This is a genomic window from Paenibacillus sp. RRE4 (genome assembly GCF_031844205.1).
GTDB classification, from domain to species: Bacteria; Bacillota; Bacilli; order Paenibacillales; family Paenibacillaceae; genus Paenibacillus; species Paenibacillus xylanexedens_B.
Window position 1 is genome coordinate 173,014 of the sequence record NZ_JAUZUT010000005.1, and the last position, 57,671, is coordinate 230,684.

The 57,671-nt window shown below is 45.9% G+C and carries 38 protein-coding genes and 1 pseudogene (1 of these 39 running past the window's edge); 23 read left to right on the forward strand and 16 right to left on the reverse strand.

All coding sequences use genetic code 11. The features are described 5' to 3' along the window. Positions 1 to 1,591, reverse strand: partial view of a leucine-rich repeat domain-containing protein gene (locus tag Q9R46_RS21945; RefSeq protein WP_311281771.1) — the 5' portion only. It extends 275 nt beyond the left edge of the window; 1,591 of the gene's 1,866 nt are visible here — the first part of the coding sequence; its start codon is at positions 1,589 to 1,591; its stop codon lies off the left edge, out of view. A 135-nt stretch (positions 1,592 to 1,726) separates the two neighbouring features. Beyond that, positions 1,727 to 2,611, reverse strand: coding sequence for a GNAT family N-acetyltransferase (locus Q9R46_RS21950; protein WP_311281772.1), 885 nt, complete (start codon positions 2,609 to 2,611; stop codon positions 1,727 to 1,729). Between the two features lie 221 nt (positions 2,612 to 2,832). Between Q9R46_RS21950 and Q9R46_RS21955 the strand changes: the two genes are divergently transcribed. The 4 genes from Q9R46_RS21955 (at position 2,833) to Q9R46_RS21970 (ending at position 6,243) form a co-directional block, all read left to right on the forward strand. Further along, on the forward strand, positions 2,833 to 3,471 hold the full coding sequence (locus tag Q9R46_RS21955) for a TetR/AcrR family transcriptional regulator (protein WP_311281773.1): 639 nt from the start codon (positions 2,833 to 2,835) through the stop codon (positions 3,469 to 3,471). 80 nt (positions 3,472 to 3,551) lie between these two features. After that, positions 3,552 to 4,766: an alpha/beta hydrolase family protein gene (locus tag Q9R46_RS21960; protein WP_311281774.1), complete on the forward strand. Its 1,215-nt coding sequence runs from the start codon at positions 3,552 to 3,554 to the stop codon at positions 4,764 to 4,766. 11 nt (positions 4,767 to 4,777) lie between these two features. Then, positions 4,778 to 5,212 (forward strand): SRPBCC family protein, encoded by a 435-nt coding sequence (locus Q9R46_RS21965; RefSeq protein WP_311281775.1) that lies wholly within the window; start codon positions 4,778 to 4,780, stop codon positions 5,210 to 5,212. Positions 5,213 to 5,415: 203 nt separating this feature from the next. Continuing rightward, positions 5,416 to 6,243 carry a prenyltransferase/squalene oxidase repeat-containing protein gene (locus tag Q9R46_RS21970; RefSeq protein ID WP_311281776.1) on the forward strand — a complete coding sequence of 276 codons (828 nt, stop codon included), beginning with the start codon at positions 5,416 to 5,418 and terminating at the stop codon, positions 6,241 to 6,243. A gap of 86 nt (positions 6,244 to 6,329) precedes the next feature. On the opposite strand, the gene Q9R46_RS21975 is transcribed toward Q9R46_RS21970, so the two are convergent. Further along, positions 6,330 to 6,536: a DUF2536 family protein gene (locus Q9R46_RS21975; protein WP_311281777.1), complete on the reverse strand. Its 207-nt coding sequence runs from the start codon at positions 6,534 to 6,536 to the stop codon at positions 6,330 to 6,332. Positions 6,537 to 6,648: 112 nt separating this feature from the next. After that, complete coding sequence (locus tag Q9R46_RS21980) at positions 6,649 to 7,011, reverse strand: damage-inducible protein DinB (protein WP_311281778.1); 363 nt, start codon at positions 7,009 to 7,011, stop codon at positions 6,649 to 6,651. 210 nt (positions 7,012 to 7,221) lie between these two features. On the opposite strand from Q9R46_RS21980, the gene Q9R46_RS21985 reads away from it, so the two are divergent. The 5 genes from Q9R46_RS21985 to Q9R46_RS22005 all read left to right on the forward strand — a co-directional run bounded on the left by Q9R46_RS21985 (position 7,222) and on the right by Q9R46_RS22005 (position 19,028). Continuing rightward, positions 7,222 to 8,214 (forward strand): tRNA dihydrouridine synthase, encoded by a 993-nt coding sequence (locus Q9R46_RS21985; protein WP_311281779.1) that lies wholly within the window; start codon positions 7,222 to 7,224, stop codon positions 8,212 to 8,214. 315 nt (positions 8,215 to 8,529) lie between these two features. Beyond that, complete coding sequence (locus Q9R46_RS21990) at positions 8,530 to 11,610, forward strand: hybrid sensor histidine kinase/response regulator (RefSeq protein WP_311281780.1); 3,081 nt, start codon at positions 8,530 to 8,532, stop codon at positions 11,608 to 11,610. Positions 11,611 to 11,644: 34 nt separating this feature from the next. Next, on the forward strand, positions 11,645 to 12,760 hold the full coding sequence (locus Q9R46_RS21995; RefSeq protein ID WP_311281781.1) for a response regulator: 1,116 nt from the start codon (positions 11,645 to 11,647) through the stop codon (positions 12,758 to 12,760). A 336-nt stretch (positions 12,761 to 13,096) separates the two neighbouring features. Continuing rightward, on the forward strand, positions 13,097 to 17,938 hold the full coding sequence (locus Q9R46_RS22000; protein WP_311281782.1) for an S-layer homology domain-containing protein: 4,842 nt from the start codon (positions 13,097 to 13,099) through the stop codon (positions 17,936 to 17,938). Positions 17,939 to 18,458: 520 nt separating this feature from the next. Next, positions 18,459 to 19,028, forward strand: coding sequence for an SF0329 family protein (locus Q9R46_RS22005; RefSeq protein WP_311281783.1), 570 nt, complete (start codon positions 18,459 to 18,461; stop codon positions 19,026 to 19,028). Between the two features lie 165 nt (positions 19,029 to 19,193). Here Q9R46_RS22005 and Q9R46_RS28615 read toward each other — a convergent pair whose 3' ends face one another. Next, a complete protein-coding gene (locus Q9R46_RS28615; RefSeq protein WP_397386401.1) occupies positions 19,194 to 19,274 on the reverse strand; it encodes a putative holin-like toxin in 81 nt (26 codons plus the stop codon). A 159-nt stretch (positions 19,275 to 19,433) separates the two neighbouring features. Between Q9R46_RS28615 and Q9R46_RS22010 the strand changes: the two genes are divergently transcribed. From Q9R46_RS22010 to hemG, 3 genes are all read left to right on the forward strand, one after another. Beyond that, the gene (locus Q9R46_RS22010; protein WP_311281784.1) at positions 19,434 to 20,636 is read left to right on the forward strand and encodes a winged helix-turn-helix domain-containing protein; all 1,203 of its coding nucleotides are present in this window, start codon (positions 19,434 to 19,436) and stop codon (positions 20,634 to 20,636) included. 147 nt (positions 20,637 to 20,783) lie between these two features. Next, entirely contained in the window at positions 20,784 to 21,944 is a 1,161-nt protein-coding gene (locus Q9R46_RS22015) for a uroporphyrinogen decarboxylase/cobalamine-independent methonine synthase family protein (RefSeq protein ID WP_311281785.1), read from the forward strand. Positions 21,945 to 22,235: 291 nt separating this feature from the next. Further along, positions 22,236 to 23,792: a protoporphyrinogen oxidase gene (hemG, locus tag Q9R46_RS22020; RefSeq protein WP_311281786.1), complete on the forward strand. Its 1,557-nt coding sequence runs from the start codon at positions 22,236 to 22,238 to the stop codon at positions 23,790 to 23,792. A gap of 138 nt (positions 23,793 to 23,930) precedes the next feature. Here the strand turns inward: hemG and Q9R46_RS22025 are convergent, their stop codons facing one another. Beyond that, on the reverse strand, positions 23,931 to 24,539 hold the full coding sequence (locus tag Q9R46_RS22025) for a GNAT family N-acetyltransferase (protein ID WP_311281787.1): 609 nt from the start codon (positions 24,537 to 24,539) through the stop codon (positions 23,931 to 23,933). Positions 24,540 to 24,653: 114 nt separating this feature from the next. Then, positions 24,654 to 25,484 carry a TVP38/TMEM64 family protein gene (locus tag Q9R46_RS22030; RefSeq protein WP_311281788.1) on the reverse strand — a complete coding sequence of 277 codons (831 nt, stop codon included), beginning with the start codon at positions 25,482 to 25,484 and terminating at the stop codon, positions 24,654 to 24,656. A 160-nt stretch (positions 25,485 to 25,644) separates the two neighbouring features. Here Q9R46_RS22030 and Q9R46_RS22035 point away from each other — a divergent pair, with 160 nt between their 5' ends. From Q9R46_RS22035 to Q9R46_RS22050, 4 genes are all read left to right on the forward strand, one after another. Next, positions 25,645 to 26,343: a response regulator transcription factor gene (locus Q9R46_RS22035; RefSeq protein ID WP_311281789.1), complete on the forward strand. Its 699-nt coding sequence runs from the start codon at positions 25,645 to 25,647 to the stop codon at positions 26,341 to 26,343. After that, complete coding sequence (locus Q9R46_RS22040) at positions 26,336 to 27,661, forward strand: sensor histidine kinase (RefSeq protein WP_311281790.1); 1,326 nt, start codon at positions 26,336 to 26,338, stop codon at positions 27,659 to 27,661. The genes Q9R46_RS22035 and Q9R46_RS22040 overlap by 8 nt, the downstream gene beginning before the upstream one ends. Positions 27,662 to 27,883: 222 nt before the next feature. Next, positions 27,884 to 31,264, forward strand: coding sequence for a HEAT repeat domain-containing protein (locus Q9R46_RS22045; RefSeq protein ID WP_311281791.1), 3,381 nt, complete (start codon positions 27,884 to 27,886; stop codon positions 31,262 to 31,264). 77 nt (positions 31,265 to 31,341) lie between these two features. Continuing rightward, positions 31,342 to 31,920, forward strand: a complete 579-nt coding sequence (locus Q9R46_RS22050) for a DUF4256 domain-containing protein (RefSeq protein ID WP_311281792.1) — start codon at positions 31,342 to 31,344, stop codon at positions 31,918 to 31,920. 305 nt (positions 31,921 to 32,225) lie between these two features. Here the strand turns inward: Q9R46_RS22050 and Q9R46_RS22055 are convergent, their stop codons facing one another. After that, positions 32,226 to 33,062: a MerR family transcriptional regulator gene (locus Q9R46_RS22055; protein WP_311281793.1), complete on the reverse strand. Its 837-nt coding sequence runs from the start codon at positions 33,060 to 33,062 to the stop codon at positions 32,226 to 32,228. A gap of 130 nt (positions 33,063 to 33,192) precedes the next feature. On the opposite strand from Q9R46_RS22055, the gene Q9R46_RS22060 reads away from it, so the two are divergent. Continuing rightward, positions 33,193 to 34,929, forward strand: coding sequence for an ABC transporter ATP-binding protein (locus tag Q9R46_RS22060; RefSeq protein WP_311281794.1), 1,737 nt, complete (start codon positions 33,193 to 33,195; stop codon positions 34,927 to 34,929). Further along, positions 34,922 to 36,739 (forward strand): ABC transporter ATP-binding protein, encoded by a 1,818-nt coding sequence (locus Q9R46_RS22065; RefSeq protein WP_311281795.1) that lies wholly within the window; start codon positions 34,922 to 34,924, stop codon positions 36,737 to 36,739. The genes Q9R46_RS22060 and Q9R46_RS22065 overlap by 8 nt, the downstream gene beginning before the upstream one ends. Before the next feature lie 111 nt (positions 36,740 to 36,850). On the opposite strand, the gene Q9R46_RS28620 is transcribed toward Q9R46_RS22065, so the two are convergent. From Q9R46_RS28620 to Q9R46_RS22075, 3 genes and pseudogenes are all read right to left on the reverse strand, one after another. Further along, positions 36,851 to 37,153, reverse strand: a complete 303-nt coding sequence (locus tag Q9R46_RS28620; RefSeq protein WP_397386402.1) for a flagellin — start codon at positions 37,151 to 37,153, stop codon at positions 36,851 to 36,853. Positions 37,154 to 38,263: 1,110 nt separating this feature from the next. Continuing rightward, positions 38,264 to 38,662 (reverse strand): annotated as a pseudogene (locus Q9R46_RS28625) (flagellin N-terminal helical domain-containing protein); the annotation flags it as partial. A 204-nt stretch (positions 38,663 to 38,866) separates the two neighbouring features. After that, positions 38,867 to 40,402 carry a carboxylesterase/lipase family protein gene (locus tag Q9R46_RS22075; protein ID WP_311281797.1) on the reverse strand — a complete coding sequence of 512 codons (1,536 nt, stop codon included), beginning with the start codon at positions 40,400 to 40,402 and terminating at the stop codon, positions 38,867 to 38,869. A 200-nt stretch (positions 40,403 to 40,602) separates the two neighbouring features. On the opposite strand from Q9R46_RS22075, the gene Q9R46_RS22080 reads away from it, so the two are divergent. Then, positions 40,603 to 41,418 carry a helix-turn-helix domain-containing protein gene (locus tag Q9R46_RS22080; protein WP_311281798.1) on the forward strand — a complete coding sequence of 272 codons (816 nt, stop codon included), beginning with the start codon at positions 40,603 to 40,605 and terminating at the stop codon, positions 41,416 to 41,418. Between the two features lie 21 nt (positions 41,419 to 41,439). Here Q9R46_RS22080 and Q9R46_RS22085 read toward each other — a convergent pair whose 3' ends face one another. Together Q9R46_RS22085 and Q9R46_RS22090 are read right to left on the reverse strand one after the other, a co-directional pair. Continuing rightward, on the reverse strand, positions 41,440 to 41,643 hold the full coding sequence (locus tag Q9R46_RS22085) for a hypothetical protein (RefSeq protein WP_145335677.1): 204 nt from the start codon (positions 41,641 to 41,643) through the stop codon (positions 41,440 to 41,442). Then, positions 41,644 to 42,813: a glycoside hydrolase family 27 protein gene (locus Q9R46_RS22090; protein WP_311281799.1), complete on the reverse strand. Its 1,170-nt coding sequence runs from the start codon at positions 42,811 to 42,813 to the stop codon at positions 41,644 to 41,646. A gap of 260 nt (positions 42,814 to 43,073) precedes the next feature. Here Q9R46_RS22090 and Q9R46_RS22095 point away from each other — a divergent pair, with 260 nt between their 5' ends. Beyond that, entirely contained in the window at positions 43,074 to 44,246 is a 1,173-nt protein-coding gene (locus Q9R46_RS22095) for a DUF4317 domain-containing protein (protein ID WP_145335670.1), read from the forward strand. 145 nt (positions 44,247 to 44,391) lie between these two features. On the opposite strand, the gene Q9R46_RS22100 is transcribed toward Q9R46_RS22095, so the two are convergent. Both Q9R46_RS22100 and Q9R46_RS22105 read right to left on the reverse strand, forming a co-directional pair. Then, positions 44,392 to 45,510: a response regulator gene (locus Q9R46_RS22100; RefSeq protein ID WP_311281800.1), complete on the reverse strand. Its 1,119-nt coding sequence runs from the start codon at positions 45,508 to 45,510 to the stop codon at positions 44,392 to 44,394. Then, a complete protein-coding gene (locus Q9R46_RS22105) occupies positions 45,507 to 48,644 on the reverse strand; it encodes an ATP-binding protein (RefSeq protein WP_311281801.1) in 3,138 nt (1,045 codons plus the stop codon). Before Q9R46_RS22105 ends, Q9R46_RS22100 begins: the two co-directional genes overlap by 4 nt. Before the next feature lie 404 nt (positions 48,645 to 49,048). Between Q9R46_RS22105 and Q9R46_RS22110 the strand changes: the two genes are divergently transcribed. Further along, entirely contained in the window at positions 49,049 to 52,933 is a 3,885-nt protein-coding gene (locus Q9R46_RS22110; protein WP_311281802.1) for an S-layer homology domain-containing protein, read from the forward strand. 101 nt (positions 52,934 to 53,034) lie between these two features. Here the strand turns inward: Q9R46_RS22110 and Q9R46_RS22115 are convergent, their stop codons facing one another. Beyond that, the gene (locus Q9R46_RS22115) at positions 53,035 to 54,009 is read right to left on the reverse strand and encodes a helix-turn-helix domain-containing protein (protein ID WP_311281803.1); all 975 of its coding nucleotides are present in this window, start codon (positions 54,007 to 54,009) and stop codon (positions 53,035 to 53,037) included. 177 nt (positions 54,010 to 54,186) lie between these two features. Between Q9R46_RS22115 and Q9R46_RS22120 the strand changes: the two genes are divergently transcribed. Then, positions 54,187 to 55,215 (forward strand): glycoside hydrolase family 88/105 protein, encoded by a 1,029-nt coding sequence (locus tag Q9R46_RS22120; RefSeq protein ID WP_145414639.1) that lies wholly within the window; start codon positions 54,187 to 54,189, stop codon positions 55,213 to 55,215. After that, positions 55,212 to 57,395 carry a 1,3-beta-galactosyl-N-acetylhexosamine phosphorylase gene (gene gnpA, locus Q9R46_RS22125; RefSeq protein WP_311281804.1) on the forward strand — a complete coding sequence of 728 codons (2,184 nt, stop codon included), beginning with the start codon at positions 55,212 to 55,214 and terminating at the stop codon, positions 57,393 to 57,395. Before Q9R46_RS22120 ends, gnpA begins: the two co-directional genes overlap by 4 nt. The last annotated feature ends 276 nt before the right edge of the window (positions 57,396 to 57,671 follow it).

Sequence of the window (57,671 nt, forward strand, 5' to 3'; positions counted from 1 at the left end):
AATAGGGCTCCTCCAGGATTAAATGTTCAAGCACCTTGTTCTCCGCACCTGTCTTTTGTTCGAAATTCAGCCTGCACTCCGAGCACACCAGCGATCTTACCTGCTTCAAACGAAATAAGGCATCACTCTCTGTGTAAAGTCCAGAGTCGTAAATGTTCAGCGTCTGCAGATGTGACAAACGATCCAGAGCGCTTAGACGAGTGATGTCACTGATTTCCCAGAGGGAGAGCTGTTCCAGCTTCGGAAATTTTGCTAGTGTGGCCAGATTTAACTCTCCGCTTCTGCCTCGAAGGGTCAGGCTGGTTGCAGACGGTGCTTTCAACCCGGTTAGGAAAGAGCCAGGGATTTCTACCTTATCTGCATTAGGTAAGCTTAGCGCTTCTGCATTCTCGTAGTATCCAGATAACGTCAATTCCCGCAATGAGGATAAGCTATTTATGGTCTTTGTTGAACTAAGCTTGCTTAAGGAAGCCAGGCGCAGTTTGGTAATCGAGGTTTTAGCGGCTAGCGGTTCCAAACTGGAAAAGTTTACATTTTCAATGTCCAGCTTTTGAAGAGCGGGCATATTTTGCACAAAGTCGATGGACTTCACGTTGGTTAAAAAGGAAAGCCGAAGTTCCTGAAGCTGGGTTAATGCATATAACGGCTGCAAGTCTGTGGCTTCACTGTAATTGATAGATAAGGATGTCAGCCCGGTCATGGACGACAACCATCCCAGATCATTGACAAAAGTGAGTGACAGGGACTTGAGCGGTAGTTTGTTTAACAAGTGAAAATCCGTGACAGACTCATCGACATAGGTAATCGATAAAGAGTTCAGGTTAGGAAATTCCAGCAGTAAGGCTAATTCCTGATTGCTGCGAAGCTGGGTAGTCAGGTGCGTAATTTTTGACTTGTCACCAAAGTAGCCGGAAAACGAATGAAAGGATTCGTTAAAAGCGCCACCATAGCTTTTCAGTCCAGACATATGGGCAAATGTGGTTTGATCCGTCTGGGTAATTTCATAGGTTCCCGTCAGATCGAGCGCCGTCAGTCCCGTAAAGGCTTCAAAATCTCGCTGATCAATCTCCTGTGTGTTCAGTTTCTTGTCCTGAGTAACATAAGTGATCTTCTCGGCCTTTTCATTACTGAAGGGATCGGAGAAGCTATAGATAAACTGCCATTGGTCACTATCCAGATAATCTACGGTCAGATAGCGCACACGAGCGAGTTCCTCTTCTGTCGGTAAGGCAGATCCTTTATCAAAGATATCCCGTAAAAAGGAGAGCAGAACCTCGCTTTCCGGCATCTTGCGTACAGGCAGATTGGCTTCTGTTTTTTGAAGCGTGGAACTCGTACCGGAGTAAAAATAAGCACCGATGGCACCCGATAGGACTAACATCAGTATTAGTAATAGCCTTACGGAGAGGTTCGGCTTCGGTGCTGCTTTAGGGGGCGTCCCGTGGTAATGATTAATGGTTTGGTCTACATAGTAGACATTGTTTTGCTTCAACAAAAGCTCTGTTTCACAGTACGGACATTTTAAAACTTGCCCCTCCTTGTATTCAATTGTTCCGTTGCAGTTGGGACAGTTTAACGGAATAAATGCCACGGATGCCTCCCCCTTCATGATGATTGTAAGGTTTATCGTTCTGAAGTGTTACGTTCAATAAGAGAACGAAGTTTCACATAGATAAGGAGCAGGGGAAACCTGCTCCTTTGTGGTCTATTTTTAGATTAATGCCCACTAAGCGATGGATGTGATTGGATGTTTAACGTTAACAGGATAGAGGATATCACCATGGGTTTTTACAAAAAGACCTTCGTTGGTCATCGTGCTTTTTAAATCCATATCTTTGTCCTCATCCGGGGTGAAATGAAACGTTACTTTCTCTGTGTCTGCATCTGCAATCGTATTCAAAATATCTCTCATATTCATTTCGTTTAGGCTGACTACATCGAAGAGATCGATATTACTGTTTTCTTTCTGATAAATGACTATGACGTTTTCGTTTACCAAATAATAAATATCATCACTAAACACATTCAAGCAATAAAACATGAATATGCCAGGAGTACGATCGGTTGCAAACCGCTTGGAAACAGGCAATCGTTGCGATGCGAATTGTTGAATAAGCTTTAGATCCTCTGCGTCAGTCACATTTAGTTTCCGCAGGTTCGCAGGTTCTACCGGGTTAGCTTTATAATGAAAGTCCATTGAAAATAAATGTTCTTCCACAGCTTTGAACCCAAACTTGGGATAGAAATCAAGAACGGACTCATTGGCAAAAAGGTACATGAGATCATACTTGTTCTCGTATTCCTCCAGAATTTTGTTCATTAGACTTGCAGATAGACCCTTCCCGCGGTAGTCGGGATGTGTCACCACCGTGCCGATTTGAATTGCTTTTTTCTTCTCCCCCTGGATGATCAGTTCAAGGATATTCACGGATGCATTAGCGACAATACGATCTCCATCTACAAACGAGAAAGGGTTGTATCCTTCGCCCCAGCAACCATGTTGGTACCAATTTTCGAAATGGATATCAAATGTACTCGCAGCGAGCTCGAAAAAACTGTTACGAAGGGTGTCGTTGTTTTTATAATTTTTCGTAAATTTCAAATCCTGCATGGTATGTTCTCCTTGATTTCTTCGTTTGTGTAGATTATTACATGTAGATTATTACAAGGTGATTAAGCTTACATTTCTACCAGATATTATTCGACAAATACATTTAAATCCCTTCATATCACATCTTCATGTTATGTTAATAACAAATGAAATCCTCAAGCTCTATTGCATTTAATATTAGTTCCTTATATAATTTCATTGAACAGGCGGTGAATGAAGTGGTGAATAAAAAAGATACAGCCCATCTTACGAGTCGTGATCTGCAAGCAATTGAAAGGAAAAAGCAGTTATTGAACTCAGCTAAAGAGTTATTTGCTACTCAAGGTTATCATGCAACGACGACAAGAGAGATAACCAAGCATATCGGCATGGCGGATGGTTTGATTTATCATTATTTCCCGGAAGGGAAAAAACAGATTTTAGATACGATACTTCAGGAATTTCTGGATGACAGGTACAAGTTGGTGGAGTCTGAAATTAATTCTTTGCAGGCAATGTTACCGATCCGAGAGTTATTGCTTTCACTGGGAGGTATTTTCCTGAACTATATAGGCAATGACAAACATGTGATGTTAATTCTTCTGAAAGAGAAAAGCGTAATTTCTGCCGAGTACACGATGAGTTTTAATCAACATGTGAAGTTGATCATTGAGCAAACGATGAAGTTAATTAAGGTCTATGTCGAGCGTAAAGAAATCCGTTCGTATGATATTTTTATGATGGTGAATCAGTTCTGGAGTTCAATATATGCTTACATATTGCAGGAGTTATTTTTTGAAGAAAACAATCTGTATCAGCGTGACCGACATGATTATCTTCAGCAAATCGTTGATCATACAATGTTAACTTGGAAAATGTAGACATACGTTTTCCAGGTATTTTTTTAAGTATTTAACTCACTGATTGTTCAATGAAATTATTTTTCGGGAGGGAAGTATGTATGAAACTTTATTTTGAGGATCAAGCCTTTTCGTATGAGCTCTTGAGAGCTGTAACGTATGCAGGATATCAGGGCGCAGAAATAGGAGAATGTCTGGCGACAGTAGCACGGATTGAAGAAGGAAACTTCGATAGCTGGTTCATGGAATGGGCTAAAACGGCGGATCGAACCTACGAGACAGCATTGAACTGCTTGCAAAAAAACCATAAGGTAAGTGCCAGAGAGGCCTTTCTGCGGGCACACAATTATTACCGTACAGGGGAATTTTTTCTGGATGGAACTGATGAGAGACGGGTGAATAATTTTGAACAAAGTGTGCAGGCTTTCGAACAAAGTATGCATTTGTTAGACAGTCATTATGAGATTGTGAACATTCCTTATGGCGATACGACTCTGAAAGGTTATTTCTATGGTGCTATGGATGACCAGAAGAATGAGCTAACGAAACGTCCGGTGCTTGTATTTATCGGGGGGTATGATTCCACCCTGCAAGAATTATATTTCTGCGGTGCAGCGGCGGCGATCAAGCGTGGGTACCATTGCCTTGTTTTTGAGATGCCAGGACAGGGAGAAGCACTTCGTAAGCAAAATTTGGTTATGCGCCATGATGCCGAGGTTCCGGTGAGAGCAGCTTTGGATTATCTGGAGACCAGACAGGAGATCGATTATGAAAAAATTGCATTGCTAGGCATGAGCTTGGGCGGGTATTTTGCTCCGAGAGCGGCAGCATTTGAAGAACGAATCAAGGCCTGCATTGCGTTTAACGTGTTTTATGATACCTTCGATTCGACATTGAATCAAAATCCACAATTGGCTCAGGTGTTACAGCTTCCAGAAGAGGAAAGAGAGCAGATGCTTGCACTCGCTGAGCAGAACAACTCCAATCTGAGATGGATGCTGAATAATGGAAAATGGGTTTTCGGATTGAACCATCGTTATGAATTATTTGACGAGATGAAAAAGGCTTCTTTAAAAGGAATCGCAGGTAAAATAAAATGCCCAATATTACTGACCATGGGAGAGACGGATCATTTCGTTTCGACAGATCAGCTACAAGCGCTGCTTGAAGAGATTAAGGCACCGAAGACGGTTCGGGTTTTTACTATTGAAGAAGGTGCAGAGGAGCACTGTCAGGAGGGCAATCACGCCTTGTTCCATCAGGTGATGTTTGACTGGCTGGATGAAGTATTTGAATACAATTTATCTAACATCTAGGAGGAATGAACATGAAACAGATCAGAACTGAAATTTTAATTAATGCACCTGTTCACAAGGTTTGGGAAGTATTAACTCATTTTAAAGCTTATCCAAGCTGGAATCCGTTTATGGTGTATTTAAAAGGCAAGGTAGAAGAAGGAGCGAAGATTGAGGTTAAAATGGTACCGCCCGGATCGAAGGGCATGGTGTTCAAACCTAAAGTGTTGAAGTACGAGCGCAATCAAGAGTTCAGATGGCTGGGACATACGATGTTTCCTGGTCTGTTTGATGGAGAGCATATTTTTGAGTTGGTAGATCATAAGAATGGTACAACCACCTTTATACAGAGAGAGAACTTTCGTGGCATTTTGGTGCCTTTATTACAGAAGTCTCTGGACAACGGGACGAAGGCTGGTTTTGAAGCGATGAACCAAAAATTAAAACAGGTGTGTGAGTCCCAGTAGTTGAGTTTGATTTGAAAAGAAGCCATTATCAAGCAGACCGCTGCCTATGTCCGGAGCGGTTTATTTGTGTTTATTGTATGAAATGGAGCTCTGTATGAAATGCATGTGTCTATGTACATTTTGTGATTTTAGCTTGACAGGATACGGATATCCTCTCATCGAATTCTAGGGATAAACTCATATTTCAGAATGGAGGTCGAAACATGCCCGTATCGATAGAGAAGGCAAGGGATTTTGTATATGCTAACGGCTCACTCTGGGAGCAAGCGTTGTTTAGTTATCTTTTTGATGGCGGCTCGGTTGAACGGCTGTATCAGCGCCTGCTTTGTTACAAAAATTCGGACGGCGGGTGGGGGCATGGTTTGGAACATGATATTAAATGTCCGGATTCGCATCCGCTCGCGCTGGAGTTTCTGCTGACCATGGGACGGGATATGAACCTGCCGCTGACAGAAGTGTTGACGGGTACAGTGGATTGGGTTGAACGCAATCGATATGAAGATGGCTCTTTGAAGAATCCTGATTCCTTACATAAGTATCCCCATGCTTCATGGTGGAGTGGTGGCGGGCAGTCCACACCCGATTCAATTACAGGTAATTTGATTAAACAGGGGATTTGCTCCGCTTCCCTAGCTGCATCGACATCGAAATGGGCGAAGTCTAACCTCACGCTAGAGCACATTCAGGCCAATGATTGGTTGTTTATGGCGTACCACGCCCATGACTACTATCTCAATCTGGAAGATACGCCTGAGAATAGACCTTTTATAGAAGCAACAATCGACAATATTTTGAAATGTGCTCAAAACGCAACGGAGAAAAATCAATTTACTCTTTTCCAATTTGCGAATACACCCAATACCAGAGTAGCCCAGGCTATGCCTAAGGAATTACTAAACAAGTTTCTGGATGACCTTGCATCCTCGCAACGGGAAGACGGGGGATGGAGCGATGAGCATGGCTTGAAGCATTGGCAGGCGTATCATACGATTTTTACGTTATCGGTGCTTCGGAACTATGGAAGGTTGTAGATTTGTTTGGTAGCTCATGTTTGAACTCACCCTAATTCTTTCGAATTAGGGCTTTTTCCTTAGAGTTTAAAATTGCAATAAACCCATCAATCTACAGCAAAATGCACCACGGCACTATACAACATTTTGTTGCGAACAGGATCAAACGTAGTTTGATGCTGAACCAGCTTCACACGTAAAAGAAGGGCTTTGTTCACGCCCATTCGTTCATCGATGGCACGTTCCAGCTCCTGAAAGTCATAAGCTTGAAGGCATTCAACCTTATCCTTCATGATATCCAGTGAAATTTCCATAAGTGACGTAAACCTCCATTGTATACAATTGGCCCAATCCAGAGCCTTCCGAGTTTCATTGTAGTTGAGCCTTTAGGGATCAGCAAGTGAAAACCAGCTAAATCGTATGTGATTATTTAATTTTAGATAAACTCATTTTGGGAGGAATGGTTCCAAGGATTCTTGCGATTTTCGTAATCTGGCCTCGATGAAGAAATTCATGTACCAGCAAATCGGTCTTTGTAAATAATGCACGCATTTCCTGTACATCTCTTATGGATTCCGGCTTTAACTTAGGAATGCTACGTCCAAGACCGCGAACACCTAACCATATGCGATAACAATCTGAGACATGAACTTGCAGATTACGGATGGATTCTCCACCTAACGCTTCAAGGGTGTGCAGGTATGATGCAGGGGACATCGTCTCACACATTCGGAAGAGGGGTTCTCTCGTTCGTTTAATCATTTCATATTGATACATTAAAATATTCATTTTAATAATCGCCTTTATAAGCGGATAACGATTCGCTTTTTTAATTAAAGACTAAACGTATCTATAATACCTTTGTTGTATATTAATGTAAAATATTTTCAAGTTTACAGGAGAAGTATGCTTCCTTCAGGGGTGTGATATAATTGAGCTACAACTGATTGGCTATTTCGGGATAAATAATTTCCTAGTATGCATAGAGAGGTTTTGGATATGACGAAAGACAATTTTTGGCGTGAATTGCCACGACCATTTTTTATACTTGCGCCGATGGAAGATGTGACCGATGTGGTGTTTCGGCATGTCGTCAGTGAGGCGGGCAGACCGGATGTATTTTTTACCGAGTTTGCGAATACGGAAAGTTACTGTCACCCGGAGGGCAACAAAAGTGTGCGCGGACGGTTAACGTTTACCGAAGATGAGCAGCCGATCGTGGCGCATATTTGGGGAGACAAGCCGGAGTTTTTCCGTGAGATGAGCATTGGCATGGCAAAAGAAGGTTTCAAAGGCATCGACATTAATATGGGCTGTCCTGTAGCGAATGTAGCGGAAAATGGCAAAGGAAGCGGCTTGATCTGCAGGCCAGCTCTTGCCGCAGAGATTATTCAGGCGGCAAAAGCCGGAGGCTTGCCGGTCAGCGTCAAAACAAGACTTGGTTTCACTGAGGTCGATGAGTGGCGTGACTGGTTAACTCATATTTTGCAGCAAGACATCGTGAATCTATCCATCCACCTGCGTACGAGAGAAGAAATGAGCAAGGTGGACGCCCACTGGGAACTGATTCCCGAGATCAAAAAACTGCGGGATGAGATCGCACCGAATACACTGCTAACCATCAATGGGGATATCCTTGACCGTGAGGCTGGCCTTAAACTGGCAGAGCAGTATGGTGTGGACGGCATTATGATCGGGCGGGGTGTTTTCCAGAATCCATTCGCTTTTGAGAAGGAGCCGCGGGAGCACACGACGGAGGAGTTTCTTCATCTGCTACGGCTGCATCTGGATCTGCATGATCAATATTCCGAGCTGGAACCGCGTTCGTTCAGTCCCTTGGCACGTTTTTTCAAAATTTACGTTCGTGGATTCCGCGGTGCAAGTGAGCTGAGAGGTAACCTGATGAATGCTAAAACGACCGCTAAAGTACGTGAGTTGTTGGACGAATTTGCAAGGAACGAGCAGGTAGTTGCAGAGGGAAACAGCATATAAAACAGTTGCATGATCACAGTAAACTTCTGTTAAATGAATCCTCGATACAAAATGGAACTTCTTGATCGCTATTTCAGAATGATGATGGCTGAATTGCATGCAAGATAACCATGTCTAAATGAACAGATATCTAACTTCTAAAAGCTCTATAAATCGCTCAAGTGGAACCATCGCTTGGGCTTTTTGTATTGTTTGACCATTAGACATGAGACCTTACATCTACCTTATGCAGCTTGGGATAAGCTGATATAATGAACCGGATAGGCTGATCCCACGTGCCTTTACGCTAGGATATGAAACGGAGTAGATGGTTAGATGAGAAGAATGCTCGTGGCATTGGTTGCTGTAAGTCTCGGTTGTTATATTTTGTTATTTGGACTACTGGAAGCAACGGAGAATAAAGGCAAGAAGCCAGAGCCATCCAAGAATGGAATCCTGGATATGACCACGTGGAATTTTAATTCCGATGAAGTAGCGCCACTGGACGGACAGTGGGAATTTTACTGGAATGAACTACTGAAGCCAGGAGTCCAGCCCGTTTCAAGCGCGCAATTTATTCATGTACCCGGATTTTGGAGACATACAGCGCAAGATGGGACTCTTCAAGCCAAGGGCGGTGGAACCTATCGTTTGAAGGTGAAGCTGGAGCCTTCTTCGAGGGTATATGGTTTAAGAATTTCGAACATCCGAATGGCGAGTACCGTTTATGTGAATGGCGAGAAGGTGGGAGAGAGCGGTGTCCCGACTCTAGATCAAAATACATATGAATATGTGAACAGGCCGTATAATGCCTTTTTTACAGTACAAGGGGATACGGCGGAGATTTTGATTCATGTAGCTAATTTTGAAAATACGCAAGGCGGCATTCCCTATAGTCTTTACTTTGGGAGTGCACAGGGAATCCAAACGTTTAACATCAATAAGACCGTCCTTAATTTAACATTAATTGCTTCTCTCCTGATGCTCGGATGTTATCAATTAGGAGTGTACATTATTCGCAAAAAAGAACAGGGGCTTCTCTATTTCGGGTTAAGCTGTATTGTGATCGCATGGTCCTTTGCCAGTAACGGCGAACGGATTATTGTAGAATACTTTGAGCTGCCCACCGAGTTTTATTATAAAATTCAAGCGATATCGTTATACCTTTCTTTAATTACCATGGTGATGTTTATCCAATCCATGTGCAAAGGACTGATTGCCCGCTGGTTTACCAGAAGCCTTGTATATGGGATGGCAGTGTATATTGCATTTGTTCTGGTCACTCCGTTTCAATGGTATTCCGACTTCAATATTATCGCTAGTACCTTTCAACTGGGGGCTTACATCATCATGATTGGTGTTCTGCTCTATTCATACCGGAAGGGACGATACGGCGAGTTCAGTAAAAAAAGTCTGGCTCTCTTTATCATGGCCTTATGTAGCTACCTGGTGGGTTTATTCGATTACGCTCTATATTTGAGCAGTCTGACGACAAGTTACCAATTGGGGTATTATGCAATTTTGGCTTTTTGTTTCTTGGCATCGTTCATTATGTCTTACCGCTTCTCTGAAGCGTATAACACCATTGAGAATATGGCGGCCAAGCTTCAAAAGGCGGACAAGCAGAAGGATGAGTTTCTGCTTCAGACTTCGCACGAGTTTCAAACGCCACTGCACGGTATCATCAATTTATCCCAGAACATGCTGGAGACAGGTGCGGAAGAACTGAACGACATTCAGATGCAGAATCTGTCTTTAATCCGGGATACGTCCAGAAGGTTGTCCGCGCTGGTTCATGATATTTTGGATATGGAGAAAATTAAACGCAATGAGTTGACTGTTCTTCCTGCCAAAGTGGATGTGCGCGTTACGGTGTCTCTTGTATTCGATTTGTTTGAACATATCATCACAGGCAAGAAAATCAGGCTGGTTAACGCCGTACCGGATAAGCTACCTCTGGTGTATGCAGACGAGAACAGGTTGAAACAGATTATCTACAACCTGGTGGGCAATGCGGCCAAGTTCACTCAGGAAGGTGTCATCACTGTGAGTGTAAGGACAATGGCTGATCGAGTTACCATCTTGATTGAGGATAGCGGTGTGGGAATTGCCAGGTCGGAATGGGATACGATCTTCCAACCTTTCGAGCAAGCCCATTCCCCGTATGAGTATAGTGGGACGGGCTTGGGATTGTTTATCTGTAGAAAGTTGCTACATCTGATGGATGGAGACATTTATATTGATTGGTCCGAGCAGGGCAGAGGAACAAGGATTGCTTTTACACTCCCGCTGGCGGACGAGAAATGGGATGGAAGTGCGGAAGCTGCTGCGACTTATGAGAATCATATACTAGAGCAGAAGCAGATCTCGGCAGTTCCATCTATTCCAGAACATCCGGTTAATCCGTCTCCGTCTGCTGAAAGTAGGTTCACGATATTGGCTGTGGATGACGAAACGTCGAATCTCCATGTTCTGTCTAGACTATTTGCGAATGAACCGTATCATATATTGTGGGCAAATAGTGGAGTAGAGGCACTGGAGATGCTTCGTAGCCGCTCGGATATCGATCTGGTTCTACTGGATGTGATGATGCCCCGAATGTCCGGTTTTGAGGTCTGCAGAGAGATACGAAAGCAGTTCAGTCTGTTTGAGCTTCCAATTATCTTACTGACGGTGCTTCATTCTTCCAGCGATATTGAGGGCGGGTTAAAAGCAGGAGCGAATGATTTTATAGTCAAACCCTTTGACGCTTCCGAAGTACGGGCCAGAACAGAAACGCTACTGCGGTTAAAGACGTCCGTTGAGGATGCCATGAGGTCAGAGCTTGATTTTCTCCAGTCACAGATTAAGCCGCACTTTTTGTTTAATTCATTGAATTCCATTATGGCTTTATGCCGTATAGATCCGGTACAAGCAGAGAATCTCATTACACATCTTAGCCATTATTTAAGAAGGAGCTTTGATCCCAGACCGGATCGTTATGTGTCGCTGAGAGACGAGCTTCAGCTGGTTGAGGCCTATGTGGCGATTGAACAAGCCCGATTCGAGGATCGACTGACGGTTATATATGATGTACAACCAGCAACGCTGGAGAAAAAAATCCTGCCGTTAACGATACAGCCTTTGGTGGAGAACGCGATCCGGCATGGCGTCATGAAAAAGGTCGTTGGGGGCACAGTTCGTTTGTCCATTACCCTGCATGAGGATACGGTTCAGATCGAAGTATGGGATGATGGCGTCGGCATGACCCCGGATCAATTACAACAATTATGGGTGGCGAATAACTCTTCGTCTCAACGAAGGGGAGTAGGTCTAATGAATATCCGCCGGAGATTGGCACACTTCTGTAAAGAAGAATTAAAGGTGACGAGTGCAGTAGGGAAATGGACTAGCGTCAGGTTCCAGTTCAAAGTGTAAGCTCGTGTACTGTGAAAAGAAGGGAATGATATTCATGAGAGTTGTCATCGTGGATGATGAGCGACTGGCTATTATGCGGCTGCAACACATCCTGGAGGGCATAGAGGAAGTGGAGGTCGTCGGCACATACACGAATTGTATGGAGTTGCTGAATGATTTCTCCCGTCTGCAGCCGGATGCAGCTTTTTTGGATATTGATATGCCTGGTATGAATGGTCTGGAACTGGCTGCGAACTTGCAGGGGATGGAGCTGGATACGGAGATTGTATTTATTACAGCTTATGATCAGTATGCACTGGATGCATTCCGGGTGAATGCGCTGGACTATCTTTTGAAACCTGTAGATGAAGTAGCGCTGCGTGATACCATACACCGAATTCTCAAGCGTAAAGAACGGACTCCTGTGAGGAAAAAAGAAACGGATGCCCGTATTCAATGTTTCGGTCATTATATTGTATCTCGTTCAAGCGATGGGAGCCCGGTCGATTTCCCCACGGCGAAGGCCGAAGAACTCCTCGCATACTTTCTGATTCACAGGGATACGAGTCTTTCTAAATGGAGCATATGTGAAAGTCTGTGGCCGGATCATGAGCCGCAAAAAGCAGAGCAAAATCTGCATACGACCGTATTCCGCATGAAGAAAACCTTGCTGGATAACGGAATCCATATCCAATTAAGCTCCAAAAAGGGCTTTTATCATTTTCAACTGCTCGAGTCCTGCGATTATGTACGTTTCGAAGAGCTGAGGAAGGAAGGATTTTCTCAGATTGACATGTATCCTGCTGATGCAGAAGAAATTTTAAGGCAGTATAAGGGGCCGCTTTTTGACTGGAAAGATTATGCCTGGTGTGAAGCGGATAAGGAGCGGGCGAATCAAAGCTTTCGAGACATGTCCAAAACGCTGGCTCGCTTATATATGAAAAGAGGAGAATATCGGAAAGCTCAGGATTTTCTGCAATTCTTTCTCTCCATCGTTCCTTACGATGAAGAAGGCCATGAAATGATGCTAAGAATCTATATGCACCGGAAGGATCGAACTTCCTTTTCCATGCATTTTAACAAAATGAAAGAGGTATTCCAGCAGGAAATGGGAATGGAACCACCTGCTTTTATGAAGCAAATGTATGTGGAAGTGATGGGGAAATCATAGTTAGAAGAAGCTTCGTACTGTTCCTTGAATAAAAGGGATAATGCGGGGCTTTTTTTGTGGTGTTTTTGGAGGTTTCTTTGTAAGCGTTTTGTAAGCGTACGTAAGTAAAATTAGTTCTTGGGACCCACAAATGTCGAAAGAAGGGGAATTACACGACTTGTTGGGGTTGAGTTGAATACAACGATATGGGGAGGAGAGCGCCTACGGTGAGGGTAGGGGAAAACTGGAGAATGACGGGCTTAAGATATTGAATGTGTATCTGTACATAAATGGCGCCGGAACATAGACAGTGAATATATGAAAAATGAAGAAATTATGCTTAGGGAGGAATTAAGAATGATGCAACACGTTATGGGCAGAAACAAGCTTCGATCCTTGTTTTCTGTTGTTCTTGTTTTTAGTTTACTTTTGAGTTCGTTCCCATCCATTGCTTTTGCGGACGAGCCAACATCAATTAGGATTGGTACGGTTTCTGGAAATCCCGGAGATATCGTAAGTGTACCTGTATATTTGAATCCGGGGGATTATAGTGTTTATGGCTACCAGCTTAATTTTAATTATAATTTTAATGATCTTGAACCCGTGACAGAGAAGCTAGCAACTTCAACATGGGAAAGCTCCAGCTTTAATACGCATACTAATTCCAGTCTGGAAGTTTCTGTCCAGGCGAGTTTTGGAGAAGAGCACATCATAAAGGATGGCGAGCAAAAAGTATTTGAATTAAATTTCAGAATAAAGGACAACGCAGAAGAGGGATCAGCCCATGTCATGAAGAGTTCTGGTAGTTTCACTGGAGCAAATGAATCCACGGTGAATATTGACAATGACCAACAGGGTTCTGTCACGATCAATGCGGGCTCTGGAACAGGCTCGGGGGAGATACAACCGACAGAGGCACAAGCACCTCAAATTACCGGGCAGCCAACGGACAAAAATGTAAGACGGAATGATACGAGTGTGCAATTGAATGTCACTGCATCCGTAAGTGACGGAGGTCAGCTATCCTATCAATGGTTCGCCAGAAAAAACAAAAATTCTGGGGGATTTGAACAAATTGAAGGAGCGACAGATAGCAGTTACGAAGTGTCGACTTCAACATTAGGAACGTCCTATTATTATGTTGAAATAAAAAATACATTGGGTTCTTCAACCAATGTAGCATCTAGTTCAACGGTCGCTGTTGCGGTAAATCCGGCATGGATCGATATCACGGGGGCTGAGGCACCAGTTTCCAATCCGGTGGATATCGCCGTTGATCCAAATGGTACGGTGTACGTGGCAAATTCGACAACAATTAAGAAGCGTCCTAGCAATGGAGATTGGATTGATATTACACCCGAAGGTGCTGAATATATTTCGGGTATCGCAGCAGACAGCAAGGGAACAATCTATGTGTCTCAAAGTAGAAGTAGTTCTATTTTGAAATATATGGATGATGCTTGGGGAGTGGTTAATGGCACGAATGAAGGACTGTCCACACCCGTTGATGTGGCAGTGGACGAGAATGATCAGATTTTTGTAGCGGATTCGGAGTTTAACACCGTTAAAAGGCTGACCAATGGAACCTGGGAAAGTGTCAGTGAATCCAGAGTTTATACTCCTGTTGGATTAGCAGTAGGTCATGGGAATGTATATGTAACATATGATAATTTTGTTGAATTTGGAGTTAAAACGTTATTGGATGGTGTCTGGGGGGACATCACAGCTGGCACAAGATTTAATATGCCACAAGGAATCGCAGCGGATGCAAGTGGAAATGTATATGTAGCAGACTCAAGGAATAGTGTTGTGAAGAAGCTGTCCGATGGCGTATGGACAACGTTCAGCACGGAAGGAGATTTCTCCGTTCCTTCTGGTGTAGCAGTTGGTCACAATGGAGACCTGTATGTAGCGGATTATGGCACTGGAAACATTAAAATGCTTATTGCTAACGCGAAATTACCTATCATTAATGAGCAGCCAATTGGCGATATAGTAGAACAAGGATCTGAAGGTACGAAATTGAGCGTAAATGCCACGGTGTATGATGGTGGATCATTGAGCTATCAGTGGTATAGCAACACGGAAAATAATGTGGAAGGCGCTACATTGATTGAGGGCGCAACGGAGAGCAGTTATTCTGTACCCACAAATCAAGCAGGTGAGGTTTACTATTATTTGAAAGTGATGAACACGAATACAGCAGCTATCCAAAATCAAACTGCATGGGTCAATAGTTCTGTTGTGCAGATAATTACGAAGCCAACAAAGGCACAATCCCCTCAAATTACCAGACAACCTGTGGACAGAAGTGTTAGCCTGAATGACCTAAGTCCACAGCTGAAAGTCGTTGCAAACGTGAATGATGGTGGCCAGCTATCCTATCAATGGTATCGCAATACGAAGAAAAGTGTCGAGAGTGGAAACATTGAAAAGATCGCGGGAGCAACGGAAAGCAGATATGATGCGCCCACATCAACTGTGGGAATAACGTATTATTTTGTTGAGGTAACCAATACGCTAGGTGAAACTTCTACAACAACGCCGAGTACTATAGCTACAGTACTTGTAAGTAAGGGAAGCTGGCAAGATATCACCGGGCCAGAGGCATCTTTTATTGGTGCAAATGGTATTGCAGTCGATCCGAGTGGTACGGTGTATGTAATAAGTGGAATGAAAATTGTTAAGCGTACTATAGATAGTGACTGGCAGGATATCACTCCTGCTGATGGAGAGGAAAGAGAAGATTTTTATACAGGGATTGCAGCAGATAGCAAAGGTACCATTTATGTATCCAGAAGCAATAACGGCTCTATCTTGAAATATGCTGGAGATACTTGGGAAACCATTGATAGTAGTGGACTTTCCAACCCATCCCATTTGGCAGTTGATGAGCAAGATCAGGTTTATGTAGTAGATAGAGGCGACGTAATTAAAAAGCTGGTTGATGGAACTTGGGAGAACTTCGGTTCAATCAATAGTTACATTTCTAGTTTAGTAGTGACTGGTGGGAAATTGTATGCCAGTCATAGTAATGGAGTTACGGTCAAAACGTTGTGGAACGATAGTTCAGAGGAAGTCGTATCTGGCGTGCAGTTTATCATGTTAATAGGAATGACAGCGGATGCGAACGGTAATGTGTATGTTGCAGACAGTGAAGGCGTGAAAAAACTGTCAAATGGTGAAGCGACGCCAATTAGTACAAAAGCCGATTTCAGTATTCCGTATGGGCTCGCTTTAGATTCCATTGGCAATTTGTATGCTGTTGATAATCAGCTCGGCAAGGTTAAAAAGCTCATCATCAATGCGGCAACTCCGGTAATCCACACGGATCTAGTGGACTTAAAGGTAGATCAGGGAAGCGAGAGCCCGCAATTGATTGTGAATGCCACGGTAAGTGACAGTGGTACATTGAGCTACCAATGGTACAGCAACACAAATGATAGCGTTGAAGGTGCTACATTGATCGAGGGTGCAACAGAAAGTAGTTATTCCGTACCTACAGATCAAGCAGGTAAGGTGTACTATTATGTGAAAGTGAAGAACACAAACGATTTGGCTGCCCAGAATCAAACTTCAACGGTCAATAGTTTGGTTGTGGCGGTGACTGTCGACTCAGTTAATCTTCCGGCTTACAATGTATTCTTTAATCGGCAGGATGGAACTGCTCCATTCTCAATGGGGGTAACACAAGGCTCCAAGATTCCAGTAATGATTGTTAAGGAAAGAGCAGGTTACACCTTTGAAGGGTGGTACAAGGATGCAGCAGGAACATTAAAATGGAATAACGATACAGATGTTGTGAACAGCGATGTTACTTTGTATGCAAAATGGACTGCCATTAGCAGCGGTAGCGAAGGTGGCAACGGTAGTGGAACTGGCAATACAGGAAGCAACAACAGTGTTAGCGCAGGAGCAACTCCTGCAGGCACGCCAGCCCCGACCAATGATGCGGTTGTTGTACTGGTGAATGGCAAAGAGGAGCGCATTGGTAAGTCTGTAGCTTCTAAGGAGGGTGAACGCACGGTAACGACGATCACTGTTGATCAGAAGCAACTTGATACCAAGCTTGATGCGGAAGGACAAGGTGCGGTTGTGACAATCCCTGTTTCTGCTGAGTCCAACATCATTATAGGTGAACTCACTGGACAGATGATCAAGAAGATGGAAGACAAACAGGCGATTCTGATTGTGAAAACAGGCAATGCAAGCTACTCGATTCCTGCGCGGCAGCTTGATATTGATTCGATCTCCCGACAATTGGGTTCTATGGGGACGCTGGAGGACATCAAGCTGTCATTGCGCATTGCTTCTCCGGAAGCAGCAATGATGAAAGTTGCCGAAGATGCGGCGAAACAAAATGCACTTACCCTGGTAGCACCTTCAATTGACTTTACAGTCAAAGCAGAATTTGCAGGGAAGTCCGTGGATATAAATAAGTTTAATGTATATGTGGAGCGGTCCATTGCTCTGCCCGAAGGCATTGATCCGAGCAAAATTACGACAGGCATCGTAACAGATCCAGATGGATCAGTACGTCATGTTCCAACCAAAGTAACACTGGAGAATGGCAAGTATTTTGCCCACATTAACAGCTTGACCAATAGCTTGTATTCCGTAGTTTGGCATCCGCTGACGTTCAAAGATGTAGAGAGTCACTGGGCCAAGGATGCTGTTAATGACATGGGTTCCCGTTTAATTGTAAATGGCAGTGGTAGTGATCTTTACAATCCGGATGCGGATATGACACGTGCTGAATTCGCAGCTATCATGATGCGGGGCTTGGGATTGAAACCGATTGAAGGAAATTCACCATTTGCAGATGTAAAAGCATCCGATTGGTATCATTCCGCGGTGCTTACGGCTTATGATTACAAGCTGATCGACGGCTTCGAGGACGGAACTTTCCGTCCTCAAGAGAAGATTTCCCGTGAACAAGCGATGGTGATTCTATCCAAAGCGATGGCCATTACCGGCCTTGCTGACAAGCTTGCAGATAAGGGCAACAATGAACTGCTGACCCCTTATACGGATGCATCTCTTGTTGCAGATTGGGCGAAAGTTGGTGTAGCAGCAAGCTTGGAAGCAGGTATTGTGAGCGGCAGAGGAGCAGAACAACTGGCTCCGAAGGCGAATATTACCCGTGCTGAAGTTGCGGCGATTGTACAACGGTTACTGAAAGTATCTGGTTTAATTTAATCCACTTCAAAGGGTTGCACCTTGCAGAACTAACTGCATCAGGGGCAACCCTTTTTGTATCTTTTGTATATTAAAAAAAGACGTTACCGGAATGGCTATGACGAAACCAGTATATATCCTGCTCCGCCTTTTTCGCTTCGAATAGGAGGGGAGTCTGGTGCAGACATAATGGCATAGCTTATGACCAGACCGAGAACAACAACAAACGTGATGTGAAGCAAGATCGTACGAGAACTGATTCTGAGAATAGCCCTGAGCATGAAGTCGACCCCAATCTACAAAATACGCTATAAATATCTGAATATCTTCATGATAGCACCAACAAAAGAAAATGTGTGAGTTGTGGAGATAAAAACTACCTTTTATCGAAGTTAAAGTTTTATTAGCAGGTGGGACATTCTGAATAGATATGTACAGGCTCTCGGGGTTATTAGTTCGTCAGGCTGTGTTATAATCGAGATAATTTTCGCTTGGGGTAGGCTTCCCGGCGGATAGAACGGGTTCAATCATAGGAGGAACTATGTCCTGGAGTAAATTAAAACAACAATTAGACAGTTTTCTTAGCCCCGCACTGGCTGGAACAGTAGCATATCGGGCGACCAGCTATCGCTTTTTGCCGGATAGATCGGGGAGCTGTTACCTGACTGTGGATCAGAAAAACATTCTCAATATGGCGGATGCGACGACGCCCATTCAGTGGTATAAGAACGATCAGGAGATCAAGAATGATCCCAATATCGTCATTCCTGTAAGCCCTGAAGAGATTGAAGCGATTCGCAAGGAAACCAAAGGGGCTGTGCCGGAGGAACGTCTTGAGATCATGGTGCGAGGTCGCAAGAGTACTTCTCATGCCAAAGAGCTGTTAGCGGCTCAAGCTACGTTAAGCAAAACCAATTTTACGGCGGTAGCCACTACGTTTCTGGCGACTTCAATTGAGGACAATCTGGAGAGTAGTGACATCCTGCTCAATATTCTCGCGTTGATCGACAGGCGGGTGGGAAAAAAGCGGATTCTGAATATGTCCGATTCAATTAAAATGAAGCATTCTGCCGTGCAGTATTTTTACGAATTGCGCCGCAGAACGGTGTGAAAATTTTAATTGCTCGTATTATACTAAGGCTATAAACAGCCTATTATGCAAAAAGAGCCGTGCTGTAACACGACTCTTTGCACAATAGCCGCTTTTAAGGGCGGTAGGTTTCAAACAAGAGGATACACGACCAAGTAGACCGCAACCTTTGCACGGGTGGGCGGTCTACTCGTGTTTATCGGACAGTAGCGCTACAACTAGCAAACCAAAGGTTAGCATTAGCATAATCGCTTCAAACACTGTCACAAGGCATTTGAACGAATAACAGTCGTTATTCTGTACTACATGTTGTTTTTACAGTCCAATAGAGTTAAAATAAGACAAGAACATATGTTTCTTTTGTGCTAAATTATACATATTTGAGGGGTTGCTTTGCTTGAACTTGTTAAGGGGTGAACATGTCCGATGATACGATTAACCAAACAGCAAGCCAGGCAATTTTTATTGTTAAAGCATGGACTGGTAGGCGAGCATCAATATGACGGAAAGTCAGGGGTCATGGAATTTACAAGGCAAGTTGGTTGCATTCAATACGATCCTATCGATATCTGTGGAAAAAATGCCGAACTGGTGCTGCAGTCACGCATTCGTGGGTTTAGCAAGAATATGCTCGAAGAGCTTTTGTATCAAGATCGATTGCTGATGGATTATCCCGATAAGAATCTCGCTATAATCCCGGTAGAGGACTGGCCTTATTTCGAACGGTACAGACAGGCGGCCAGACAGCATGCCGAAAGCTATCCCCAGATGGAGACGCTCACAAGGCAAGTACGGTCTTATATACAGCAGGTTGGTCCGGTAAGTTCGAACGAATTAAATGCATTGCAACTGGAGGGAGATTTCACTTGGCGTTCGGCCATTCACTGGAGTAGTGGGAACAACGTTTCGCGCTCGGTGCTGGAGCAGATGTATTCGACAGGTGAACTGGTTATCCATCATAAAAAAGGAACACGTAAATATTATGATCTGGCTGAGAAACACATACGGGCTGATGTATTGCATGCCCCGGAACCGTTATTGAACGAATTAGATCATCACAAGTGGAGAGTATTGCGCCGAATCGGTGCGGTCGGTTTACTGTGGAATCGTGCATCCGATGCCTGGCTTAATATATGGGGCTTAAAGACAGAGCAGCGGAACAGGGCTTTTCATGAGCTATTGCTGGAAGATCGCATTGTTGCTGTTGAGGTAGAACAAATGAAGGAACGTTTATACTGCCGGACAGAAGACGTACCTATGATTGAACGCATACTGCAAAATCCGGAGTTACAATCGCGTTGCGAATTAATCGCTCCGCTGGATAATTTAATGTGGGATAGAAAGCTTATTTATGCATTGTTTGAGTTCGACTATAAATGGGAGATCTATACGCCGGCTCTCAAAAGGAAGTTTGGTTATTATGTGTTGCCATTACTGTATGGTGATCGGTTCATTGGGCGAGCCGAGATTATCGTGGAACGGAAATCTGGAAGACTTGTTGTTAAACGTGTCTGGTACGAAAAAGACATGCAGCCAACCGAAGAACTTGTAGCCGTCGTGAAGGAATGTTTCGAGCGGTTTGCAATATTCAATGACTGTGAGACGATTTCAATAGAGGGAAAAGACTAAGAACCAAATGCCAGAGTTGCAGAGCATACACGTTTTTATTCCACATTTGCTATAGCCTGAAGCTATAACCAGTCATACTTTTTTAGTATCTCTTCTAACCCCGCTCCGCGTGATATGATGATCATATACAACGAGGGGGTTATTTACATGACTGACAAGTTCCAGATCGTAGGCAGTTTATTGCGGCCGGAAGAGCTGCTGACATATAAAACACAGATTGAACACCGGGATGATATCCAGTATCCATTCTATGAAAACTTTCAAGGATACCAGCAATGTGAGACGAGAGCGATTGAACAAGTGATCCAAAAGGAGATTGAGAATGACCTGTCTGTCATCACGGACGGCGAATTTTCCAAATCGATGTGGCATCTCGACTTTGTGTGGGGATTTGGCGGAGTGGAGCGGTATATTGCGGATCATGGGTACTTTTTCCGGGATGTGGACGGCACTTCCAAATATGAAACGCGCAAAGATATCGGGCTTCGTATTACGGGTCAACTGAGCGGCAAAAATCATCATTTCATTCAACTGTTCAAGCAGTTGCAGGACCAAGCGGGTGACCAGCAGACCAAACTCTGCATTCCATCGCCATCCCATATTTTCGGTGAATTATCGTGGTCGGACAACATTGGGGGCAAGGACGCAGTATACCAGAATACACAGGAGCTAAAAGCGGGTCTGGTGAGTGCTTATACGGAATTTGTGCAGGAGTTTGCAGTTGCGGGTGGTAAAATTCTGCAAATGGATGACTGTCTCTGGGAGCTGTTTGCCGATGACAATCCGAACTCGCCGTTTACCGGAGAGCATATTAATCAAGAGGAAGTACAGGGCCTCGCCACGGAGTTTATTGATATCAACAATACGGTCATTGACTTCGGTCATAGTCTGGGTCTGAAAATGTGGACACATAACTGCCGCGGCAATTATGATTCCCGCAACATGGGCGGCGGATCGTATGTGAAGATTGCGAATCTGTTCCTGAAGCAATTGAAGTATGACCGTTTCTTCCTGGAGTGGGATGATGATCGTGCGGGTTCCATCGAAGCGCTGGAAGTGTTCAAAGACAGACCGGATACAGAAATTGTACTGGGTCTGCTGTCCTCCAAAACAAGTACGCTCGATGATGAGGAGCGCGTGGTTCGTCTGCTGGACGAAGCCTCCAAGATCATTGACAAGGATAGGCTACTGCTGTCTCACCAATGTGGTTTTGCCTCCTGTGATGGCGGGAACGAACTGAGCGAAGCCCAACAGTGGGCGAAGATTCATCAGGGCCAGCAGATTGCGAAGCAATACTGGGGGAGCTAGTCTCCATAGCATATAGATATTTTCATAGGCGTGACATAGACATAAGCGTAGAAATAGTCAACGCCTCGTAAACGGGGAGCAAACTCGACCATACGTGCTGGCTCTAGACGGCGATCTTTTCCAAGCAATATTCAGGAGAGGTCGCTTTTTTATTTTGACGGATTCGTTGCATTATATTCGTTATGGCTGTTTTGTGATTCTTCTCACTTTTCTGACCTGGCATCTGCTCTACACTTGTGAAGAGTGAGTTACGGATTGCTGGGTTAAAGTCTATATGGCGGGAAGTGTAGCATGAACAATCAACGCAAGAAACAAGTTGTCATCGCTGGCGGTGGGATTACCGGATTAAGCGCAGCTTATTATATTGAACAGTTTTGCAGAGCGAATGATATTGTAGCAGAACTTATTATTGTGGAAAAAAGTGATCGATTCGGCGGACATGTGCACACCGGTAAAAGGGATGGATTCGTGATCGAACGGGGGCCGGATTCTTTTCTCGCACGCAAAACATCCATCATTGAGCTTATGCAAGAACTCGGCATGGGGGATGAGATTGTTGGTACGCGTCCAGGGGTGTTGCATAGCTATATCGCCTATCGGAATAAATTGCATCCGATCCCGGATGGCTTTATGCTCGGTGTGCCTACGAAGTGGAAACCCTTCGTAACAACTCGTTTATTGTCACTGCGGGGCAAGGTGCGAGCAGCGGCAGATCTTGTTTTGCCACGACGACCTGGCGTGGAGGATGAGTCCCTTGGGCAACTGCTACGCAGACGCCTTGGCGATGAAGTACTGGAGCAGATCGCCGAGCCGCTCTTGGCAGGCATATATGCTGGCAATGCGGACGGACTGAGCGTACAAGCAACGTTCCCAATGCTACAGGAAACGGAGCAAAAACACCGTAGCTTGATCGTGGGCATGCTGGGTGTGAGAAAAAGTCGCGCCCCAAAGCAAACAATCAAGCCTACGGCTCAAACCACAACGGAGTCTACGTCACAACCTACAACTATATCGGCAACCCGTCCAGCTCCCAAACCCGCATCAAAACCATCGGGCACGGCCACTCGAAGCATGTTTTTGAGTGCACGGGGCGGACTGGAAGGTGTGGTAACGCAACTTGAACAGACACTTTCTTCCACAGCGCATTTGATCAGGAACACGGAAATTTCTCGTGTGTCGAAAGCAGAGCAAGAGCAAGGAAAAGACACTATACGTTATACGGTTCAGTTTAACAATGGAACGACGCTTGCGGCGGATGCGGTAGTGATTGCGACTCCAGCGTATGCAGCAGCAGATATGCTTGCACATGAGCATGAGGCGATTGCAGAACTCCTGCGTGCGATCCCCTATGCTTCGGTAATGAACGTCGTACTTGCTTATCGCGAGCAGGATGTGGGTGTTTCCCTGAATGCATCCGGCTTTGTTGTACCGCGCAAGGAAGAACGCAAAATTACAGCCTGCACCTGGACATCATCTAAGTGGGAGCATACGGCGCCGAAAGGTCACATTCTTTTGCGAGCATATGTGGGGAAATACGGCCGTGACCCGATGAGTCATCAGCTTACCGATGAAGAAATCATTGCTGAAGTACGCCGCGAATTACAAGATACCATGGGGATCTCCGCAGAGCCTGTTTTTACAGAGATCAACCGATTACCGTTATCCATGCCCCAATATCAAGTCGGGCATCTAAAACGAATCGCAGAGGTTGAGAAGTTACTGGAAAATGGTATGCCTGGAGTGTACGTTGGTGGCGGAGGGTACCGCGGAATTGGCGTTCCGGATTGTATCTCTCAGGGCAAGGCTATGGCGGAGAAAGTTATTGGCACGTTGTTGGGAACTAGATAAACATAAAGAAGCGGCAGCCTGTCCCGAAATTCAATCGGGGGAAGCTGCCGCTTTTTTATTGACAGGGCGCTGAATTTGCTTACGCTGTAAAGATCGGGTCAAGGAATATATTCACACGATCCGGGGATTTGGATCACGCTATTTCGCAGTAGCCTGCTGCGCCAGCCATTCTTTTTTTAATATCGCATATTGATACGTGTTCTCGTATTTCGGCGTACCGTCTTCATTTTTCACAAAAGAAATAAATTCAAGAAATAGTCCTTCCCGGCGCATGCCGAGTTTCTCACATAGCTTCTGAGACCGGAAGTTATCGTCTTCCACGTAAGCGTAAATTCTCCGAATTCCCTGCTCTATAAAGAGGTATTCCATGAAGGCACGAGCACTCTCACTGGCGTACCCTTTTCCCTCAAACCTCCCGTTAAAATTCCAGCCGACACTATACGTATCTGGATCTGACTTTGAATCTGAATTCGATTTCGAGTCCGAATCTGAATCTGACCCTGGATCATGGCCCTCTGTCATCCCAAACAGCTCTCCAATGATTTCATTGCTGTCTTTTAGACAAACGGCGATATGGGAGTCGTCCTTGCTTCGTTTCTCTACCTCTGCGACTGCTTCCTCAAGTGTCGACATCTGATGATCCATAAAGCAGTTCACTCGTGGATTCGCGGTATACTCGAGCAATCCGGCAGCATCCGTTGCGGCAAAATTACGTAAAATCAATCGATCCGTTACAATGTTTTGCATATATGATTCCTCCAATGATGACGGGAATAGATCATGGATATCTACTCCACATTCCGTATTTTGTATTTTGTTTTATATATAATTGTATAGTTTCATATTCAAATCTTCCGTAACTTATCCTTTTTTCGGTGCCAAGTCTCTCGGCTTAACTAAAGCAGATGCAGTTTTTGTTTTAAATGTTGTGTTGACTTCTTTTGTCTCGTTTGTCTCCTTGATCTCACTATCTTCATTGTTCTCGATGTTCATATTTGTTTGACTCGTTTTATCCGCTTTGGAGAACAGATTCATTAATTTGTCCTTGTAGATGTATCCGAATATAAATCCAACGACAGCAATAACCGATATGATGATGGCAATGGTATATTGTTGCATATGAAGGTTGGAACCTACCACGGCCGAAGCGATAATCCAGGGCAACCGTCCAATCAGCAGAATAGTGAAGAAGCGTAAAGAGCTGATGGATGTCAGCGCAGCGACAAAGACAAGCATGTCTTTGGGCAACCCGGGAACGAGGAAAAAGATAAACAAAAAGGCAGCAAATTTTCGCTCATCATGCATGAATGACATCCATTTCATATTTTGTTTCTGCAACAGGCGCGATACAAAATCACGACCGATGAAACGGGTGAAATAGAATGCGATCGCTGACCCTATGATCAGACCAACCGTTGTATAGAAGGAACCGAGTGCAGTACCGTAGATATATCCTCCGGCAATTTGCACGACCTCTCCGGGAATAGGTGCAACGACGATCTGTAGAATCTGGAATAAAATAAACATGACCGGTCCCCAGTGCCCCGTGGAATGAATGTAAGCTCTGAAGTTGTCCATGGACGACATGATTTTAATGATGGCAGGCGCATAATAAACCAGCAGGCCCATCGATAAGGCAACAAACAAGCCCAACAGTATTTTCATCACGATACGTTTTGAGAATTTCGGCATAACGTAAGACCCCTTTTTGTAATGACATTCACTATTAACAGTATAAAACGAAATCATGAAGAGATACCTACTTAACTTCTTAAGAATTCTTAAGGCGATCCTGATCCGCTGGCTCTGTTAAAATGCGCAGACTATACTGGAATGAACGGAGGGATTTCGAATGAACAACAACAAGCAGATTTTAATTGCAGATGACAATAGTGAGATTCGTGAGATCGTGAAGATTTTGCTAGAAAGTGAAAGCTACGAAGTCATTGAAGCCGTCGACGGCCAAGATGCGGTAGATAAAGTAACGGAAGAGACAGATCTTATTATTCTGGATATGATGATGCCCAATAAGTCTGGACTGAAGGCATGTCTGGAGATTCGTGAAAAAACGAGTGCGCCGATCCTGTTCCTGACAGCGAAAACACAGGATTCAGATAAACAACTAGCCTTTTCGTCGGGGAGCGATGACTTTTTGTCCAAGCCATTCTCGTATACCGAACTGGTGGCAAGGGTCAAAGCGCTGCTTCGCCGATATTATGTCTACCGGGGCAAGGAGAAGGTCGAAGAGGCTGAGAACATTGCGGTGAAGGATCTGACCATTCACAAGGATGCGAAATCGGTGTATATCGGTGAGAAAGAAATCTCGCTCACGGATATTGAGTATCAGATTCTGTTGCTCTTGGCGTCCAAACGAAGAAAGGTTTTCTCAGCCGAAAATATCTATGAGAGCGTGTGGCAAGAACCTTATTTTTATACTTGTAATAACACGGTAATGGTTCATATTCGTAATCTGAGAAACAAGCTGGAAGATGACCCGCAGCATCCTAAATATGTGCAGACCGTTTGGGGGAAGGGGTACAAAATTGAATAAACTGCTCATCGGGAAAAAATTGAAGATCAAGCTGGTGCTCGCCATTATTCTCTCTCTGTTTGTCGCGGTAGGAACATTTATCGTGTTACAGGTGGTTGGCGAAACAGCGCTGGAGAGTTATCTCAGTAAATCAACGTTTAGCAAAAACAGGCAACAGGATGCGCTCGAACGATTTCAGGCTATGGTGAGTAGTGAGCACTTGTCCTCACAGGATCATAAGAGGCTCTCGGAGTGGATTCGTGGGGAACGGTATCTGGAGCTGTTTATGTTTGAACAGGATAAATTGATATATTCGTCCAACATAGAAGCGGATTCTGCGATCAATGAAGAACTGTTAACTCAGTTCTTGCCTTCCCGAACACCGATTACAACCGTGCAGTTTACAGATAAAACAGTGCAGATCTATCTGGTTGGTTTCTATGAATATCAGTACTATAATCTGCTTTTGATTTTGACGGTATTCGCAGCTTTGATTACGTTTATTGTTGCCTTCTTGCTCATGATCAATCGGAAAATATCCTATATTGGCAATCTGGAACGTGAGATTAAAATACTGGAAGGCGGCAATCTGGATTATAAGATTACGGTATCTGGTAAAGACGAGCTGTCCTCGCTCGCATGGAGTATTGATGAGATGCGGAAATCATTTGTGGGACGGCTTGGCAGCGAGGAGAGGGTGAGAAGCGCGAATCGAGAGTTGATTACGGCGATTTCTCATGATTTGCGCACACCGCTCACGATTCTGCTGGGATACATGGACATTATTGAACTGGGCAAATACAAGACACAGGAGGATCTGCACCAGTATATTCACAATAGCAGAGAGAAGGCTTATCAGATCAAGATATTATCAGATAAGCTGTTTGAGTATTTTACGGTCTCTTCTGCGTCAGAGGAAGAGGATGTGGAATCCGAAATCTATGATGGGCGAGAGTTGTTTGATCAGCTTCTGGATGAGCAACTGGCCTTAATGGAACATTTCGATGTTGAGTTGAAGCAGAAATACGGGGAACAGGCCTTTTTGATCGAGTTGAATCTTGTAGCGATCCGTCGTGTGTTTGATAATATTTTCTCCAATATAAAGAAGTATGCGGATCGTTCTCATCCAGTGGATATCGATTTATCTATAGAGCAACAGTCTTTAATCATGACCGCTCGGAACCGGATTAGACCTGTGGACAAAACGAAGGACAGTAACGAGATCGGACTTGTCAGTTGCCAGAAAATCATCGAACAGCATAACGGAACATTGAAGATATCTCAGGCAGCAGACATATTTATCCTACAGATCGAATTGCCCGTTATTCTCAGTAAATGAGCTCGGAAGTCGTATTAACGTAGCAGGGGCGAAAAAGGGGGATAAAGATGCACTTCAGTTGGTTTGAAGACACGTCCCAGGAAGAAATAATACATTTTCGCTTATTCGATGTAACTTCCGCCTGTTAAGAAGGGTTATATAAGAGAGTAGTAAAAGGGGAAAAAGTGTAAATGAAAATGAAGTGAAAGTAAGGGCCACAATGTGAGTGAGGGGAGAGGCTTTATGAAGAACAATCATACTCCACTGAGTAAAACTCGGGTTTTAGAAGAACTGGGCTCGCTTGGTTATTCGAACCGAATGAAAGAGATTGCGCGGCTGGGACGGCATCATCTGGCTGTGGGCGCGAAAGATTACGCTACGCTTCTGATTGAGCTACTGGACAGCGGGACAGCGTACGAGGCACATCTGGCGTTAACCGGAGCTGGCGCGGTAAAGGATGCACAAGCTGTTATACATGCGTTAAATCATCCCAAGGCTGGGGTCAGGGGCCGGGCTGCCCGGATGCTCGCAGAGGTGGTCACTGATCCGGGTTATGACATTGAAACCGAGATCGTTTCGATGTCGCACCATTGTCGTCAGCAACTGTTGCGGAGCATTGTGAAGTATACCAGACAGGACTGGGCAGAACGGCTGTTGCCGGTCGTATTGGAACGTTGGGGCGCAGATGACGCTATTTTCCTGCTATCCATGTGTGGTGAAGCAACGGTTTGCACACGATTGCCACAGCTTGGATATGCAATTAATAATTGGCGAACCGTAACAACCCGGTACCCAGATCTGGTCGCCGCTTACTTAGAAAATGCCTTGAATCAGGTATCGGAGAGCGACAGGTCCAGTGTGTGGTATGAAATGAGCACGGCGGTAGAGAAGCTTAGTGTATTAAGACCAGCAGCAGTCCTGGAATATGCATTGTCTTATGGTCCCAAAGAACAGATTCATCCTGTGATTAAGAATCAACTGGGCATCCTGATTCGGACTAGCCCTGAGCAAGTATTTGAGCTGCTTACGAGGCAGGAGACAAGGACATATCTGCTGAATAACGGAGTTCCGGCGGGTGTGTTGAAAAAGAGAAGATACTTCACCACTGCACAATGGACTGCACTGGTGACCATGCTTGCCGAAGCACCTTTTCAAGTGGCAAAGGTGCTGGATACGCTCGCGCCTTCAAACCGTGAAGCGTTATTTGATGCAGCGTACCCGGTGCAGGAGCGAACGAATCGAATGTTCCCTATGGCCCTGCTCGATGTACTGCCGCATCAGTTACGCGACAAAGAAGCGGTTCGCATGCTCACCCTGCGAGAAGTCCGGGAAGACCGGGGCAGAACGTTCGAAATGACAACACGTCGTCTGATTGCACAAGTTAGAGATACGCTGGAGCAGGCTGTTCAGGTATCGAACGCGGATGAGCGTGCTATGGCTTATTCCCGGCTGATACAAAGCACGGCTCTGTCCCGTAGTGGGATGGAGGACACGTTACGGTTCCTGACGAGAGTGAAAAACGATCAGGACCCGGTGCGATTCATGGTTATGGCCGAACTATCGAGATGTCCAGTCACGATGTTTAAGCAAGAGCATGTGCCACATCTGACGATCCTGGTGGACAGTGTCATTGAGGCCAGAGATACTTCGTATGGAACGAGAACAGGAGTCGAGCAATTGGCTTTTGACATGCTGCTGGAGCATGCAAGTGAACCTGGGCGCCCCTTGTTCCAATTTGCGCTTAGAACGATCAAGCGCATGGCGATGCGTGATGGGCAGTTTATGTTATTTTCCAGAGAGTGGAACAGTCTGCCGCAGGCCGCACTCGAAACCTTATTTGACGAGATCTATGCCATAGGTGTAGAAGCGAACAAGCGGGAGAGTGACTACGTCGTTCTGCAGATGGCTAGTGCATTTGGCAAAGCGATTGATCGGTTGCCCAAACTTCACGACCTTCTGGAAGAGTTAGTGAAAGGGAAGAAGTCAGCGGCTCAAGCGGTCAGGTACTGGCTCGCACCCTACAAGACCAGGGATAAACGGGTTAGGGAACTGCTGGACCTTGATCCGACATTCATTTCATTCTACGAAGTGTTCGAGTACTTGCATCTGAAACGTCAGGAGTGGCTTGATCCGTTTATCTCCGGCAAAGTCCTCAAAGGCAAGCATTTGACAGGAAAAACGGTCTATCTCGTTCCAGCTTATCATGGCTTTTACCGCTGGTTGCCTCGTCAGCAACAGGCGCTGGCTTCGCTGCTTGACCGGGTGGCACAAGACAGCAAGCGGAGCTTTTATGAGCGTGCCAATGCGATTCGGAGTATGGCGGGTATGCCCGATTATCGCTCGAATCAGCTACTAGAGCATCTGTTAAATGATCCGGAAGTACATATCATAGAGGCCGCCCTGCATGCTTTTTCATTAACGGAGGAACCGGAAGACGCCCTACCTGTTTTATTGAATAATCTGGATGGAGATCGTGCACGAGTAGCGATGTACTCCATTCCGAGGTGTGCACGCAGGGTGAACCCGGTGCTCCTCACGTCCATGCTTTCGAGCCTGTTGGACCGGGAGAAACTTAAGATTACAGTGCGGAAAGAAGCGGTTCGGTTGCTGGGAACTTATAGAAGTAGTGAAAGCGTGACCTTACTCACTCGTGAATTTGAGAAGCCGATGCGGCACAAGGATGTCATTATTGCCATTGGTCATGCAGCCAGACAATGTCTGGATGATGAGCGAAGCTGGGCGATGATGAGTGTAATGGCGTCCTCTTCAGATCGGGACATTGCGCGCAGTTTGCTGAATCAGCGTCCGGATGAACTTCCGGTGGAAGCGCGACTGCGATATTTACAGTGGATTACCGAAATTGCGGGCCATGATGACCCGATTGTATCGATGGAAGCTTTTCATGCGATGTCACGCTGGGGACATGTGGGTGCAGAGGTCATTTCACAATGTGCTGGCAAAGCATTAATCGATCTGCAGGATGGTACGCGCTGGAAAGCCGCGATTCATGCCTTGGTTACGGTTAGCAGGGACGGGGAAGTGAATGATGAGGTGGTACAGGTCATCCGGCAGTTGGCTGAAGTGGAGGTAGAGGACAACTGGAATGCAGGTAGAGAGAGGGATTTACCGCATCGTCAACGTTTGCTGGAGTTGATTGATCAGCTTGTCTCGGGTTCTATATCGGTGAAAAGGCGACTTGCTCCATTATATGTAGCCATGATCGAGACTCTTCAGCATCATGAATCGCTGAAGCTGAGCGCGATTCGTCTGCACTTGGCTGCAATGGACTGGAGCCAGCCGGATCAGGTGGTACTCCGGTTGCATCCTGTCATTGATATCGCTAATGCGCATCCGTATGTACTTGAATCGGTCGATCGGCAGATTAAGCGTACGGTGCTTGATGGGAAAGGATATTGGAAACCGGAGCAACTGCTCGACATCGTAGATGTGTTGAGAGTGCGGAAGGATATGGCGTCTTCCTGGGTAGGGCTGTCATTGCTAAAGATTGCTGGTGAGGAGTTACTATGGAATCAGGATTGCCGCAATCGCTTAAGAGCTTACCGACAGCATGAGCAAGAAGCGGTTCGTCTGCAGGCTTTGGACAGTTGGACAATACTTGAATAACATCATTGTTTTCACTACAATCGAGTAGAATAAGTGCGCTGCACCACTACATGTTAATGAAGCGGGGGAGAATGAGGATGAACACGAACTCCATTGAAAATGAAAAAGATCTGTCACCGGAACAACGTGATGAATTGTTCAAGGCATTAAAGACCCGTTTTGAAAAGAATATGAGTCGTCATCCCGATCTGGATTGGGTTAACGTCGAGGCCAAACTCGAAGCTCACCCTGATAAACTGTGGTCGCTCCACGAGATGGAGAAAACAGGCGGCGAACCGGATGTTGTGGAGTTAGACAGTGAGACAGGTGAATATATCTTTGTAGACTGTTCAGCAGAGAGCCCGAAGGGCCGTCGCAGTGTATGTTATGATCAGGCCGCGCTGGATGCACGTAAAGAGAACAAACCTAAGCATAGCGCTGTTCAAATGTGCATCGAGATGGGCATTGAGCTTTTGGATGAGGCCCAGTATCGTGAACTGCAGCAACTGGGTAACTTCGATCTGAAAACCTCCAGCTGGGTGGTGACACCTGAACATATTAGACAGCGGGGGGGAGCTATTTTTTGCGACCGCCGTTACGATACCGTGTTTATGTACCATAACGGGGCAGAGTCCTATTACGCTGCAAGAGGTTTCCGTGGTTTGTTAAGGGTGTAAATGAAATCTAGAAAAGTGAACTAAAGATTTTACACAGTTCACTCCGATGACAGAATAATCCTCCAATCGCTGTTATCCCCAGATTTTTTTGATTTCCTTCTCTAAAGGGGGAAATCTGGTGATAAAGGCGAACGCTTTGCTTTTCCAGCTTTTTTCTGTCCTCTTCGTTAACGTGTAAAAGAAAGTTCAGCTTATATAGATTGCATTAGGTCAAGTGAAATAGGGCAGTCCCAACAGGGATAGAGAGGAACGATTCGGCAGGTTACGAATGGTTCCTCTTTTTGATTTAAATTAAGTTAAGTGAGTTAAGTTATATCTCCTTTGTCATTTGGCTCCTCAATATGCACCATAACCCGAACCAGATAATCCTCCGCATGTTGCAGCACAATCTCATCCTGCATGTAATCCTCGTAAGCATCACCCTTAATGACATACTGATTCTTCTCTATATGATCAAAGATTTGCGGAAAAAATCTCTCGGTATCTCCATAGTCGGCTCTGGCATAAGAAACCAGATAGAATCCCTCCGGCATATAGGCCTGTTCATGATGCTCTGTGGTCATATAGCTATACATATGGGAGATCATGTCTCCATTTTTCCGAAGTAGATCCGCTTTAGGAATGATGACACCGCCGGGATAACCGAGTGGTGCATGTTCCTTGTTCAAACGTACTCGAAAATCCTCCCATAGTTCCTCAGGAAACTCCTTTTTTGATGAGTAGATCTGGCGGCTCAGTAGCAAGGGGGTTTCAGGTTGCCAGATAACATGCATTTGGCTGGTGTCGAGGTGCATGGATTGCTCTATATTTTCCGCACGCTGAATAATCATCTGTTTCGCCTGAGTCAGTTTGGCAATTTGCAACTGCAAATTTTCCTCCTGTTTGCGCAAAAGTTGAAGAGTGGTTTCCGGGGAACGCTCACCGAGATGCTGCTGAATTTCCTCGAGGGACATGCCCAGCTCTTTGAAAATATGAATAACGCCGATTGTTTCAAACTGGCTGTGGCTGTAATAGCGATAACCGTTATCTGCCACATAGGCAGGTTTGAACAGACCGATCCGGTCGTAGTAAATAAGAGTTTTGCGCGAAACTTCGGATAGCTTGGAAAAAGCACTAATGGACAACATTTCATTGGAATGCATAAGTACCTCCAGGTCAAAAATAATGGATTGACTGTATAGTTACTATACAGTTTATAATACAGCTGTTCTGAGCGCCGATCTACTTCTAGATGGCAGATCAGCGTGTTTATTTTAGATGAGGAGAATGCATATGGTCAGGAAATTACTGCAAAGTGTACGAGAATATAAAAAAGATACGTGGCTGACGCCTTTGTTTTTACTTGGTGAAGTGGCCATGGAAGTCATTATCCCGCTGTTTATGGCCGAATTAATTGATCAGGGAATCACTGGGGGCCAGATGAATCAGGTGACCAAGTACGGCTTGATTCTGGTGTTGTTTGCCCTCGTGTCTCTGGTCTTCGGGGCGTTGGCGGGTAAACATTCTGCGATCGCAATGTCGGGATTTGGCAAAAATCTGCGTTATGACCTGTTCCGTCATGTGCAGCAGCTGTCGTACTCCAATATGGATAAATTCTCGACTTCAGGCATCGTCACCAGGCTGACTACGGATATTACGCATGTGCAAAATGCATTTCTGATGATTATCCGGATTGCCTTCCGCAGTCCGGTGATGATGATTTTTGCAACAATTATGACGTATCGCATCAGCCCATCCATCGCAACATGGTTCGTGATTGTTATACCCGTGCTGGCGATTGGCATGATCATCATCATGAAGTATTCTTTTCCGATTTTTGAGCGGGCCTTTGATAGTTACGATGATCTCAATAAAGTTGTTCAGGAAAATGTACGCGGCATCAGGGTTGTGAAATCGTATGTGCGAGAAGAGCGTGAGGTATCCAAGTTTCAAGCCGTATCCCAGCGGATATTTGCACAGATGGTTAAGGCAGAACGCATTCTGTCGTATGAAATCCCACTGATGCAAATTGTGCTATATGCCGTGATGCTGATCATCTCATGGATTGGCGCCAAACTGGTTGTGGGCGGAAACATGACTACCGGGGAGCTTACAAGTGTATTCGCGTATTCCATGCAAATTCTAATGAGTTTGATGACCCTGGGCATGGTTGTTATTATGGTTGCCATTGCCCGAGCTTCGGCGGGACGGATTAATGACCTGTTAAGTGAACAGCCGGACATTACCAGCCCTGAATCGCCAGTTGCAGAGCTGCACAACGGGGAGATCGAATTCCGCAATGTGTCCTTCCGTTACTCAGGTAAAGCCGAGAATTATGCACTGTCTGGCATCAATCTGCGAATAGCTTCGGGACAGACGATTGGTGTTATTGGAGCTGCGGGCAGTGCAAAATCCACCTTGGTACAGCTGATTCCACGTCTGTATGATGCCAGTGAGGGTGAAGTGCTTGTCAGTGGAGTCAATGTGAAGGAGTATGATTTAAGTTTGCTTCGTAGCCAGGTCGCGATGGTATTGCAAAAAAACGTCTTGTTTGAAGGCACGATTAAGGAGAATCTGCGTTGGGGCAATGAACATGCGGCTGATGAAGAGTTGATTGAAGCGTGCAAAGCGGCGCAGGCACATGAGTTTATTTCCACGTTTTCGGATGGATATGACACTCATTTGGCACAAGGGGGTACGAACGTTTCGGGAGGGCAAAAACAGAGGCTATGTATTGCCAGAGCTTTGCTCAAAAAACCGAAGATTCTGATTCTGGACGATTCCACCAGTGCCGTAGATACACGGACCGACGCGTTAATCCGCAATGTTTTCAAGGAAAGCATACCGGATACAACCAAGATAATCATTGCCCAGCGTATTGCATCTGTGGAAGATGCCGATCAGATTGTTGTGCTGGATGAAGGCAAGATGGTAGATATCGGAACCCATCAGGAGCTACTGGGCAGAAATACAATTTATCAAGAGGCTTATTATACACAGACGCAAGGTGGTGAAGCACTGGATGGATAACATTCAATATGGTCGGACGATAAAACGTCTGCTAGCCTACTTTAAATACTATAAATTCAGAACGACACTAGCGCTGATTCTGGTTCTGGTGAGTTCCGCCGTCTCTGTCGCTTCAGCGGCCTTTCTACGATTGCTAATCGATGACTTTATTACGCCGCTGCTCGGGAATCAGAACCCCGTGTTTGACGCCTTGTTACAGGCTTTGGTTATTCTGGCTGCAATCTACGTCGCTGGAGTTATCAGCACGTTTGTCTCAAAACGGCTGATGATTACCGTCTCACAGCAGATTATGAAGAGGATTCGTGACCGCTTATTCGATCACATGCAGAAGTTGCCGATTAAATATTTCGATCGTAAAGCCCACGGGGATATTATGAGTCATTACACAAACGACGTGGACACGCTGAACATGATGCTGACGGATGGATTGCCGCAGTTGTTATCCACTGTCGTGACCGTTGTGGTCGTTCTCGGTACAATGTTATATCTGGATGTGCCGTTAACGATCGTGGTTGTACTAGGTGCACTTGCCATGCTCTGGATTACCAAAGTTGTGGGTACCAAGGCAACCCAGCACTTTTTCAGGCAACAGGAATCGATTGGTGTGGTAGATGGATATATTGAAGAGATTATTCATGGGCAAAAAGTGGTGCAGGTGTTCGGTCGGGAGCAAAAAGCGATGGAGCAATTTGCCCGCCTGAATGATGGGTTATTTGACGACTCGGCTACAGCTAACAAATATTCGAATATCCTCATGCCAATCAATGCGAATCTGGCCACATTAATCTACGTACTTGTGGCCATTGCAGGCGGAGCTATGGCAATATCGGGCTGGAACGCTGGTCTGAGTCTGGGAATTATCGCGGCTTTTTTAAGTTTATCCCGTAATTTTACGATGCCCATTGCCGAGATCTCCTCGCAGGTCAACATGTTTGTTGTAGCTCTTGCAGGGGCTCAGCGGATCTTTAACCTAATGGATGAACAGCCTGAAGCAGATGAAGGCCGTGTGACGTTAGAGAAAAATCAGGATCAGGCCGGATGGATATGGAAACTGGAGGACGGAACAAGTGTTGTTCTGAAAGGTAAAGTGGAGTTTAAAGATGTCAGTTTTACGTACGACGGAAAGAAACAGGTGCTTCAGAATATTACGTTATATGCCATGCCTGGACAGAAACTTGCGTTCGTAGGTGCCACGGGTGCGGGCAAAACAACGATTGCCAACCTGCTGAACCGTTTTTACGATATTACAGAAGGCGAGATCATCTATGATGGCATTAACATTCAGCGTATTCGCAAAGCAGATTTGCGGCGTTCCTTGGGAATTGTACTGCAGGATACCCATCTGTTCTCGGGTACGGTCGCTGAGAATATTCGCTACGGAAGGCTGGAGGCCAGTGACGATGAGGTCATTCAGGCGGCGAAGCTGTCGTATGCGGCGAGTTTTATTGAACGTCTGCCTGACGGGTATGAGACCTGGCTGGATGGTAACGGGAATGGACTGTCACAGGGGCAGAGCCAGTTGCTGGCGATTGCCAGAGCAGCGATTGCGAGTCCGCCTGTCATGATTCTGGATGAAGCCACTTCATCCATCGATACACGTACCGAAGCCTTGGTTCAGAAGGGCATGGATAATCTGATGCAGGGCCGAACCGTATTTGTGATCGCCCACCGTTTGTCTACCGTGCGGAATTCCAATGCCATTATGGTGCTGGAGCATGGCAAGATCAAGGAACGTGGGGACCACAAACAATTGTTAGCGGAGAAAGGTACGTACTATCAGTTGTACACCGGAGCCTTTGAGTGGGATTAACGTTTAACGTAGTATTTAAGCATCAAAGAGTATACTAGAAAGCAGCCAAGATCAAAAAGGGGGTGTCCCAATAGCCGTATAAATGGCTTGTGGGACACCCTTACATTTTGTTCACTGGTGGAGCAGTTGTAGAACGGATTGAGGAGTTTGATTCGATTGTGTGAGCATGGCTTGTGCAGCCTGCAATAAAATATTTGACTTTGTATACTCTAACATTTCTTTGGCCATGTCTGCATCTCTAATTCGAGATTCTGCATTACTCAAATTCTCTGAAGCATTACTTGTATTGTTTAATGCATGTTCCATTCGATTTTGAATTGCACCGTATATTCCACGAATACTGGAAATTTTGGAGATGGCTTTGTCTACACGAGATAATGCTTGTTCTTTAATAGATGGTGGTAACAAGCCCATCGTTGTAATGCCTAACTCATCAGCCTGCACGTTGAATAAGGGGATATCCATATGTTGCCCTTGATTTGCTCCGGCTTGGACCGTGAGTTTCGGTGTGGTATAGTCTATGTCTTTGATCTCGACATTTGAAGTTGTTTCTATGCATGTAGAGACTTCTGTTTCGGTTGTACGTTCAAATACATCCAAATTTAATGAGAGAGGACCGTATTTGAAAGCAAATGTTAAACTTGATTGAGAAGGGAGGTTAACATCCCAATCAAAATTAATTGCAGGTTGTCCCCCTGCAGGATTATGAATAGCAAGTTGGGTTGGTGATAGAGATCCGAGTGAATCATCGAACGTAATACTAGCATTTGCTTCCGTTCCTGTCATCATATATGTAGTATTCCCGGATGGTGAATTAATGGATGTTACACCATTGGGGAGAAGTAGCCCATGTGCATCTGTCATCACTGAATTATCAGGCGGGTTAACTAGGTTACTTAGCTTTAAATTCGTATCCGTTGGATTTCCGTTATTAATTATATATTCGATTTGCATCGAATGATCTGGAAGTATAGTCCGGATTCTTTTTATCGATACCTCGCTATTTGGAAACCACATATGATCCCAAGCCGGAACTGTACCGGCATTGCTTCTAGATGTATACTGCACTGGTTGCATCATGCCATCGACTTCTACATTCTCACTCATCGTGCCATAAACACGACCTAACGTTTTGGGCCCAAACCAAGTTGTATTCGTTCCCGAAGCATGCCAGTAGTCTGGTGCTGAATATTGCAGATCGGTTGTAGGTGCTAACGTTTCATATACTGAACGCTCTGTATCTGTTTTAGTTGTTGTATACGTATCTACACTATACTCGTTGTAACCTTGTCTCGAATCCTGCGAGGTTATCGGAGTAATTACATTTGTGTTTGTATGCGTCTGAGTTGTAGATGACGTATTAGAATGGCTGATCAGGTGTCTTGCTTCTGGGGGTGTCCCAGAGGGTGCATAAACTACAGTTTTCTGTATGATTGGAATTGTAGGCGGCTCAGTAAGGGAAGTATTTGTACTAGAAATTGAACGATCCGCCAGTATTTCATAATCATCTCTTGCCAACAAGTTTATGGTGTTATAGCTTGTGCCTTGGGAAATGTGGTTTATTTCATTCGTAAGCTCTTTGATCTCACTTTCAATCATCTGACGATCGTTAGTGGTGTATGTATCATTTAGACCCTGAACAACCAGCTCTCTCTGTCTTTGTAAAATAGCTGAAATTTCTTGCAGTCCACCTTCTGCTGTTTGAACAAGAGAAATCCCATCCTGTATGTTTCGATTTGCTTGGTCAAGTCCCCGAATCTGTCCTCTCATTTTCTCGGATATTGCTAGTCCTGCTGCATCATCAGACGCACGATCAATTCTTTGCCCAGAAGATAGTTTCTGTAGGTGGCTAGAGCTGTTACGGGCGTTTTCTTGATTTCTCCTATGTGCACTAGTAGCCGCTAAGTTATGTGAAATAATCATATGTTATACCTCTATCTAAAGTGGAGTAATATGATTAATTTTACCATGGTAGAATAGGGATAGTCTATTGATTATGTGATTTTTTTGTAAATTTAGTAGACCAATTTCCTAGCAAAAGTGATGTCTCCACTAAGATAATCGGCTCTGAAAGAAGAGGGCCATGCGCCACCGCACAGCCTATTCAGAGGAGTAATGCTACATTTATTAAACCACAGGTTCATTTTGCTTTTTGAAAAAGTATTCAATCACCAATTCAAGCACAGGTTCGGGCTCCGCTAGCTGCAACTGTGCCTGATCCGTAAATTCCATGCGATACGGCTGTTCAGTACTGCTCGGAATCCAGTAGGGTAGAGGTTTACCGGTGGAATCCAAGCCATTAGGATCACCTGTCGCAATGAAATTCGATAGATAATTACACATCTGGCGTGCGAGATCATAATGTTTACCCGTGAAAGGGCGCCAGCATTTGGCCAGTGTCTCAAAAAAGAACCACAGGTCGACGGAATGGAACGTGCCCGGCTGATCCCAGCCGGGAATCTCAGCGTCGAAATTATAATAATAGAGCGGCGTCTCCGACGGATGACCGCTATTAGAACGGATTACAAGCTGAATCGCATGTTCAATCATGCGCACAGAAGCCCGCTGTAAGGCATGATCCAGATCGCCTTTATCGGCTTCACATCGCTCTAAGAAGGCAGGAGCATCCTCGCCAAATAGCTCTGTAGCCATCTGTTTCAGTTCCTCCGCACTGTTTACCGCAGGCTTGGTCCAGAACTCGGAGGATGTATGTCCAAGCATGACAGGAACAAGTTCACGCTTATGTTGCATGAAACGGGTGAACGGATCACCTATACAGAACTGATCATCAATGACCGTTCCCCAGAAGCTCCGATATTCCAGAATTTTATCCCGTAAAGTGATGGCGTCCAGCTGCCTTGCTTCCTCCAGTGAAGCTACCCCCAGAAAACGGAAAAACTCAACGCCTTTCTGCTCGGCATCCCGTAGCGTACTGCGAACAGCAGGCACAGGAACGTTCGGATACAACTCTGTTGCTATACCGCTCATGATCACAGCTCGCTGAAATAAGCCTTTGTTTTGCGGAGAGGTCATCTGACTAAGAACACTGCCACCGCCAGCAGACTGTCCCCCGATTGTAATCTGATCCGGGTCACCTCCGAACGCGGCAATGTTACGCTTCACCCACGCTGTTCCTGCCTGCTGATCCAGATGTCCGAAATTCGCTGGTGCGTGCGGTGACTCCGTACTGATCTCTGGATGGCACAGGAAACCAAACGCATTCAAGCGGTAATTGATGGTCACAACCACAATGCCTCTGCGTGCAATGCGTTCACCGTCGAATTCCATCTCGGCCGTGTGACCGACTTGGAGCCCACCACCGAAATACCAGACAAATACAGGCAGCTTCTCATCGGTTCGTTTGGCAGGTGTCCACACATTTAAATACAGACAATCCTCATTCATCGGCAGGTCGGGATCAACCGCCCATTCCCTTGTGTAGATGTTATTATCATCAATGACGGTTGGTGCCTGCATGGAGGTTGGCGCAAAATCAAAGGCTTGCAGTACACCATCCCAATCGGAAGCAGGCTGTGGTGCACGCCAGCGATTCCGGCCTACAGGGGGCGCGGCGAATGGAATACCTTTAAAGCTTGTAATACGTGGATCTGCGGCAGGCAGTCCCTGAACTTGACCATTTTCGACCGTAACAGTTCTAAGCAACACAACATTCTCCTCTCTGAATTGAACATCGTTAATGTATGTCGATCCAAGATGTTTGGTTGCGCTTACAATTATGCTGGGTGATGTGTCTTCTTTCTCTATCATAAGCAACTTGGAACGTTGTTTCCAGCATCGAAATTAAACCAAGAACCCCTCATAATCATATATAATGACTGATATCACGAATGGAGGTGCTGGAAGTGGACTCATTATGGCGAGACGGGAGCAGGGCGAGCCAGATTTATTTTATCAGCGGCGGACACAAACCTGTAAATCTTCATCAGTGGGGACCCGGCGTACGTGACGTCTATGCGCTACACTTCATCATTCGAGGGCAGGGCACATTGGAAACCGGAGGCCAGCATTATCGGCTGGGTGCCGGGGAGAGCTTTATCATTTTTCCGCAAAAAGAAATCTATTACTACCCCGACCCGGCTGACCCGTGGGAGTATGTATGGGTCGAGTTCAACGGAAGAGACGCGGGGCGAATCGTAGATTTGATACAACTATCGGTGCGGCATCCTGTACTCCCAGTTGCTCCGAAAACGATGGCGCCGTGGTTTCATCTGGCCTGGAATGCAGGATCATCACCTGGTGAAGTCCTAAGAGCGGATGCACGTTTGCAGCTGTTACTTTCCTATTACATGGAGTTTTTTCCGAACGAGAAGCAGGCAGAGAGTAGAGATGACGTGTGGATGGCAAGAACCTATATCGAGCAAAATTACTGGCAATCGTCCTTGACGGTGGCGGAAATTGTACAGGCCGTAAATCTGGAGCGAAGTTACCTGTTCCGCAAGTTCAAGGAAGCTACAGGTCAATCGGTATCAACGTACATCACGGCATGTCGTATCCGGCGTGCCTGCGAGCTCCTTGAGTCATCTCAATTATCCATTCAATCCATAGCTTATTCGGTGGGATATAATGATCCGCTTTATTTTTCCAGAGTATTCAAAAAGGCAACAGCATACACGCCCACTGCCTATATGATGTTGCACCAGAAAAGAGCAGGTCGTTAGGGAACAAGCATTGTATACCTTTTAACGAAAAAGAGCACAGTTCCCTGACTCGCGGAAGTAACGAATGAGCTTCTCGATCGGCTCCCGCCCGCAATTCAGCTTCACGCCAAGACAATCAATGCAGACAAATTGCCGGGCTGTTAGCGAGACCAATTTCAGATAGATACCGACATCGTCGGAAGTGAGCGGAACCTGACAGGTTGTGCACAACCGGCTGTGTGCCATTTATTTCACCAGTTTGGCTCGCACAACGAGACAATCATGGGCCGCTACGACGGGCGCATAACGCTCGCGGAATACACCGAGTTCCTTGTGCTCCCAGCAGTCATAGAGGGACAGGGAGTAACCTGATGCGTAAGGCAGTCCCATATCCCAGAATTGCAGGGACAGTTCGCGCTGGCTGTCGCTCAGGTTGAAGAAACCAATCGCCAGATCACCGTCCGTAAGCACCTTCACCAGCATGAATACATCATCGGTATGGAACCACTGCGGCTCAGGTTTGATGCGGTAAGCCCCGCGTGCCTCTGCGTCCTGATTAATGGCAAGCAGATCGGGGTTTAGCAAAATGTCCTTGGTGACCTGATTGGCTTTGCGCACATCACACCCAATCATAAGCGGTGAACCCATCATCGACCAGAGGGAGAAATGGGTTTTGTATTCAATATCGTTGCAGCCGCCAATGCTGCCAATAAAGTCATTGTTACTTCCGCCGTACATGCCAACAATGAGCATATCCATGTCGTTGTGGCAGAAAGAACCCGTATAGCTTTGTTTTCCGAGCTGTGAAAGAGCCAGCTCTTTAACCGAGTCCCAGTTATCGCGAATATCCCCGGTGGAACGGTACATATGCGCTCCTGATTCGCGAATCCATTCGTAGACATTGTCCTCTCCCCAGTTGCAAGCGGAGAAAAGAATCTCGCGGCCGCAGTTTTTGAGCGCAAGACTCATGCGTTTGTATAACAATTCGCCAGAGATATGGCGCGGCTTGAAGCAGTAGTCATATTTTAAATAATCCACGCCCCACTTGGCGAATAATGCCGCATCCTGAAATTCATGCTCGAAGCTGCCTGGATATCCGGCACAAGTATGTGTACCGACACAGGAGTACATGCCAAACTTCAGACCTTTGTCGTGAATATAATCTGCAAGCGCCTTCATTCCACTCGGGAATTTGGCAGGGTCTACGACCAGATTGCCGTCCGCATCCCGCTCCTTCAGGCTCCAGCAATCGTCAATGACAATGTACTCGTACCCGGCGTCCCGGTATCCTTCCGTTACAAACACATCGGCAACATCCCGAATCAATTGCTCATTGATGTCCCACGTAAACGTATTCCATGAATTCCAGCCCAGCGCAGGGGCAAATCCCATCATTGCATTGGTGTTAATACTCATGATCTGACTCGCTTCCTTTCTCAAACCGTTTATTGAAAATGACAAAACGCCATTTTTTCATGTAGTGAGTGGAGTTACTAACTCTCATGAACTTAACGGATTAAGAACATTTCAACCATAGCCTGACGTTGCTTGGACATGGACAAATGTTGTTTAGTGATCCGTACAGGACCACTAACATTAAACCTCCTTCTGGCGAAGCTTTTTTTTATCGTTTATACTTGTAAAGCCAATTTACTTGAGGAGTTGTCTAACGAATCATGAATAAAAAAGAAGTCGCGCACATTCGCAAACAATTCAAGCTGGATCATGACCTGCTGAACATTTACGACATCCTGAATGTCTATATTACGAAAGAAACCAATGAAGTTTATCACTGGGAACGCCATCCGTTTGAACTGGTGGATCGGGAGAAGCAAGAGTTATACATGGGCAATTTCAAAAAATTGCTGACAGGTGAACTGGATCAGAAACTGTTCGAACTGAAATTCCAGGAAGAGGCGGAGGAACCGGCACAGGTGATGCTTCACCAGGCACTCGTCACAGGTGACCCGGATGAGTGGCAGGATCTGATGCTGCTGCTCGTCGATCGTATGATGGCTGATGCAAAGTATGAACGGGATATGGTGGTTACGTTTATTAAAGGGCAGTATTATCTGCCAACGAAGGCTAGAAATGATGAAGCGGAAGAGAGTGAGAGAAACGAAGTCTTCGCCCATCCCTTTATCCTGTGCAGTGTGAATTCCACCGAGAAACAGCGTAAGACGCTTCTCTTTGACTACGTAGAGCGGGAATTCAAGTATAATATCATCGTTGATCCGATCATCAAATTAAGCACGCCGGAGCAGGGATTCCTGTATCCAAGCGTGACGGACAACTATTCGGACGTAAACCGTGTGCTGTACTGCACGGGCAAATCCAATTTCCCGGACCCTCATTTTGTTGAAAATGTGCTGAATGGGGAACGTTCGGTTACAGCTTTGGAGGAGCGGGCGATATTCGAGGATATCGTCAAAGAGATCACAGGTGAGCAGATGGATGCCACTACGCTGGCTCATGTATACGAAGAGATCAATCGGGTTATTGAAGTGAACGAGGAATCCCATGAGGAAGAACCGCCAAAACTGGATTATAAAGATGTGGAGCGTCTTCTCACAGCCAGCGGCGTAGAAGAATTGACCACCGAGAAGGTGGAACGTGCATTCGAAACAATCGTCGACAACAAAAACTATGAGCTGAAGGCAAACAGTGTGATGCCGAAGTACACTTCCAAGTCGATCAAGATTGATACCAAGGTGGCGACCATCTCGATCAGTCCGCAGGATCTCAAATATGTGAGACAGGTTAACTATCAGGGAAGACGCTGTATTATGATTGAAGTGGATGAAGATGCGGTGATTGAGGGATTCACGCTGGCTACGGAGAATCTGTAACTTAAACTTCAAACGTCGATTAAACTCTACTAAGCTAGATAAAAACGGATTCAGCTTAAACATTCAAAAGCCCAAGCTTGCGGTCATTCCGCCAAGCTTGGGCTTTGTTGTGTTAGGTCTGTCCCTGTCTTTGTTTCTGTCTCAGTTAAGATTGGCGCAACAACAGCTGGATATCGGCTGCCGGGCGGGAACCAAGCTCCTCGTGAAGCAATTCCTCGAGAAGCTGGTATTGCCACTGGGCTTCAGTCCGCCGACCAAGCGAAAGATAGATCACGATTTTTTCGCGGTGAATATCTTCCCGGATTGAATCAATCTGCAGGATGCGATCGAAATAATGCAGTGCACGAAGCGGTTGCTTTTGCTGGATATGATAATGAGCAGCCGTTTCCATCATTGTGATGAAGTCCATCTCGAGCTGTCTTGACCATGTGAGTGCCCATTCATAATGCCGCCCTTTCAAAAGCTCACCCCGATACAAGGTGTCTATTCGTTCGAACATCTCAGGTGAATAGGTTGAAGCTTGACGGATCTGGCGGAATAACGCTTCAAACTCATACAGATCACAATCGATGGAGTCCCGGTCAATCCGAATCCCGTTGCGATCCTTCTGAATCAGAGGAACATCGCTGTTATCTCCAACCGCACGCCTGACGTAGTAGAGCGTTGAGTTGATATTAGTCCAGGCTTTCTGCGGACTGAGGTCTTTCCATAACGTATCCGCCAGTGCATCACGGCTCGTCGATTTGGCACATAACAGGAAAGCGAGCAATTCTTCCGTTTTGGGTGTTCGCAGCTTCACAGGACTCTCTGCATCTGCTCCGTCATGTACTGTAAATTCACCGAACAGCCGCACAGTCAGGCGAGGGGGCGGTGAGACCGGATCGAGAGAGATTGCGTTGTTACGGAGAAGCTGCTGCAAGCGTTGAATCGTACGGCTTACACGTTCCGCTGTCACAGGTTTGATGATATAGTCGATCACTTCTTTTTCAAAAGCTTGTACGGCATATTCCTCATATCCTGTGACCAGTACAATCGGGAGGGAAGCATGATGCTTGCGCAATTCGCCGATCAGTTGCATTCCCGAGATTCGCGGCATCGTAATATCCAGAAAAGCAGCATCAAAACTGTGATTTGCCGCATATTCGCAAGCCTTCTCCGGATCATGGAATACTTCGCATACCTCAATGGCCCCACTTTCAGTCAAGATCCGTTTTAGTCGTTTGAGCGATAGATCCTCATCGTCTACGATAATTACTTTTATCATGTAATGTACCCCCCGTTACCCTTCATGCTCTGGTGTTGTATGGGAAGATCGAGCGTGATGCGGGTTCCTTCTCCATCGTGGCTTTCCATCCGAAAATCCCTGTTGTACAGCAGTTTGAGTCTGCTGGAAATATTCCATAAACCGACACCTGAGCTGCCGTCAGCGACCTGCCGGATCTCTTTCATTTTCTGCTTCGTCATACCCATGCCGTTATCTTCAATCGTAAATCTGGTTTCCGTTTCACTCAGATTGCGAATAGAGAGCATTACACGGCCGCCGCCAACACGGGACATTAGACCGTGCCGAATCGCATTTTCGATCAAGGGCTGCAGAATCAGCGGCGGAATATGCATAGTTCGATCCACATCTGCATCCACATCAATAATGACTTCGAGCCTTGATCCGAAGCGTGCCTGTTCAATTGCTACATAGGCCTCAATCATGCCCAACTCGTTCTCCAGACTGGTTTTGGAATCCAGATGCTTGAAGTGCACACTGCCTCGCAAATAACTGGATAATTGTAAAATTAATCGTTCTGCCTCATCTGGCGCATCCACACATAATTCGGCAATGGCATTCAAGGCGTTATACAGAAAGTGTGGATTAATCTGGGATCGTAAGAAGGAAATTTCGGCATTACGTGCAGCCTGGACAGATGTTTTCATCCGGGTTAGACCGCCGATCCGTGCAAGCAATTCCTCCGACTCAAAAGGCTTGGATACAAAATCGTTGGCACCTTTCTCCAGCGCAAGCTTTAATTGATGAGCTTTATTGCCTGCGGTCAGCATGAGCACAGGGAGTTCGGAAGGAGAGAAGCGCTCCCGAATTCGATCAAGCAATTCATAACCTGATATGCCTGGCATCATGATATCGGCAATCACCAGATGCACAGCAGGAAGTTTGTCTAGCAACATCATTACCGATTGAGAACGGGATGTAACGGCATAACTGTACCCTTCCAGCTTCAGCAGACTCACGATGGTTTGCAGATTGGCTGCATCATCGTCAACCACGAGAATCCACTCATTCCTCATCCCTTGCATAATGACAGGTTCTTCATAATTCAATGCTCGATTTCCCGAAACCGTAGGCGCCATGCTGAAAGGCGTCACGTTGGGTCGTTTATCTTTTTTTCCTTCGGCCAGTGGGAACGTCAAAATAAATGTGGCGCCTCGCCCCAGCGTTGATTCGGCGTGAATGGTTCCACCGTGCATCTCAACAAGCTTGCGCGTGATGCTCAGACCCAGACCCGTGCCTCCGGCAACCATAGGCCCCGCGTCTGCTTCCTGTTCAAATGGCAGGAAGATATGTTCCAACTTGCCCGGGCTGATGCCGCGTCCCGTATCGCTAATGCGCAGTTCTGCTTTTCCCAGAACGAGGGAAGCGCTGATTCGGACCGAGCCCTGCTCCGTGAACTTGATGGCATTACCGATCAGATTGTGCAGAATCTGAACAAGCCGATTCCCATCCGCATAAATGGCCGGGAAATAGGCTGGGATGTTGTTGATCAGTTCCACTTTTTTTGTACCGAGCAGGAAAGAGTGCATGCGCAACACTGATTCGACATAGGAGGACAGGTCTGTGGCTGAACGGTGCAACGAGATGTCCCCATGCTTCATTTTGGAATAGTCCAGCAGTTCATCCACTAGGTACGTCAAACGCCTGCCACTGCCCGTCACAATCGCCAGATTATGTGCTTGTTCATCGGTGAGCGGGCCTTCCGAACCCTTGAGCAGACTTTCACTAATATTAACGATAGCATTGAGCGGTGTTTTAAGCTCATGAGACGTATTGGATAGAAAATCATCCTTGACCTGATCCAGCAAGAGAAGCTGATCCTTTAGAGATCGAACCGTAAGGTAAGCCTCGAAAAATCGCAGGACAGCTAAAAACAGCATCAGGATGCTGAATAGTACGATACATACCTGTCCGATATTGACATTTTCTTTGAGTGAAATGGAGAATAGGTTGATATCCAGACAGTACAGCGTAATACAGAGCATGGCTGCATACCATAGAAAGCTCGACAAGCGTTCTCCCTGCTCGCTGAGCACAAACCGCAAAGCACATTGCACCAGAAGCCATAGCAGAATCAATGTATACAGTCCGATAACATAAGGTGCGATTAACCCGTATGCGGAGATAGGAAAGAGTGCGAGCAGGCAGATATAAGCCCCAAAAATAAATAGCGTTACAGAGATAATTGCCCCCGAGAACATGCCTGTTCTGAAACGGTAGAAATAAAAAATCAACAAGCCAAGACAGGCAACGGAGCAAAAATCTTTTAATTTATATAACGTACTGAATGAAAGCTCTGTGCTTGCTGCCGCCAGTACTCTTTCACTGATCATGCCATTGTAGAGGGCATACAACAGGCATACAAGGCCGAGCAGTAGCAGAGAGTCATCCCGGTTTCGATATAGGGCAGATCCCAAATAACTGATGAGAAAAATGATGGATATGGTAGCCAGTACAGCCATAGTTGCCAGTTCAATAGCTATGCGATTCTGATGGCTTTTTAGCATGGCAGCCTGTTCGCCAAAAAAAAGCGGACCCGAGATGCCTGCATTCGGATAGTCATAGTTGGCGACCCGAACCAGTATTTCAATATCACCGCCATGATACGGGAAAAATCCGATTTGCGGCGAATTGCCTGCCCGGTATCCTGCATTTTTTTCCACGGCTTGTCCGTCTTCCATCAGTTTGGTGCCATTGACGTAAATTTCGCTGGCAAAGCGAATATTGCTTTTCTTGATGGCAAGAGTGCCTTCAACAGGTGTATTTCGCAGGACAAGCCGATATGTAGCAAAACCGTAGGAAGGTAATCGTTTATCCCCTATCTGAACGGGTCCCCAAGTACCAGGAACCTCTGCATAAGTATCAGGGGATGCTTGTGTTCCTTGTTGTTTTTGATCCGCGGTATGGGCCGGAACGGGTAATAGCTTCTTCCAATAAAATTCCCATTCACCGTCAAGCCTGATGCGATCTTCAATCTTCGGGTTCCAGGTGGATAGATCCAGAATACCCTGACGTGCATGGAGCGCGGCAGCTTGCGGTTCTCTAGCCGTGGATAGAACCAGCAACATAACAGCAAGTATCACAGTGAGAACAACACCTGAAATTCGTATGAGCACGTTTTGCTACTCCTTTGGGAGATTACCAATCATCTCTAGTATTCTATCGGCATTGTAGCGGATATCCCCAGGGGGTGCAATTCAATATCGACAAAATTCTTTGTTTATTTTTTGTTTATTGTAGTTTTGTATAATTCGAGTGTGTGATATGTCGAAAGAATCTAGTGAAAGCATCGAAAGACCTATCTTAGCGCAACTATAGACTTATGGGACTGAAGGTATGGAGATGTAAATCACAACATGGTGTTGTCGGAACTTAATGATTGGTGTACTTACAGTAGCCCGGTTTGTAGAGTGCAGTTACTTATGAAGCAGTGTTAAAAAGATGGCTTTGTTCAGTGGTTATCTACACAAATCTTTAAGTGTTTTTGATTCACAAATCAAACTTAGAAAGGAAGTAGAACATGAGCAAGAATCTGAATGCCAAAAAAGCTTTATCCATGATACTCACCTTTTTATTAGTCTTGAGCGGTATCCCCGGATTTCATAATTGGGGAGGAGACCATGCTTACGCAGCCACCGAGACCTGGGCGTCTTTAGGTGCCCCAGGTATTAGTACTGGACGAGCTGAATACAACTCCGTAGCGGTAGACCCACAGAATACTCCTTATGTTGCTTATAAAGATGCTGGGGACTCTGGTAAAGCAGTAGTAAAGAAATTTGTGAACGGTCAGTGGCAAACTGTAGGAAACACTGGAGTCTCGTCGGGAGAAGCCAATGAGTTGTTCCTTGGCATTGATAAGCAAGGTACGCCATACCTTGTTTACCAGGATGTAGCCAACGACTTAAAGCTGGGAGTTAAGAGATTTATTGCTGGTCAATGGGAATATGTAGGGGTTAACAATATCTCACCAGGAGCAGCGAACATGATGCAGATCGCATTCGACTCCGCGGATAATCCCTATGTTCTTTATAGAGACCACCCGAACCAGGCTAAAGCTAGAGTCATCAAATTCGCGAATAACGTGTGGTCTAACGTGGGAACGTGGGTGAGTTCAGGCTTTGCCAATGAAATGGCTCTCGCTCTGGATTCACAGAACACTCCGTATGTGGTCTATAGTGACGGAACAGACAGCTATAAACTGTCCGTTAAAAAGTTCAACGGAACAGCATGGAATTACGTGGGGGCAGCTAAACTCACAGCGGGTCAATCATCGAACCATGCGATCGCAATCGCTCCCAACAACGTTCCTTATGTTGCTTTTACAAATCAAGACAATTCTTATAAAACTACTGTACTAAAATTCACAGGTACCCAATGGGAGAACGTTGGAAACAGTGGTGGCATTTCTGTTAACGCTACTAGAGACAACACACTGGCTTTCGATTCTGAAGGAACTCCATATGTTGCTTATAGTGACAATGGAACCGTGTTTGTACAGCCGCCTTTTGGAGTTGTCAAAAAGCTAGTCGGGAATCAGTGGCAATCGGTAGGTGGAGGTGCCTTCTCAGGAGTTTCTAATGGTGGTCAAGTGCAGTATGTATCGTTTGCTCTGGACTCCAATAACATTCCATATGTCGCTTACGGGGACCAATCAGCTAGTCAGAAAATAACCGTAAAGTCGCTGGTCAATCAGTATAACGTAAGCTACAACGGCAATGGCCATGAGTCAGGAAGTGTGCCTGTAGACATGCAGGGCTACTCTACGCTGTCTCCCCTTGTTACAGTATCTGGAAACACCGGAAATATGGAGAAAGAAGGCTATACCTTCTTACACTGGAATACAGCAGCAGATGGAACAGGCACGGACTACAGTCCGAATGATACCTTCAACATTAACGGCGCTGACGTTACGCTCTATGCGCAATGGGGAATTGGGAATTCAGATGTCACCTTCGTCACGAACGGAGGTACCTCAATCTTGTCGCAGTCAGTCGGACATAATCTTAAGGCAACAGAGCCATCGCCACCGAGTAGAGATGGATACAAGTTCTTCGGTTGGTACACAGATATCGAGCTTATGCAGGCCTATGATTTTGAGTCACCTGTGACTAGTGATCTTACTCTATATGCCAAGTGGCAGTCCGAGAATGCTACACTGTCCAGCCTGAATGTAGGTCAAGGCACTCTGGAGCCAGGCTTCTCGTCAACAGCGTTGGATTACCAAGTGGAAGTAGCTCCGGAAGTAACCAGTCTGGACTTCTCCTTCTCCAAGGCAGAGACCAGCCAGACAATCAGTGTCACTGGAGCAACCGAGCAATCCGTTACCGATGATGTGTATTCCTATACGGCTTCTAATCTGATGACAGGCTTGAACCCTGTACAGATCAAAGTGACGGCCGAGGATGGCAACAGTAATACCTATAACCTGAGCGTGAAACGTCTCGGCGAACCTAGTAACAACACCCAACTGGGTGGTCTTACACTGAATAGCGGTACATTATCTCCAGCCTTCTCGCCAGAAGAGCGGAATTACCAAGTGGAAGTAGCTCCGGAAGTAACCAGTCTGGACTTCTCCTTCTCCAAGACAGAGACCAGCCAGACAATCAGTGTCACTGGAGCAACCGAGCAATCCGTTACCGATGATGTGTATTCCTATACGGCTTCTAACCTGATGACAGGCTTGAATACTGTACAGATTAAGGTGACAGCAGAGGACGGCAACAGCAACACTTACAATCTGATCGTAAAACGTCTCAGTGAGCCTAGTAACAATGCCGACCTGGGTGGTCTGACATTGACTAGTGGTATGTTATCTCCGGTCTTCAGCCCGGATGTGGAGCATTATACAGCAAGCGTGAGCAGTTCAACCCGCTCCTTAGTGGTTAGTGTCACTTCTGTTCAGGAGGGTGCGAGCGTTAAGATCAATGGTACGAGTGGAAAAAGTGCAGATATTTCGCTCGCTAACGGACGAAATACAGTAACAATCGAGGTGACTGCTCCGAATGGCAACACCAAGAAGACTTATACATTAATCATTACTCGCAGTAATGAAGATAACGGTACTGGCAATACTGGAACAGGTGGAGCAAGTAACGGAGGTGGAGGCGTTACCTCACCAGTCACCAATAACAATACCAGCAGTAACGTTCAGGTACTGGTGAACGGCCAGGCACAGTCAGCGGGAACCTTAATGAATTCGACAGTGAATGGGCAACGGGTCGTGACGATCTCTGTGAATGCGGAAGCGATCGCCCAAAAGCTGAATACCGAAGCAGCGGGCAGTGTAATTACGATTCCTGTTACGGGCAGTAATAGCGCGAATGCAGGTGTAATTATCGGTGAGCTGAATGGACAGACGGTGAAGCTTATGGAAGATAAGCAAGCGGTGTTGGTACTCCAGACTGATACAGCAAGCTACACGCTACCAGCAAGTCAGATTCGGATTGGTAGCGTGGCGGAACAGCTTAAGTTGAATAGTAACGACTCCCTTGAGAGCATCAAGCTTCAAGTAGAGATTGCTCAAGTAGATCCAACGACGTTACAAGCAGCGAAATCCGTTTCACAGCAAGCTGGATATACGCTGGTCGGAACACCTGTGGAATTCAACGTAAATGCCAGCTATAACGGTAACACCACACCTGTAAATAAATTCAGTAGCTACGTAGAGCGTACGATTACTCTTCCGGCTAACATTGCTCCAAGCCAAATGACAACAGGTGTCGTCATTGATAAGGATGGTAGCGTTCGTCATGTACCAACGAAGATTATAATAATGAACGGCGTATATTATGCGCAGATTAACAGCCTGACCAACAGTACGTATAGCATTGTGTACTATCCTCAATCCTTCACGGATGTGGCTAACCACTGGAGTAATACAGCAGTAAACGATATGAGCTCACGTATGATCGTGAGCGGCGTATCAGACAGCACTTTCGAACCAGATCGCAACATTACACGAGCCGAATTCGCAGCCATCGTCGTACGCGCACTGGGTCTGAAGCCGGGTGAAGGAAGCAATGGCTTCCGCGATGTGAATGATGAAGACTGGTTTGCGGATGTTGTGAAGACTGCTTCTGAATATGGTCTGATTGGCGGCTATGAAGACGGCACATTCCGTCCACAAGAGCAGATTACCCGTCAGGAAGCGATGACCCTGATTGCACGAGCCATGAAAGTGACAGGACTGGACAGTCAGGTGACTGCTGATGCTGTGCAGCAGTTGTCCAGCTTCGCAGATGCAGAACAAGTAGCCGACTGGGCGAAGGAAGCAGCCGCAGCCAGTGTCCACACGGGACTAGTAACGGGACGCGGTTCGAATACGATTGCACCGTTGCAGTCGATCACAAGAGCCGAGACAGCGACCATTCTGAGAAGACTACTGCAGCAGTCTGACCTGATCTAAAGATTCGTTTGCAGATTTGAATTACGACATGGAGTTAGTCATAAGAACAAATTAAAAAATCCCGGAAGTCTTCAATGACTTTCGGGATTTTTTTATGTAGCTTAGACCCAGCCTGTGAATGCCAAAATAGATGCTTTGGCTGATTGTGTTTCCATGTGAGCACCGGTGCGCCAAGCCTTCGGGGACTCACCCATTAATCTGGCGAAGCAACGGTTGAAGCTGGAAATGGACCTGAAACCGACTTGCTCGGAAATCGAGAGCACAGAGGCATCGGTACTTTTTAATCGTTTGCAAGCCTCCTCTACGCGTGTACTGTTTAGAAAATCAAGAGGGGTCGTACCCATAATCTCAAGGAACTTGCGGCGAAAATGGGTGGTGCTCAGATGACACAGATCTGCAAGCTCGTCAATCGTCACCGGCATCATATAATTCCTCGTGATATGTTCCAGAGCAGGGGATATAACCAGATCAGGCTGACGGCTTTGCCTTTCCGTTTCCCGTATCTGTTCTCGCTCCAGCTTCTGCTCACGGCTAAGCCCGTTCTCATCGATGGCATGAATGCGTAGTAACTCAATGTACAGCGACATTAACAATCCATACGCACTCTCTCGATAGAACGGGGTTTGCCGCTGTATTTCCTCCACAATCGATGTCGCCAGCATATACACCTTCGGATATTGATCTTTATGTAATACACAACGGCTTGGTTGAATAGCCCGGAGATTGGGCTCCATGTGACTCTGAGGTGTTTTTAGGGAGTGCTGGAACAGTTCCTCCGGCGAAAAAAAGAGGTAGGCCCACCTGCTTGCGGTATTAGGTGAACTGTATGTCGTATGGGGCAGGTAACGAGGCAGGAAGGTAACATCTCCGGCTCGGAAAGGCACGTTCTCTCCCTTGATCTCCATTACACCTCCATCGGAGTAGCAGATGCCAATCTCCATATGATTATGGAAATGAAGGTGCTCACTCTTCATATCAGAGATTTTCCAGCGCTCCCCGCTGAGCAGCAGCACAGGAAAGTCTATGGGCAGGCTGTAATGGCGGTATTCAATAACAGGTTTTTTCGGTTTGGGCATGTCCGGCTGCTCCTATTCGTCGGATTATAAATGATCGAAATTGCGCAGTTTTGTTACGAATATGCTTAGATGCAAACTATTTTACTGCTTACAATGAAATAAGTAAAGCGTTTACATCACAGGACGGTCACTTCTTAAACTCAATTTGAGGAGTGTGCGCAGGAGAGGGGAATTTCAATGCTGCAAGTGAAATACGACCGTGAACAAATTTTAAACGTCATTCAGAACGTAACGAGAAAAACACTGGATATGGATTTAACGTGGGATTGGCCCTGCGGCGTAGCCTATTACGGAGTATCGAGAGCTTACCAAACGACAGGTGACCAGGAGATTTTGGACAGGCTGGTGAAGTGGGCGGATGAATATATAGAGCTCGGCTTGCCAAGCTGGACGGTGAATACATGTGCGATGGGACATGTGCTGATCACGTTATACGAAGAGACAGGCGATCAGAAGTATTGGGATACCGTCATGAGCAAAGTGGATTATTTGCAAAATCATGCGCTCCGCTTTGGCGATCGGGTGTTACAGCATACGGTATCAACAGCGAATGATTTTCCTGAACAGGCCTGGGCAGATACGCTGTTTATGGCGGCTTTTTTCCTGCTCCGAGTGGGTAGCAAGCTGAAGGACGAAGCGATGATACAGGATGCGCTGAATCAATATTACTGGCATATCAAATACTTGCAAGATCCGAGCACAGGCCTGTGGTATCACGGTTATAACAACGTGAACAAGGATCACATGTCCGGCTTTTACTGGGGAAGGGCGAATGCATGGGGAGCTTATACGATGTCACAGGTCAAACCGCAACTCAAAGAGTGGTACTTGTATCCGCAATGTATGGACGTTGAATGTTCCTTGCGTGATCAACTTGCGGCTCTCAAGTTGTTGCAGACGGAGGATGGCTTGTGGCGCACCGTACTGGATGATGCGGAATCGTATGAGGAAGTTTCAGCATCGTGCGGTATTGCAGCGGCCATGATTAATAACGGCAACCCATTGCATACGAAATATGTGCAAAAGGCGCTCAGAGGTATTTTGAACCACATCAGCGAGGATGGACGTGTACTCGGGGTCTCCGGCGGAACAGCTGTGATGAAAGATCGCGATGGGTACCGTAACATTCCGAAAGATTGGATCCAAGGCTGGGGTCAGGGACTGGCACTGGCATTTCTGTCGGATATGTTGCGACAAGGAGAGTGAACATATTGCCGAAATCAACCAAAGGCTCTTTCACGTTACCAGGAGAATCCGGTTATGAAGCACTGACGCTGGAGCTGGCTCAGCGGTGGGGAGCTGATGTCATAAGGGACAGTGACGGGACAAAGCTGTCGGGTGAGATCATACAGGCCGGATACGGCATTTATTCGACGATCTGCATCATTCGGGATCATAATGAGTGGGCATCAAGGAACCAGGATAAGCTCCAGCAATGTTTTCTGATTACCCAGCCGAAGGTAGCCGTGCAGGATTATATCTCCATCTACCTGATGGAGGACTTTTTTGCCGAACAATTCAAGGTGAACGATTCGAAGGAAGCGTTGACATATTGGCAGGTGTACGACCGAACGACCGGACAGGAAGTACCGAGAACGCAGTGGAATTACGAAAGGGAATCCGGGAACGTAGTCATTACCGGCATTACCCCTTGGCACAAATACACGGTAAGTTTCATGGTCTATCGCATCTGGGAAGAGATCTCCATGTATAATCACACAACGAACAACTGGGACAAAGAACACCTGATGCAGATCGATCCCATGTATGTGGATACACAAACGTATCTATTGGATTGGATGGAAAAATGGTGTCTTGCTCACCCCGAAACAACGGTTGTTCGTTTCACGTCGCTTTTCTATAATTTTGCCTGGATTTGGGGCAGTGATGAGCGCAACCGCCATCTGTTCTCGGATTGGGGTTCCTACGATTTCACGGTGAGTTCAAGAGGGCTTGATTTATTTGCTGAAAAATATGGCTATGCACTCACGGCAGAGGACTTTGTGAATGGTGGAAAGTACCAGGTCAGCCATATGCCTGCGGGACAACGAAAGCTGGACTGGATGGCATTTATCAATGATTTTGTCATTGATTTTGGCAGAAAATTGATTGATATCGTGCATCGCCATGGCAAGCTGGCTTACGTATTCTATGATGATAGCTGGGTAGGCATGGAGCCTTACAACGACCGCTTTGAAGAGTTTGGCTTCGATGGCATGATCAAATGTGTGTTCTCTGGCTATGAGGCCAGAATGTGTTCAGGCGTCAAGGCTGAAACACATGAAATTCGCCTTCATCCCTATCTGTTCCCCGTTGGGTTAGGTGGATTACCTACCTTTAAGGAGGGCGGAAACCCAACGCTTGACGCCAAAAACTACTGGATTAACATTCGGCGCGCGCTCCTGCGTGAGAAGATTGACCGAATCGGGCTGGGCGGATATCTGCATTTGGTAGAGCCTTATCCTGATTTTGTGGAATATATCGAGAAGGTCGCGGATGAGTTCAGGGAGATCAAAGCGTTGCACCAGGCAGGCAAACCTGCGCGGCTTCAGACGCGTGTGGCTGTGCTCCATAGCTGGGGCCAATTGAGATCCTGGACGTTGTCGGGGCATTTCCATGAGACGTATATGCATGATCTGATTCATGTGAATGAGGCGTTATCTGGATTGCCAGTAGATGTAAGGTTTATCGATTTTGAAGATATTCGCCAAGGCGTGCTGAACGAGGTGGATGTGGTTATTAACGCTGGCAGAGCAGGTTCGGCATGGAGCGGTGGCGAGCACTGGCATGACACGGCATGTGTGGATCAGCTCACCCGTTGGGTGCATGACGGAGGCACATTCATTGGCATCAACCAGCCGTCGGCGGTGGAAGGTTATGATACCTTTTTCCGAATGGCGCATGTACTTGGGGTGGATGAGGACACAGGTGCGCGTGTAGTGCATGGAAAGTGGGCCTATGATGTGCAGGATCGGCATGAGCTTGTGCCAGAAGGGGCGACAGTGAAGGGCAAGCCGCAACGTTATCTGACCGATGGAACGGCCGAGGTGGTGCTGGAAACGGAAGGGGACATTGCGCTGTCTGTACATGCTTTTGGCAAAGGAAAAGGGATCTATCTGTCTTCGTTTGAGTTTAATTGGGCAAATGCCAGACTGCTGCTGAATCTGATCCGCTTCGCCGGTAATGAACAACATCATACCAAGTATACTACGGATAATGTGTATACGGAGTGTGCGTATTATCCCGAGAGTGGCAAGCTGGTTGTGATCAACAACAGTGATCAGGCGCAGACGACGACGATTGACACGGAGCATGGGATGCAGACACTGCATATCGCTCCATTTGATACAATCATTACCCGGATCGGAGCGCAGACATCGGTGTAACATCAATATTTGGAAAGATTGTTCTGTCATCAAATCGACCGTGAAAATGATTAGTTTTGACACAAAAAAAGCTCATGACCTGTAGCACACACGCTATAAGCCTTGGGCTTTTTGTGGTGCCAACACATTTTGCGTTAAGTATTAAATGTTGCATGTATGGACACACGGCCTCATGTGCTAGACTAATAAAAAGTTATGTCAGAACTTGAAGCTATGTATAGCGCAAGTTGACTTTAATTACGATGAGACTAAACGGATTCAGTTTACACAGATGTC

Excerpts from the sequence above, each read along its gene's own strand:
- Q9R46_RS21950 (WP_311281772.1), bottom strand. The coding sequence starts at position 2,611 with ATGCAGGATTTGAAATTTACGAAAAATTATAAAAACAACGACACCCTT.
- Q9R46_RS21960 (WP_311281774.1), top strand. The coding sequence starts at position 3,552 with ATGAAACTTTATTTTGAGGATCAAGCCTTTTCGTATGAGCTCTTGAGA.
- Q9R46_RS21965 (WP_311281775.1), top strand. The coding sequence starts at position 4,778 with ATGAAACAGATCAGAACTGAAATTTTAATTAATGCACCTGTTCACAAG.
- Q9R46_RS21970 (WP_311281776.1), top strand. The coding sequence starts at position 5,416 with ATGCCCGTATCGATAGAGAAGGCAAGGGATTTTGTATATGCTAACGGC.
- Q9R46_RS21975 (WP_311281777.1), bottom strand. The coding sequence starts at position 6,536 with ATGGAAATTTCACTGGATATCATGAAGGATAAGGTTGAATGCCTTCAA.
- Q9R46_RS21980 (WP_311281778.1), bottom strand. The coding sequence starts at position 7,011 with ATGAATATTTTAATGTATCAATATGAAATGATTAAACGAACGAGAGAA.
- Q9R46_RS21985 (WP_311281779.1), top strand. The coding sequence starts at position 7,222 with ATGACGAAAGACAATTTTTGGCGTGAATTGCCACGACCATTTTTTATA.
- Q9R46_RS21990 (WP_311281780.1), top strand. The coding sequence starts at position 8,530 with ATGAGAAGAATGCTCGTGGCATTGGTTGCTGTAAGTCTCGGTTGTTAT.
- Q9R46_RS21995 (WP_311281781.1), top strand. The coding sequence starts at position 11,645 with ATGAGAGTTGTCATCGTGGATGATGAGCGACTGGCTATTATGCGGCTG.
- Q9R46_RS22000 (WP_311281782.1), top strand. The coding sequence starts at position 13,097 with ATGATGCAACACGTTATGGGCAGAAACAAGCTTCGATCCTTGTTTTCT.
- Q9R46_RS22005 (WP_311281783.1), top strand. The coding sequence starts at position 18,459 with ATGTCCTGGAGTAAATTAAAACAACAATTAGACAGTTTTCTTAGCCCC.
- Q9R46_RS22010 (WP_311281784.1), top strand. The coding sequence starts at position 19,434 with ATGATACGATTAACCAAACAGCAAGCCAGGCAATTTTTATTGTTAAAG.
- Q9R46_RS22015 (WP_311281785.1), top strand. The coding sequence starts at position 20,784 with ATGACTGACAAGTTCCAGATCGTAGGCAGTTTATTGCGGCCGGAAGAG.
- hemG (WP_311281786.1), top strand. The coding sequence starts at position 22,236 with ATGAACAATCAACGCAAGAAACAAGTTGTCATCGCTGGCGGTGGGATT.
- Q9R46_RS22025 (WP_311281787.1), bottom strand. The coding sequence starts at position 24,539 with ATGCAAAACATTGTAACGGATCGATTGATTTTACGTAATTTTGCCGCA.
- Q9R46_RS22030 (WP_311281788.1), bottom strand. The coding sequence starts at position 25,484 with ATGCCGAAATTCTCAAAACGTATCGTGATGAAAATACTGTTGGGCTTG.
- Q9R46_RS22035 (WP_311281789.1), top strand. The coding sequence starts at position 25,645 with ATGAACAACAACAAGCAGATTTTAATTGCAGATGACAATAGTGAGATT.
- Q9R46_RS22045 (WP_311281791.1), top strand. The coding sequence starts at position 27,884 with ATGAAGAACAATCATACTCCACTGAGTAAAACTCGGGTTTTAGAAGAA.
- Q9R46_RS22050 (WP_311281792.1), top strand. The coding sequence starts at position 31,342 with ATGAACACGAACTCCATTGAAAATGAAAAAGATCTGTCACCGGAACAA.
- Q9R46_RS22055 (WP_311281793.1), bottom strand. The coding sequence starts at position 33,062 with ATGCATTCCAATGAAATGTTGTCCATTAGTGCTTTTTCCAAGCTATCC.
- Q9R46_RS22060 (WP_311281794.1), top strand. The coding sequence starts at position 33,193 with ATGGTCAGGAAATTACTGCAAAGTGTACGAGAATATAAAAAAGATACG.
- Q9R46_RS22065 (WP_311281795.1), top strand. The coding sequence starts at position 34,922 with ATGGATAACATTCAATATGGTCGGACGATAAAACGTCTGCTAGCCTAC.
- Q9R46_RS28620 (WP_397386402.1), bottom strand. The coding sequence starts at position 37,153 with ATGGGCTTGTTACCACCATCTATTAAAGAACAAGCATTATCTCGTGTA.
- Q9R46_RS22085 (WP_145335677.1), bottom strand. The coding sequence starts at position 41,643 with ATGGCACACAGCCGGTTGTGCACAACCTGTCAGGTTCCGCTCACTTCC.
- Q9R46_RS22090 (WP_311281799.1), bottom strand. The coding sequence starts at position 42,813 with ATGAGTATTAACACCAATGCAATGATGGGATTTGCCCCTGCGCTGGGC.
- Q9R46_RS22095 (WP_145335670.1), top strand. The coding sequence starts at position 43,074 with ATGAATAAAAAAGAAGTCGCGCACATTCGCAAACAATTCAAGCTGGAT.
- Q9R46_RS22100 (WP_311281800.1), bottom strand. The coding sequence starts at position 45,510 with ATGATAAAAGTAATTATCGTAGACGATGAGGATCTATCGCTCAAACGA.
- Q9R46_RS22110 (WP_311281802.1), top strand. The coding sequence starts at position 49,049 with ATGAGCAAGAATCTGAATGCCAAAAAAGCTTTATCCATGATACTCACC.
- Q9R46_RS22115 (WP_311281803.1), bottom strand. The coding sequence starts at position 54,009 with ATGCCCAAACCGAAAAAACCTGTTATTGAATACCGCCATTACAGCCTG.
- Q9R46_RS22120 (WP_145414639.1), top strand. The coding sequence starts at position 54,187 with ATGCTGCAAGTGAAATACGACCGTGAACAAATTTTAAACGTCATTCAG.